The organism is Paenibacillus zeirhizosphaerae (genome assembly GCF_030705605.1).
Classification (GTDB): domain Bacteria; phylum Bacillota; class Bacilli; order Paenibacillales; family Paenibacillaceae; genus Paenibacillus; species Paenibacillus zeirhizosphaerae.
This window is the reverse complement of record NZ_JAPCKK010000030.1, coordinates 1-57,671: the sequence shown is the minus strand read 5'-3', so window position 1 is coordinate 57,671 and position 57,671 is coordinate 1. Positions and strand designations below refer to the sequence as shown.

Here is a 57,671-nt window from a genome sequence, read left to right as displayed (position 1 = left end):
TCAGGCGTATCCGGGCGTCCGTCGATCGGCAGATACAGAGCAAATTGCAGCTTTTCCCGTTCTTCGATATACAAATATTGAATATGGCTGCCATCCTGAAGTGTAAGCATGACTGCATTCCGCGCCCGGTTATGTACTCGGCCCATGACTTCATAGGTGGTAAGCGATACCTCGCATATATCTCCCGGCATCAGCTCAAGCATGCTTCTCTCACGCTTGAGAGGCTCCGGCTTGGTGAATAAATTGGAAATTCGTTTCCACATGCCCATAGCTATAGTTCCCGCCTTTCTCTAGTGTTAGAAGCAAGCTGTAATGATGAATGCGCCGACCAGATGAAGTGTGCCTGCGAAGAGTCCATAGCCCAGCTTACCCTGCTGTGTACCTTCGTCCAGATCAAACCGAGCCCATTGACGCAGCAGAACACGGACAATTGCTTCCATAATCAACAGGATGACAAAGGCTACAACAGAATACAGAAGCGCAACACCCAGGCTGTATGCTGTAGCGATTGAGCCTGACAAAATATATCCCTGCGCGATCAGCTTCAGGATCATCCTTGCCGTTACGGCCATATTACCGTTCTTGACCTCTTCAAAATCCCGGTATTTCGTAAAGAGTGAGTCAACAAACATCAAAACAAACAAGAGCACCGCACCGGCCACCGTCCACACGAACATCGCCGTTAACGTTTGCAAATCCATCAGCTTCAGCCTCCAACTTGATCTTAATATGCAGTGAAAAAGCGAAGGGAAACCCTATGTCCCCCTTCGCTTCCTGAAGACGCCATAGCGCTTCATCGATTCATTTGTTATTTATTTTCGTACTGCTTCAATAATGCGGCGAGCTCATCATCCACCGCGCTCTTCTTGTCAAGCTCTCTGAACTCCTCGTCCAGCGATTTGCCCTTGTTAGCCATCTCGTTGCTTGCCTCTGCTCTGGCCTCCATATGCAGCATTTTCTCTTCCATACGTTTCATACCCGCCGCGGCCGAATCGGAGCTGAAGCCACTCATCGCATTGTTGATCTCCGTCTGCGCTTTGGCCGCATTGTAACGTGCAACCAGCGTATCACGCTTATTCTTCATCTCCGTAAGCTGTCTGCGCATTTCTTCCAGCTTGCCGCGAAGATTGTCAGCCGAGGCTTTGTTCTGCTCGTAGTTTACTTTATATTCGCCCATCTTGGCTTCGGCTGCTTTTTTCTCCTCCAGCGCCCGCCGTGCCAGATCAACATTCTGTGCTTTGGCAGCCGTGTGCGCCTGCTCGTCACGCTTCTTCACCAGAGCTTCCTGTTCTTCATACAGTTGTTTGAATCTCTTCTCGATGGCAATTTGCGCAGCCACCGCTTTCTCCGCATCCTCTAAATCCTGCTGCATATCGCGGATATATTGTTCCGTCATCTTGATCGGATCTTCTGCCTTATCGATGATTGCGTTGACATTGGACATTGTAAGATCGCGGAGCCGTTTGAAAAGGGACATTGGGTTTTCCTCCTTAAAATTTTAACTGTCATAAAACTCGTTATGTGTACATTTACGTAGACGAATGCTGCAGGTTTCGTTTTTCGCATACAAGCAAATCCCGGTTGCTGCACTATCAGGCATAATTGATGAGCAATTGGCGAATAACTAAAGTTGCAAGCCGATGAATTCCAATCGAGGGAGGAAGCAATTCCATGTTCCGTTCTTTATGGTTGCCCGGTATTCTTATCATGCTGCATATGGCCTTCGGTCATTCGTCCCCTCCTCTCTCATCGCAGCCGCATACGATCGTGAAGGATGCTGCCGTCATCACCGCAGCGGACGAGTCCAGCCTAAGCAAACTGCGCAAAAAATACGCCGATACGTTCAAAATGCAGGGACCGCGCACGAGGCAAATTGCTCTGACCTTTGATGATGCTCCGGATCCCCGGTTTACTCCCTACATCCTGGACGCTTTAAAGAAGAATCATGTCAAAGCCACCTTCTTTGTTGTCGGTTATAGAGCGGAGAAGTACCCTGAGCTCGTAAAACGCATGGTGCAAGAGGGCCACACTGTGGGAAATCATTCCTTCGGCCACCCGAATTTCAATAAAATCTCGCTCAAGCAGTTCCAACGCCAAATTGTTAAAACAGATCTCGCTATAGAGAAAAGAACCGGCTACAAGCCGCTGCTGATCAGGCCCCCGTACGGGGAAATATCAGAAGCCCAGTTGCGCTGGACACGTCAAAAGGGATACACCGTCGTGAATTGGAATGTCGATTCCATGGATTGGAAAGGGCTGAACAAAGATCGTATCCTTAGCAACGTAATTCCGGCTACCGGACCCGGATCGATTATACTTATGCATGCAGGCGGAGGCACAACCTCCGACTTGAGAGGCACCATAGCAGCACTCCCGCCGCTGATCCGCACGTTACAACAGAAAGGCTACACTTTTGTCACCATTCCGCAGCAGCTCGACATTCAGGCTCATAAATGAGCTTTTGCGCAGTCGATGTTGATAATAAAAAGAACCTTCTAGCCGCCTATGGGTTAGAAGGTTTAGTCCTTCGGGGAGGGTTATTTAATGACATACAGCTTCACGTTTTGATGCCCAAACCGATTGACAAAGGACTTGCCGCCCGGAATAAAAATATCGATTCTCTTGCCCTTGATCGCACCGCCCATATCGCTGGCTGTCGCCACAAAGCCATGAGCCGGGAGCCCCGGATGGGAGTAACCTGTAACCAGTACCTTAGTGCCCATCGGAATCACGCTCGGATCTACGGCGATGGTGCCCAATTTCAGCGGATTGCCAAAATAATCGACCGCTCCCCATTTGCCGTTTTCACTACCTGACGCTGAATAGGCCGAAGCCTTGACGTTGATCTCTTTGGAGAATGAATAGGTTTTCCCCCATGCCGTTACCTGAGATGCCGACAATTTTGAAACGGCGTTCGACTTCGCCTTAACGGAGGCCGCTTCAACCAATCCGCCATTTACCCCGCTTCCAGGGAGCTTGATCTGTCTGCCTGCATATATGTTATCCGCCGAAATCTCCGGATTTGCTTTCATCAGCGATTGTACGTTAAGTCCGTACGAGTTGGCGATCTTGTAATAGGTATCTCCATCCTTCGCGGTATATACCGCCTCTGCATGTACTGGCACGGTATTCACCATCATGCCGATTCCTGCCGCAATCACTGCTGCTTTGAATAATTTGTTCCAATTCATTCTTTTATGTACCTCCCCATCCCTCAAACATGTCACTCATGTTTAAGCTCTCTGCATATTATCACAAACTTGTAACCTTTTCTTCATGAAAATGTTACCATGCTGTTGCCCTGACACCAAAAAAAGCGGCACCAACCGGTTGTCCGGCGGTGCCGCTTTGTGGTTACAAAACTTTAGCCAAAAAATCCTTGGTCCGTGCATGGCTTGGATTCCCAAATACCTGCTCCGGTGTCCCCTCTTCGATAATCATGCCGTGATCGATGAAAATGATGCGGTCCCCGACCTCGCGCGCAAAGCCCATTTCATGCGTAACAATGACCATCGTCATACCGCGCTCAGCCAGCTTTTTCATGACATCCAGCACTTCACCGACCATTTCGGGATCGAGAGCCGATGTCGGCTCGTCAAACAGCATCACATGCGGTTGCATGGCCAGCGCGCGCGCAATGGCGATCCGCTGCTTCTGGCCACCGGAAAGCTGGCTCGGGTAAGCGTCTCTTTTGTCAGACAGACCGACGGTAGCGAGCAGCTCCTCCGCAATTTTTTCGGCGTCACGCTTATTCATCCCGCGCACCTGAATGGGCGCAATGGTCAGATTCTCCAGCACAGTTTTGTGTGGAAACAGGTTGAAATGCTGGAACACCATGCCCATTTTCTCACGGGTTGCATTGATATTATGCTTTGGCGCGGTGATCAGCTCACCCTCGAACAGAATCTCACCGCCTGTCGGCTGCTCCAGCAGATTCAGGCAGCGCAGAAAGGTGCTTTTCCCCGATCCGCTGGGACCGATCACCACGACAACTTCCCCTTTGCCGATGTCAATGTCAATCCCTTTTAAGATCTCTACTTTACCAAATGCTTTACGAAGATTTTTAACGGATATCACTTGCGCTCAACTTCCTTTCCCATCGGCCCAACAGCTTGGACAATCCAAAAGTCATAATAAAATAAAAGGCGGCGGCAATGAGGTAAGGGCTCATGCCCTGATACGTAATGTTCTTGACAACAGAAGCTTGATACATAATCTCCACCATACCGATGACGGAAATAATAGATGATTCTTTAATAATCGTGATGAATTCATTGCCAATCGCCGGCAGCACCGCTTTGAAGGCCTGCGGCAGGATAATATGGCGCATGGCTTTGCCGCGGTTCATCCCGAGCGAGCGTGCCGCCTCCATCTGGCCACGGTCAACTCCCTGAATGCCTGCCCGGAAGATCTCGGCCAGATAGGCAGAGCTGTTGATCGATAATGTAATGATACCTGATTGAAGCGGTGATAAGTTAATGCCGAAGGTGAGTGCTAGACCGTAATGAATGATCATCAACTGCACAAGCATCGGTGTTCCCCGCAGCAGCTCAACATAGGCGCTACCGATCCAGCGAATGATCCCGATGCCCGACATCCGGATCAGACAAATGAACAGGCCGATGATGAAGCCAAAGAGCACGCCGAGCGCTGACAACAGCAAGGTATACCCTATGCCTGTTGCATAAAAGCCACGGTACTCCCAGAATACATTCCATATACTCAACGCTTTCTCGTCCTTCGTTCCCGCAGAAAGCTGGCTTGCTTCTGTCACCATCCGCTCGATATCCCCGTTATTCTTCAACCGGGTCAGCGTCTCATTCACCGATTGCAGCAGCTCTGTATTTCCCTTTTGAATCCCGATGGCAGCCTGTACTGCCGTTGTGTCAGGAACAGCATCTGCAAGCACAAGCTCATCGCTCAAATAACCGGCGGCAACCGTATCTTCCATGATAACTGCATCGATCCGGTTCGTCTGGAGCTGGAGAATGATATCTGAAATTTTGTCCAGCGAGGTCAGCTTCGCATCCGGAATGCCTTGTCCGATCTCTTCCTGGATCGATCCCTTCTGGACACCGATAGAAGCGCCGCGCAAGCTATCCATTGTTGGAAACCTGCCTTGATCGGCGGCCCTTACCATAATAATCTGCTTGGATTGATAATAATTGTCCGAGAAATCGATGCTCCGTCTGCGTTCCTCCGTTGGGGTCATTCCGGAAATGACCATATCCACTCTACCACTTTGCAGAGCCGGAAGCAGCGCATCAAAGCCCATATCCTCGATAACAAGCTCCTTATTCAGATCCTTGGCAATCTCTTTTGCAATTTCAATATCAAAACCGACGATGGTATCCTTGCCATCAATCGTTTTGTGAAATTCATATGGCGCAAAGTCAGCGCTGGTCCCAAGCACCAGCTTGCCTTCTGTCGCACTTTCCGCGTGAAGCGGCATCCCGGACAGCAAAAAAATAATGCCTGCCAAAAAAAGCGCGGCACAACGTTGTAACTTGTTCAACCTTTTGTCTCCCCTTGTTTTCGTTTATAATTAACACAACTGTGTCATTATAAAGTACAATGCATGATTATGCAATGCATGCACCAGAGGAGGATACATATGATCATTGTACTTGCGATTGCTGTTCTTATTCTTGTGATCATAAGGCTGGTAAAAAAACGTGATACGCGAGCGGTCAAACGGAGAAGACTATTTTATAAGCAGGCCCCTATTCCCGCATCCACCGGCAGCGGAAAGCACGATTCTATCATCGCGTTATGGAACAAACTGGAGCAAGACCTGCCGGCTTCTTACGCCGAGGCGGTCCGCAGCCGAACGCTGCAGGAGCATCCAGATATAAGCGAACAGGAATTCGCCTGGCGCTGGCATGAGCTTAAACGCTTCTTTGTACTCTGTGCCCTGATGAACCGTGTGCCTATGTTCAGCCTCAAGGTAGACGAAATCTGGCATCAGATGCTGATGTTCACGAGAGAGTACGAGCAGTTCAGCAACCGTTATTACGGACGCATGCTGCACCATGCCCCTAATGCCGGCTCTCAGCCGATGCCGAATGAAAGAGCCTGGTTTGATGCTGTTTATGTCCAATGCTTCGGCTGGAATACATATAGCGCAGGTCTGTGGGGACGTTTCTTTACAGAACCGCTGCCGCAAGAGGATTTGGAAATGTATGCGAGCAGGTCCGTCGATCTGGAGCAGGCTTCCCACTGGAACATGCACGGATACCGCAACCGGCCCGAGATCCGGAAGGCGGTGGATTGGCTGCTGCAAAGATTACGAACCCATGTGCATACCGCCAGGAGAAGAAATGACAATGATCTGAGCCCGGTCGATTATTCTCAGTCGGACGCCCTATTCTTTAACACCGTCTGGTTCTCCATGAACGAACCGCAGGATTTTCAGAAGCATATGGTTGATCCGCAGGGCGAGAAGGTCCGCGGCCACTCGGGCTCCAACTGTTCCTCTGCAAGCGGCTGCGGATACTCAGACAGCGGCGATAATGACTCCTCTTCCAGGCATGATAGCTCCAGAGGCCACGACTCCTCCGGCAGTTCCTGCAGCAGTTGTTCATCGTCCAGCAGCGGCTCTTCGTGCAGCAGCAGTGATTAAACCCATGTTCTCAAGTGAATATTAAGGACACAAAGCTTCAAGGCGTACCCTGCTCAAGCACCGATGCAAGGGATACGCCTGTTTTTTGCTTATATTTAGGCTTGGAGGCTACGGTAAATGTCCATATAAGCTTCAGCGGATACCCCCCAACTGTAATCCCCCTTAAAGGCAGTCTGTACGATCCGCTGCCAATGCTCCGGCTGACGAAAAAAAGCGAGGGCTCTGCGGATCGTATGCATCATATCATGCGCGTTGTAATGCTCGAAGCTGAAGCCGTTGCCTTCCCCGGTCAATTCGTTATAAGCATGAACGGTATCGTTCAGGCCGCCTGTCTCCCTCGCAATCGGGATGCTGCCATAACGAAGCGCCAGCAGTTGGCTAATGCCACAGGGTTCAAAACGGGAGGGCATCAGGTACATGTCACTGGCCGCATAAATTTTGCGGGACAGTTCCTCGCTGAATCGGATCTGGGTGGACATTTTCAGCGGATAACGTTCGGCTGCATTGCTGAACCAGCGTTCATAGGAGGGATCACCTGTGCCGAGAACGACAAACTGAAAGTCATCGTAATACATCATCTCATCCAGCACCCGGGTAACCAGATCCAGACCCTTCATATTAACCAGTCGGGTTACCATAGCAATCAACGGGACATCCGGTCGCACGGGCAGTCCGAGCTCCTTCTGCAGCCCGATTTTATTCTCCCGTTTCTTGGTCAGACTGCTGCGATATTTGACATAAATATGCGGATCGCTGGTCGGATTATAGCTTTTTACATCTATACCGTTGACGATGCCGCTTAAACGCCCCTCGTAGCCCAGCTTGCGCAGCAGGCCCTCCATCCCGTATCCGTAAGCTTCAGTTTGAATCTCATGGGCATACGTCGGGCTTACTGTCGTTACATGATCGGAGTAGACAAGACCTGCTTTCATGAAATTCACTCTGCCGTAATGCTCGACACCCTCCATATGAAAGTGCCTGCTGTCCAGACCGAGCAGATCCGTCAACACTTCATACGGAAACTCGCCTTGGTACAACAGATTATGTATGGTGAACACTGTTCTGATCCCTTGATAAAAATCATGGTGGCCGTACTGATCACGCAGCAGCAAAGGGATCATCGCTGTATGCCAGTCATGACAATGGAGAATATCCGGCTTAAATCCCAAGTCCGGAAGCACGTCCAAGATGGCCTTATTCAGGAAGGAAAAACGCTCGCCATCGTCCATATATCCATAAATACCGTCCCTGGCAAAATAGTATTCGTTGTCGACAAAATAGACCTTGACCCCGTCCAGCGTCAGTTGCTCAATACCGCAATATTGATTCCGCCAGCCCATCTGCACCTGCTTCAGAGCGACCTGCTTCATGTTTTTTTGGTATGACTCCGGAATACCCGAATATTTTGGTAAAATCACGCGAACATCGTTGCCTGCCTTGAGCAAGGCCTTCGGCAGAGCTCCTATGACGTCGGCCAACCCCCCGGTTTTGATAAAAGGATGTACTTCAGCGGCGGCAAATAAAATATTCACAGTGGTTTCCTCCTCCTTGATTTGGCTGCAGACTGCGGCTCTGCAGTCTTTCTGCGTACAGGCGCCTTTTTCAGTATAACCATGCTAAGCGGCGGAAGTGTCAATTCAAGACTTTGCGGCTGTCCATGCCAGGGAATCTTGACCGTACGCAGCGTATCCGTGTGGACTGAGCCGCCACCTCCGAATTCCTCCCGGTCGCTATTAAAAATTTCCGCATAGCCGCCTGGGCGTTCCACCCCAATCCGATAATTCACCCGCTCCACAGGCTGGAAGTTGATCAAAATGAGCAAAGCGTCCCCTTTTTTCTTTCCTTTTCGGATGAAGCTAATGACACTCTGCTCCTGATCGTCCGCACTGATCCACTGGTAGCCTTCCCATGCATGATCCAACTCCCACAGCGCCTTTTCCCGCAGATACAGATGATTCAAAGCGACCGTATAACTGTGCAGCTTGCGGTGACTTTCATAATCAAGCAGGAACCAATCCAGCGCCTCCTGGTCCTTCCATTCAATGAACTGGCCGAATTCCCCACCCATAAAAAGCAGTTTTTTGCCCGGCGATGTTATTTGATAGCCGAGTAGTAGCCGCAATCCCGCAAATTTTTGCTCATAAGTGCCTGGCATTTTATCCAGTAAAGATTTTTTGCCATGTACAACCTCATCATGCGATAAAGGGAGCGTAAAATTTTCTGAGTACGCATAACATATAGGAAATGTCAGCAGATTATGACGTCGGGGTCGTTCGTGAAAATCGGTTTCCATGTATTTGAGCGTATCGTTCATCCAGCCCATGTTCCACTTATAGTTAAATCCCAGACCCCCTTCACTCGTCATTCGGGTAACACCCGGCCAAGCACTCGATTCCTCGGCCATCATCATAGCATAGGGATAGTCGTTGAATACCGTCTCATTCAGTTGCTGTAGGAAAGAAATGGCTTCCTCATTCTCGATTCCCCCTTTGGCGTTGCGGCAGAAGCTGCCTTCTTCCTTCTCAAAATCCAGCCTGAGCATGCTTGTTACCGCATCGACCCGCAGACCGTCAATATGATACACATCCATCCAGAAAAGCGCGTTGGAAATAAGGAAAGAGCGAACTTCCGGTTTGCCGAAGTCAAAGGTGAGCGTCCCCCATCCCGGTTTTTCGGCCGTTAGAGGATCGGCATACTCAAAGAGAGGTGATCCGTCGAACAAACGAAGTCCATGCGCATCTTTGGCGAAATGAGCCGGTACCCAATCCAGAATGACGCCAACTCCCGCCTGATGGCATTGATCTACAAAATACATGAAATCATGCGGACTTCCGTATCTGCTCGTTAGCGCAAAATAGCCTGTCAGCTGATATCCCCAGGATAGGTCATAAGGATGTTCGCTAAGGGGCATAATTTCAATGTGTGTGTACCCCATTTCCTGAATATAAGGTACCAGCAAATCTGCGATTTCCCTGTAGGTATAGAAGCTGCCGTCTGCTTTCTGCCGCCATGTGCCCAGGTGAATTTCGTAGATGTTCACCGGCTTGCTGTAAGGATTTCGTTTTTTGCGGCGCCATGCCGCGTCAGACCATGTATACCCGTTCAGCTCAGCCACTACGGAAGCCGTGGCAGGTCTCAGTTCAGCCCGGACTGCGCAGGGGTCAGCTTTTAGGAAACGCTCGCCGTTAGGACTTGTAATGTCATATTTGTAAAAAGTTCCTTCCGTGACCCCCACAAAAAAGCGACTCCACAATCCCGATTCGGGTACCTTATATAAGGAATGGTTCGAGCCGTTCCAATGATTCATGTCCGCTGCAAGACCTACATGCAGCGCATTTGGCGCCCACACGGTGAAGCGGACGCCCTTTTCACCGTTTTCTTCAGTAATATGAGCACCCAGGAAGCGGTAGGCGCTATAATGGGTTCCTTCATGGAACAGATATATATCCTGATCAGAAACCGCTCCGTCAGCCCGCAGACCGGCCGGATGGATGGTATGGGTTGGCTCTTCCAAATGATCACCTGCTTTACATAGTTAAACTATACCTAACTTATTACCCCATTGTGCCCAGTTTGAAAAGGATTTTTGCGGCTGTGATTTTAATCGTTTCAAGAGTGCCTAATTCCGTTTATGTATGTACTACATTGACAAAAATTCGGGAGGGAATCGATTATGTACAATAAAGAATGCATTGCCATGTTACTCGCTGGCGGAGAAGGACGCCGCTTGGCACCGCTGACTTCAATCATAGCCAAACCCGCCGTTCCTTTCGGTGGCAGCTACCGGATTATCGATTTTCCTCTCAGTAACTGCGTAAACTCTGGAATCGATACGGTCGGTGTGTTGACTCAATACGAAGCGGAGTCTCTTCACCAGCATATTGGTGAGGGTGAGCCATGGAGCTTAAATAGCACAGGAGATAAAGGCATAACACTCCTTCCTTCATATCATACAGGCAGCTCCGAATATGTGGGTACGGCCGACGCCATTTATAAAAATCTGGAGTATATCGATCAGCAGAATCCGGAGCATGTGCTCATTCTTTCCGGCGATCATATTTATTATATGGATTATCGTGAAATGCTGGAAGCTCATAAGACGAAAGGAGCTGCCGCTACCATTTCCGTGATGGAGGTGCCTTGGGAGGACGCGAGCCGCTTTGGCGTCTTGACTGCAGATGAGCATAAGCATGTTACCCGGTTCGACGAGAAACCGGCGCTGCCGGAAAGCAACCTGGCCTCCATGGGCATCTATCTGTTCAAATGGAGCTACCTTAAACAGCATTTGATTGAGGATGCGGCGGACGACAGCTCCAGCCATGATTTCGGCAAGGATATTATTCCTAAAATGATCTCTGATGAGGAGCCTGTATGCGTGTATGAATTCCAAGGCTACTGGAAGGATGTGGGCACGGTCCAAAGCTTATGGGATTCCCACATGGACCTGCTTACGGATGCTTGCGAGATTGATTTGAACCGTCAGGACTGGCCGATGTTTACCCGCGAATGGCGGCCCAAGCTCAGCGCACGCAGCAATACCACACCGCGGTTGAACAACTGCCTTGTCCATGACAGTTGCAGCATGGAGGGTACTGCCAACGGCTCTGTTGTCTTCTGTGGTGTAGAGATCGGCAAATCCACCCGGATTACAGACAGTGTCGTGATGCCAAATGCGAAAATCGGCCGCAATGTGATCATTGAGCGGGCAATTATCGGAGAGGGCGCCATCATTAAGGATGGGGCTGTCATTAAGGGATCTGCCAACGAAATTGTTGTTATCGGCCCTTATGAAACCGTCCTTGGTAAACCTGCCGTTCGTCCGCAAGCTACCCGCCTGCTGAAGGATGCATTTGAGAAGAACGCCCGTCGGCGTGCCGAAGGACTTTCATCTTAACAGAAGACATTTCCAGCAAAAAATTTAGATCTTCACAAGATGGGGCTCCCAAAAGGTCAATGGCCTGGGGAGACCCTTTTGTATGCTGAGAAGACTCTGCCGTTGCGTGTATAATCAGCGTTGAGCCGTTATTCTTTGCTCCCACTCTCTGCGAAGAATTCCCATTTCAATGGTGCTCCAATAGCTTTCGCCTATCTTGGCGCACTCCCTCATCAATCCCTCCCGCTGAAAGCCAGCGCGTTCGTAGGCACGAATCGCCGATTCGTTAAAATCAAATACCGCCAAGGTTATGCGGTGGAGCTGCAGACCTGCAAAACCGATGCGCAGCGCTTCTTCGATCAACCTGGTCCCACAGCCTCTGCCTCTGTACTCGGGGTGGCCGATCACCACTTTACCGACCCGCCCCGACAGATTACGTCTGTCCAGTCCAATGGAAATCGTTCCAATTACGTCGCCGGACAAGCCGTGCAGGACTTTGTACACGAGCTTGCCCGAAGCGGCAGAATTGTTGGCATCCTCCATGTACTGCTTCAACATAGCCAGTTGCAACGGATGCTCCCAGGTGGAGCCGCTCCACTGCAATTGAAATTCCGCCGAGCTTGCCCACTGCTGCATGAGCGGTAAATCCTCGTCCAACATATATACCAGTCGCACATCGCTGTCGGTTTCCTGCCTCGGCTGCTTCTCATAAAGGTTGACATGATATTCACCCATATCCGAAATGCCCATAAAGCGGAAGCCCTGCTTCTGATACACCGTGTTCAGCTTCGGATTGTCCGCTCTGCAATCCAGACGAAGTCCCTTCTTCCCCGCATCGGACGCAATATTTTCTGCTGCTCGCAGCAGCCTTTCACCAATGCCCGCCCCGCTATAGCATCTGCGGACTGTCAGCCGGTGCAAATAACCGAAGCTGCTGTCATTGCGGTCCTTCCAATATGCAGAGTCGTCCTCCTGTAATGTGAACATGCCGGCAGGCTCGTCATTAAGATAGGCGATATACACCTTTCTGTTCGCAAAGTATTCGCTGATAAGCTGTTCGGTAAACAAAGAACGGTCCCACTGCTTAATTTGCTGTTCTGACATCCAGCCCGCCGCTTCCTGCAGCAGGGCCGTCACTATGCCAGCCTGCGATGGATCCGCTTCCTGGATATGTAATAACCCCAGCTTCGTAGGGGCTGTATCTACGGTCCTGGCATGATGCATTTTTAGGAGTCCCCGCTTCCTTATGTATATTGATTAACATGATACCAAAAAAAACGGTGTGCTGTACAAGAAGTTTTTCTGCCCGCTTTCAGGATTAAAAAAAATAAAGGACCCTGCGTCCATCGCAGAGTCCTACAAAGCTGATCAATTGGGTTGCTGAGCGGGTTCGGCCTCGCTGATATCGGTCGTGCCGCTCGGCTCTTCCAGCGCGGGAAGCTTTACCGTAACGGTTGTTCCTTGCCCCAGCACGCTGTTCATCAGTAACTCGCCACCGTGACGTTCAACAAACTGCTGAGAAATGGCAAGGCCCAGTCCCGTTCCTCCATTCTGGTGGTCAACCTGGAAGAAGCGGTCCCGCACTTTATGCAGATGCTCCTCACTGATCCCGATGCCTGTATCCTGAATGGACACGGCCATTTGCTGGTCTTCTTTTCTGATCGTGATATAAATAGAGGAGCTTTCATGAGAGAACTTGACTGCATTATCCACGATATTCAGAAATACCTGCTTGAGCCGGTTACCGTCCCCATGGACAAGATATGGCCGTTCCTCAACATCAAGACTAAGCTTGATTTTCTTCAGCTCCGCTTTAGCCCATACATTCAGCATAATCTCCTGAAGCAGCTCCCGCAGATCGACGCTTCCCATAACCAGCTTCATCTCATTGCTCTGTAATTTGGAGAAATCAAGAATTTCTTCCACAAGACCGATCAATCGATCCGTTTCCTTAGAGATAATCTGCATGCCGATTTTGGTCTCATCGGGATCAAATCCCCCGGAGTTGAGCGTCTCGCTCCATCCTTTAATGCTGGTCAAGGGCGTTCGCAGCTCATGGGAAATGGAAGAGATGAAATCATCCTTCACCTGATTGGTATGCACGACCTCCTGCGCCATATAGTTCAGTGTCGAAGCAAGCTCACCGAGCTCATGACGGTAATTGCCCGTAATGCGGACATCAAATTTTCCTTTGGCCATCTGTGCCGACACTTCAGTAATATCATTGAGCGGCCGCACAATGGAGTTGGCCAGACCGATACTGAAAATCAGAACGATCGTCAATACCGCAGCCCCTACACTGATAGACAGCAGCGTAATATAAAAGATTCTGTCGTTTACGGCCTGAAGCGAGGTCACGTAACGAAGAATATAGACTTCATCGCCGCTGATGCCTGACAGCTTTTTGGATACCGCCATCACCTGCTGGCCTGTCCCTGATTGTTTGCCAACCCAACGGCCGGTTCCTCCGGTAAGAGCCTGCGCCACGTCACTGGTCTGAATTTTTCGCTTGGATTCAAAGCCCGAGGAATTGATAATGACGTTTCCCTGCTCGTCGAGTACCTCCAGCAGTGTTCTTTCTATCTTGAAGTTGTTAATCATATTCGCGTTCAGGGATTGCCCCGGCATGCGCAAAGGCTGGGTAAGATCAGACACATAATCCGCATGCAATTCAATATGCCGGTAGATGGTGTCATAATAGTAGGTTCTCATCGCAAATAGGAAAACGACCTCCGCCAGCAGCAGAGCGAGAAACACCACAAAGAAGTAATGCAGGACGATCTGCCTGCGGATTCCTTTCTTAATCATTGACCCTGACCTTTCCATTTATATCCGTGTCCCCATACAGTCTGCAAATAAGCGGGCTCGGACGGATTGGATTCAATCTTCTGGCGCAGCCGCCGGATGTTCACATCCACAATTTTCGGGTCACCCATATACTCCTTGCCCCAGACATGATCCAGCAGCACATCCCTGCTGAGCGGCGTATTTTCTTTTTCCAGGAAAAACTGGATCAGTGAAAACTCAGTCGGTGTCAGTTCAATCGCCTGACCGTTCTTTTTGAATTGCTTGGAGATCAGATCGAGCGTAAACGGGCCGGAATGGAATGACACCCTGGCTGCTGTCTCGCGGTGCACGTTAACCCGTCTTAACAGCGACTGAATGCGTGCAATCAGCTCTGTCGGGCTGAAAGGCTTGCTGACATGGTCGTCCGCGCCTACGGAGAGAGCATATACCTTATCCTGCTCCTGAACCTTGGCTGTCAGAAAAATAATGCCAATCCTTTCATTCGTTTCACGCACTCTGCGGCATACTTCAAAGCCGTCGATGCCCGGCACCATCACATCCAGCAGCGCGATATCTATATCCGGCACCGATGTAAGCAGGTTAAGAGCCTCGTGCCCATCACCTGCTTCCAGCACTTCAAATCCATTGCGCTTCAGGTTAATGACGATAAAACTGCGAATGGATTCTTCATCCTCTAAAATCAAAACTTTACTCACTGCTCTCCTCCCTTTCCGCCGCTGTATTTAACATATTTACGATTTTAGGTTTAAATGCTCCAGACTCTTTGATGCCTACGACCTGGCCGCTCGTACGCACCATCTCCTCCCAATCCCCTTTGTGCTCATCCCATTGTGAAAGCGAGAAAAATTTGATTTCTGCAAGCACTTCACCATTTTCAATCCTTACAAAGCGCAAATAGCGTTTTCTATCGGAGTTGCGGTCAATAGTCACTTTTCCATGCAAATCATTTGGAATGCTTACAATAAACAGGTTTTGGGTATCACGGTACTGCTGCAGCTTGAAAATCGTGCCCCGTTCACCGTCCCACTGGTAAAAGGTTACAAAGTAAGGCACCTCAACCGGATCAGCATCCTCCCAGCCTGCCGGCCGTTCAAGCAGTCCGAATTCGAGAATTCCGTCCTTGTCCACATCTTCACTCAAAATAATGCCGTCCCTGTACGTATGATCCACCAGATCAAGCCGCTGCATCTGGCCGCCCTTCATGATGATAATATTGGAAACCGAAGCGGATTGGGTAATCATCGTATCAATAATCAGCCCCGTCTTATTCTCGGCTACCTGCCCCGCCACCACATTGTACACACTGGATACCTGGCTCTCCAGGTCGAGGCGTCCGATTTCCCGAAAGCCATTGTTATATTGATAGGTTGTTACTGTGAAATATTCGTTGCGCAAAAAAGAAATAATGGTGATATCCGTTACCTTGTCACCATTCAAATCCATCGGTTTTTGCTTGTTATCATCCACCACAAAATGGGAATATGGCATCTGCCAGACGGTCTCCAATGTACCGCCGGTATAGGAATAGACGATCAGGTTGTTCTCAGAATCCTCTTCCCCACGCGAGAAACCGGCCACAATATCGATGGTGCCATCATTCGTCACGTCCACGAGCTTGAACGATTCCAGCACAAGGCCCGCCCCGTTAAAAGTCAGCTTCTTGACCCAGGTGCCGCCTTGATTCTCCAGCAGCATGCCGTGAATGCGCACATTTTCATCTTCAGGTGTCTCATAGAACAAGACGGCTTCCTGAACCCCGTCGTTATTTAAATCGCCCACCCGGATGGAAGTCGTATCCTCCGGATCCCTAGGGCTGACGATTTGATTCCCGGCCAGTTGTGAGGTAATGACACCGTGCAGCTTCTGATTTTCGTCCGGCAGCAGCGGCTCTCTCATCAAGGAAACCGGGTCCGAATCGTTACCAGTGGCGCAGCCAGACAACAGAAAAGCCGTGGCGAGCAAGACCCCTGCGAATGCCAGTGCGCGCAGTTTTGTTAACATGCATTCACTTCCGTTCACAGCATATTTTTCTCCCCGAAAGTTAATCTTCGTCCTTGAACGTCAAAGACGATTTCTCCTCCCTGAAGCCCCCAGATCCGGGAAGCAAAACGCTCGGCCGTTTCCAGCGGAAGCACGCTGATGACGGTGATCCGCTCCTGCTTGCACAGCGTCCGCAGCGTGTCGAGCACACGGTCTGCTGCGGCAGGATCAAGGCCGTTAACCGGCTCATCCGCCAAAATGACCTTAGCACCGTGCACCAGCGCGCGGGCTATGGCCACCCGCTGCCGCTCTCCTCCGCTTAGTTTCTCGCATTTATCATGCGCTTTATCCAACAGTCCGAGCTGTTCAAGCGTGTCCATTGCTCCCATATAATCATCGGAACGGACCATCCCCGTGATCATTCTCCAGACAGGGGTCTGGCCCGCTCTTCCGATCAATACGTTTTTAAGTGCGGTCCGGTTCAGATTCACATACGGATTCTGCTCCAGAAACGCCCACTCCTGTCTTTGCTTAAGCTTCCCGGAAATTCCCTGCTTAAGTATATCCTCTCCGTTTATTATCAAACTGCCGCCGTCCCACGTTTCCTTCAATGCAAGACAGCGCAGCAATGTGCTTTTGCCGCTTCCGCTTGGTCCCACAAGCGATATAAATTCACCGGACTGGATGTCCGCGCTTATATTGCGCAGCACTGGAATTCTGTCCGCTCCGACATGTTTGGTGAGCTGCCTTATTCTGATCATCGGATATTCCCCTTCTGTCCGCATCAACGTATTTGAAGACCAGCTTCTTTCCCTAGTTTATTGTAAACAAAGATCAATTTCCATGCAAACGAATGTTCCTGAATATGGATCACTACATAGGTCGAGCGACATCGCCTGATGCGGACCGCCGGAACAGTCCCCCGAGCAGACCGAACAAAACATAGCTTCCTCCCAGCAGCCAAAACATGCCGCCCAGCGGGCCAAAGTCAAGAACGGCGCCCCCTATATTGGGACCGACAATGCTGCCCAGACTAAAATGAAATGAGGCGATGACGTTCGCTGCAGCCAGCATCGACCTCGGCAACATGTCGGCCGCATACGCCAGACCAAGCGAGAAAAAGGAGCCGACCAAGCCGCCAGCCACCGTCAGCAGCACTAGATTCCAGCCAAATTGGGTTCCTGCCAGCGGAACCAGCATGAAGATCAGCCCCCCGGCAATCCCGGTAAACATCAGAATGTTCTTGCGTCCTAGCCGGTCGCTCAGCAGGCCAAGCGGCATCTGCAGCAGCAATCCGCCTAATCCGATAAACGGCAGCAGCGTTGAAATCTGTCCGTTATCCATCCCCAGCCGCAGGCCGTAAACCGGGAAATTGCTGTTGAGGCTCGCCTCCATATAACCATACAGGAAGGCGGGCAGCAGTGCGTACCATGCCCATGCATAGCTGAGCCTGAAACGTCCTGTCCGCTTCTCTTCCCCCTCCTGCCTGACCGGCTTGGAGTCCGGAAGCTTCCATAGCACCAGTAGAAGCACAAGCAGGAACAGACCGGAAAGGACCGCAAACGGCACGAGCACTCCGAAATCCAGCAGCTTAATGCCCAGCGGGCCGATGCTGAATCCAAGACCGTACGACATGCCGTAAAATGAAATATTGCGTCCTCTGTGTTCGGCTGGTGTCATCAGAAGCACCCACAACTGTGCCGCATAATTCAGCGCGCTATCACCGATGCCTACGGCCAGACGAAGAAGAAACCACAGCTTGATATCAGGCACGAGCGGAAAAATCATCAGCGTGACCAGCACGAGCGCAAGCCCGCCGGCCATCAGCTTTTTGAAGCCGATCCTCCCCAGCACTCTTTCCGCGATCAGGGTCATTCCGAAGGACCCAATATACAGGGCCGCGGCGTTCAGCCCGTTCAGCGATGAGGAGACACCCATTTTCTCCAGAAAAATGGACAGCACAGGTAGAAGGAGACCCTGGCTCAAACCCGCGACAATAATGACGGATATCAGAATAAAATATTGCAGCCTCATGGACGATGGCGCTCTAGGATGCGAAGAAGACGACAAAAAATAACCTCCCTGGACAAAAATAAATCGTCACTCATGTCCCGCCTACTAAATTAATCTCAGTAAGCCGGGTCACTGATGACGACACGGTAAGTTCATATTATAGTGGACAACGTCCGGCAAAACAAGCGATAATGAGTGTTGACGCAATATTTCAAGGTTACAATAGTAGGCTGTTTGACAGGAGGCATTTTGTCGCATGAGCTACGAGGTCAAAATTGACGCATCTCCGATATATGAGCTGCTCGGAAGCTTTATGGTATACGTCACAAAAAAATGGGTACGGGATCTGGATCTCGGAATCGCATGGATTGAGCAGGTAGATCACAAACTATCTTCTGAAGTTAAACATGCAATCGACGCAGCCAGAGAGCTGCCCTTTAATGATTACGATGTTCTATATGCATGGGCCTTTTCCAGGCCGGGATGCAATGAAATCGCAGATTTTCTAACCTACCTGGACAGCAGTAACGACCAGTCTCTGCATGAGCAAATCTTTCATCATCTGCCATTTCTGACGCTGGAGGAATCCGTCAGAATCCGGCGTGTTTATGTCCCCCTTCTCCGCGCGTGGGACAAGGAGTATTTTCGTCAGCAAGAAGGGGAGCTGCGGGCCATCGCTTTTGAGGATGCCGAGGAGAAAAAAAGGCTGTTGGGTAAAATGGACCCGGATGCCCTCGTGGAGTATGCCACGGCCGGGTTAGTGGTCCCCCCGCTGCAGGACCTGGATACGGTCGTTCTTTTTCCGAGTGTGCACAATCGGCCCATTAATACGTACTGCTTTTACAGCAGGATGCTGCTGATCCAGTATCCTGTCGACATCCCCGAAGAAGACGAGAATGAGCCGCCTACGATCTTATTAAGATTAACCCAGGCTGTGGCGGACCCGCAGCGTCTGCGCCTGCTCCGTTACTTCGCCGGCAAGCCCAGATCGCTGTCTGACATGCGCCGGGATTTAAAACAGCCGGATGAAGAGCTTATGTCTGATCTGATGATTCTTAGAGTGGCCGGGTTGTTGCGTATTCACATCGGCCGGTATGGCAAGGAACAGTTCAGCATACGCCCCGAGGGCAGCTCGGATCTGCAAATGTTTTTGGAATCATACGTCCGGATTTGACCCATTGTGTATCCGGTCGTCAGGGAGGAAATCAATAGATTATGATACCACAGCAGCAAATTATATTTGATTTGGACGATACACTAATATACTGCAACAAGTACTTTGATCTGATTCTTGACCAGTTTTACGAGACCCTTCAGGAATGGTTTGCAGGAGAGCGCCTGACCACTGAGGAAATCCGCGAGAAGCAGATCGAAATTGATGTGGCCGGTGTGAACAAACTTGGCTTTGCCAGCGAACATTTTCCCCGATCGTTGATTGAAACGTATCTGTATTTCTGCCGAGCCTACAAGCGCGAGCCCGTGAAAACAGAAGAGGAACAGCTCCTCTTGCTGGGAAGAAGCGTATATGATCAGGAAGTGGAGCCTTATCCCGGCATGGTGGAAACCCTTGAGTCCCTGTCAAAAGCCGGTCATATTCTATATTTGTACACCGGTGGAGAACCTGCAATACAGCAGAGAAAGATTGACAAGATGAAGCTGGCCAGCTACTTCGAAGACCGGATTTTCATCCGCCAGCACAAAAATGTGGAGGCTCTCGAGGAGATCCTGCGATTAAACCAGTTTGACCGCAGCGTGACCTGGATGATTGGCAACTCGCTGCGCACAGACATCTCACCGGCGCTCGAAGCGGGAATCCATGCGATCTATCTGAAGCAGGAGAAGGAATGGGTCTATAACATGGTTGAGCTGCAGCAGAAGCCAGCCTCCGTGATGTATACGATCAACACCCTTACAGAAGTTCCGCGTGTGATCCATGAAAGCATTCAAATCCACCAGCAAAAAAAGACCCTCGGCTAGGGTCTTTTTTTGCGCTACAGACAATAATCTAGGTCAGCAGCAGCTTGAGTTGGCGCAAATACGAGCGCAGCTCCGGAACAGCCTCAAGATGAGCCTTACCCATTATGACCTGTTCTTCTTTGTTCATGGCTTGTCCCCCCACCCGTTATTCCCTTTGAACTCCCAGTCTGCCGGTCGGCGCATCCTCCAGTACAATTCTGGCTTTCACAGCCGAGCCGTCGGCCCGTTTGAACGTCAGCAACTGGGTCTGGCCTTTGCTCAGTAGCGATTTCAGCATCGATTCCGACAGCCTTTTGCCTTTGTACTCCTTCCAGATGACAAAACCGCAGCCCTGCTTGAAATGGGTGCAGCCATATCCCTTCCGTCCTTCTATGACCGTTCCTCCGCAGCCTGGACGGGGACAGTCCCCAAGCTTGGCCCGCTCGGCCGGCAGGGTCGCTGTCGTGGCGGCGCTGCTTCGAGCGCTTCCCGAACTTCCTGCTCTTCCGGTCCCTGAACCGCCAATACGCCCTTTGCGCGTCCGACTGCCACTTTCCGTGCCGAAAGAATCCGCAGAAGCCGGTGCTTGTCTCCTCACCTTTTCAATGACCGAAAACGTAAATTTCTTTACATTTTCCATGAACTTCTCCTGGGCAGCCTCTCCCTTGGAGATCTGGTTCAATCTGCGCTCCCATTGTCCGGTCATTTCCGGACTCGCCAGCAGTTCTACTCCGGCATGCCGGATGAGTTCGATGGCCGTCTTTCCCTTTTCCGTGACCAGAATACGCTTGCCATTCATCTCGATGTAACCGACCTTCTTGAGCCGCTCAATGGTGGCAGCTCTGGTGGCAGGCGTACCGAGACCGGCATCCTTCATCACCTCGCGCAGCTCCTCATCCTCCATCTGCTTACCAGCGCTTTCCATCGCTTTCAGCAAAGTGCCTTCCGTGTAGCTTTTAGGAGGCTGGGTCGCCTTCTCCTTCGCCTCTGATTTGGTACACTCGACCGGCCGGGAGGCATCGAGTTCAAAATGTCCTTCCGTCCACTCTTCCGTCTCTTCTTCCTCATCCTTTTTGCCACGCTTGCCTGAATTCTTCTCTTTGTCCGGCGAGGCTTCGAGCACAACCTTCCAACCAAGTGAAACGAGCTCCTTGATGCCCGTTTTGAATGTATGCTGCTCCACCCGCGTCAGCACGGTGTGCACCTTGTATTCCGCTGGCGGATAGAAGTGGGACAGGAAGCGGCGTACTACTAGATCGTAGACGTTCTGCTCTTCCTTGCTGAGTGTGCCTGCTTTTTTCAACGTCGGAAGAATTGCATGGTGGTCCTCAACCCTGGCCGGATTGCATACCGATTTATTTTGTTTATGAACAATTCCCGCATTGGCATTAAGCGCAAGCTCAGCATACGGACCCGCTTTCAGCATATGAAGTGTTTTATGCATGCCCTCGATATTTTGCTCCGTCACATAATTGGAGTTCGTTCTCGGGTAAGTAATCACCTTATGACGCTCATACAAAGCCTGCGCAAGATCCAGCGTTTTTTTGGCCGAATATCCGTATTTGGCGTTAGCCTCACGCTGCAGCAGGGTTAAGTCATACAGTTTGAAGGGATACTCCTTAGTCGGCTTCACCTCATACTTTGAAATGCTGCCTGTTTTCCCTTTAACTGCGGCAGCAATTTCCGCTGCTTTCGCTTGCTCGGTCAAGCGTTCCCCCTGCCACATGCCTCTATATTCGGTCTGTCCCTGTTTAAAATACCCCAGCACATCGTAAAAGGTCTGGCTTTCAAACGCAGCGATCTCCTTCTCACGATCATAAATCAGGGCCAGCACAGGTGTCTGCACCCTTCCGACAGAAAGCAGCGCATTATGCCGGGTCGTAAAAGCGCGCGAAGCGTTCATGCCAATCAACCAGTCAGCTTCACTGCGTGCACGAGCCGCCTGGGTTAAGTTTTCATACTCCGAGGCATCCTTCAAATTCGAGAAGCCCTGAGAAATGCTTGCAGCCGTCAGATCCGAAATCCACAGCCGCTTTACGGGCTGGCGTAGCTTTAGTTGCTGCTGGATTAGAGCGAAAATATACTGGCCCTCACGCCCTGCATCACAGGCATTAACAATAGCATTGCAGCGTTTGGCCAGCTCCTTGATCGTTTTCAACTGATCCTTGGTCTTCGGATTCGGAACAATTTTGAAATGCTCCGGTATAATCGGCAGATCATTGATATTCCAACGCTTGTATTTCGGGTCATAAGCATCCGGCTCGGCAAGTCCCAGCAAATGCCCAATGGCCCAGGTTACAATGTAACGCTCGCCTTCAAGATAACTGCGGTTGTTCTTGGCACGTGGTTCGATTACAGCCGCGATCGTCCGTCCCATGTCAGGCTTCTCAGCTATCACCAGCGTCTTCATCTACTTCTTCCTCCCTGCGCCTGCAGCTCAGCAGGCTTAACCCTATCCGTTTAGAAGCAAAAAAAGCCTTCGTATATGAAAGCTTCATGCCATGATTACAATCTATTATACCACAGAAGAAGATCCTCCTAAAGGAAAAACAAAGCACAGTAAAGTGATGTTTATGTAATATTAAATAACATATATAAGGAGGTCTAATAGACAACCACCGCAACCTCAAATTTATTTTCATTTTCAGCACATATTTTGTGGATAACGCAGAAGTTGTATGTTATATTTAATGACAATAAAAGATATTAAAAAGACCCCGCTCATGCGGAGTCTCATAACAGAATCAGTAGTATTGACGATGGCTAGACTCAAACTAGCACGGTCGAGCCCATCAGATATTTATCCACTTCACGGGCCACTTCTCTGCCTTCATGAATGGCCCAGACGACCAGACTTTGCCCACGACGCATGTCACCGGCAGCGAACACTTTATCCACATTGGTTACATACTTGCCGTAACGGGCTTTAACGTTCGAACGGCGATCCGTTTCCAAGCCTATCTGTTCAACAATAGTTTGCTCGGGACCATCAAATCCGATTGCGATCAAGGCCATTTGAGCTGGGAATACACGCTCTGTGCCAGGAATCGCTTGGTAGATCTTCCGTCCTGTTTCATCGACAATACGCTGAATTTGTACGGTATGCAGCTCTTTCAGGCTGCCGTTCTCATCTCCGACAAATTTCGTTGTCATGATAGAGAACTCACGCGGATCATCGCCAAAAATCGCCTTCGCTTCTTCCTGGGCATAATCGAGCTGATACACGTTCGGGAATTGCGGCCATGGATTGGCGATAGGGTCACGCTCCAGTGGTGCCTTGTTGTGCGTACCAAATTGGGTCACGCTACGACAGCCATGACGCAGCGATGTGGCTACACAGTCCGAACCGGTATCACCACCACCGATGACAATAACATCCTTGCCTTCAGCACTAATGAAATTACCGTCTTCCAGACCGGAATCCAGATAGCTCTTGATCGTGCCGTTCAGGTAATCCATTGCATAATGGACACCGTTCAAATCGCTGCCTTCAATGTTAAATTCCCTCGGTTTCGTTGCTCCTCCGCATAAAACTACCGCATCATACTCATCCACCAACTGCTGTGAAGAAATATCCTTACCGATTTCCGTACCAGTAATAAATTTTATCCCTTCCGCCTCCAGCAGATCCACACGACGCTGCACAATCTTCTTATCCAGCTTCATGCTTGGAATGCCATACATCAGAAGTCCGCCGACACGATCGGCACGCTCGTACACGGTTACGCTGTGACCGGCTTTGTTAAGCTGCGCAGCAGCAGCCAAACCTGCAGGACCGGACCCTACGACAGCGACACGCTTGCCTGTGCGCTTTTCAGGAGGATTCGGGACAACCCAGCCTTCTTCAAAGCCCTTCTCAATAATCGCTTCTTCAATCGTCTTAATCGTCACAGGCTGTCCGATCAGACCGACGGTACACGAACCCTCGCATGGAGCGGGACACACACGACCGGTGAACTCGGGAAAATTATTCGTCTTGTGCAGACGATCAAGCGCCTCTCTCCAAAGTCCGCGGTATACAAGATTATTCCACTCAGGAATGAGATTGTGAACAGGACAACCATAAGTGCTGCCGGCCATATCCAAGCCAGTATGGCAATAAGGGGTTCCGCAGTCCATACAACGGGCACCCTGCGTGCGCAATTCTTCTTCGCTCAAATGCTTATGGAATTCTTCCCAGTCCTTCACCCGTTCCAGCGGGTCACGGTCAGCAGGAAGCTGTCTCTTATACTCCATAAACCCTGTTGGTGTAGACATCTTACGTTCCCCCATCTCCTCTTATCTGTGCCCGCTTCACGAACATTCCACCACACGTACATGAAACGGTGTATCTTGTTGAACCAAATTTGATTCATTGTATCACAATAAAGCAGAAAAGTGTTGAAATGCTGTGCAACTTTTTAGCGAAAAGCGAAATGTATTTTCAATCACAGCAATAAATATTTCAAATAGTATACCATACACATGCATGTATAATAAATAGAAATATCGTATATTTATTTAATAGTAAACCTTGCCAGGCGGGGATTACACTCTTTCGTAATATACAAAGCGGTAGCGATAAGGGTTCTTCTCGTCTGTGATGCCCGGAATTTCGCGCACGATCTTCCAGCCGCTCCAGTCTAAGGCCGGAAAAACGGTATCCCCTGCGAACACTTCTTCAATACGGGTTACGATCAACTGGTCGGCATGGGACCAAAACAGCTTATAGATTTCCGCCCCTCCGATAATCATAAGCTGCTCCTGCTCAGCCAGCCTCAGCCCTTCTTCAAGGCTGTGAATCACGCCCGCTCCTGCTGCGGCATAATGCGGATCGCGGGTAAGAATGATGTTATTTCGCTGTGGAAGACTTTTACCACCGAAGGATTCCCACGTTTTACGTCCCATCAGCACCGTCTTGTTAAGCGTCTGCTCCTTAAAAAATGCCATATCCCGCGGCAGTCTCCAGGGCAGAGCATTGTCGCGCCCAATCGTCCCGTTCTCATCCATCGCCCATATCATCGAAATGCTCATGCTGTTCACCCCTCTCAAGCATCAAGAAGCTTCATTATATCGGTTCAGTCATTATTAAATAGCTACAGGTGCCTTAATCCCAGGGTGATGCTGGTAATTTTCAAACTCAAAATCCTCGAATGTATAATCAAAAATCGATTCAGGCTTCCGCTTAATCACCAGCTTCGGCAGCGGATAAGGCTCACGCTGGAGCTGTGTGCGCACCTGATCGAAATGATTTGAATAAATATGCACATCTCCGCCGGACCAGATGAACTCGCCTACTTCAAGGCCGCACTGCTGAGCCACCATATGTGTCAACAATGCATAGCTTGCAATATTAAAAGGCAGACCCAGGAAGGTATCAACCGAGCGCATCGTCAGCATGCAGGACAGCTTGCCGGACGCGACGTAAAATTGAAACACAAAGTGGCATGGCGGCAGCTTCATGTGGTCAATTTCCGCGACGTTCCATGCACTCACGATATGCCTGCGGGAATCCGGATTATTCTTGATCGAATCTATGACATTCGAGATCTGGTCAATGGTTCTGCCGTCCGGCGTTTCCCAGGCACGCCACTGTGAGCCGTACACAGGACCGAGATCCCCATTCTCATCCGCCCACTCATCCCAGATTGTAACACCGTGTTCCTTCAGATAAGCGATATTCGTATCACCGCGCAAAAACCAGAGCAGCTCATGAATGACCGATTTCAAATGGATTCTCTTTGTCGTCACAAGCGGAAATCCCTCAGACAGATCAAAATGGAGCTGTCTGCCGAAGACCGAACGGGTTCCGGTGCCAGTACGGTCGTTTTTATCCGTTCCATGTTCCATAATATCCTGCAGCAAGTCCAAATAATTCTTCACTACACATCCCCCTCTTCATCCAGCATGATATATGACCTAATTCGTTCACTCTCACCACTCACGCCTGTCTCTTCATGAACATTCTGATTCTAAGTGTACCATGAGCGGCAGACTCTCTCCAGATGAAAAAAACGCCTGTTCGCCACTGAAGAGTTCAAATTGACCAACTCGAAAAAAACAGAGAACGCGCTTGGCGTTCTCTGTCCTGTGTAAAATATATAATACAGTAATAGGATTAGCGGCGAGGAGCCATCGTGTGGATTGGATGACCCAATACCACTTCGGCTGCCTCGGCAACCAGTTCACCCAGCGTAGGATGCGCATGGATCGTAAGAGCGATATCTTCAAGAGTAGCTCCCATCTCGATGGCAAGACCCAGCTCGGCAATCAGGTTGGATGCTTCGATACCCACGATTTGTGCGCCCAGTACCAGACCGCTCTCTTCATCAGCCACGATTTTGACGAAGCCTTCAGCTCCGTTCAGGGAAACGGCACGGCCGTTCGCAGCATAAGAGAATTTACCGGTTTTTACTTTGTGGCCTTTGTCTTTGGCTTGCTGCTCGCTGTAGCCTACGCTTGCGCATTCAGGATCCGTAAATACCACGGCAGGAATGCACTTGTAGTCTACTACGGAAGGCATGCCGGAAATCGCTTCAGCCGCCACTTTACCTTCATAAGAAGCTTTGTGCGCCAGCGCAGGGCCTGCGACGATATCACCGATAGCGAAAATGTGCTTATGGTTTGTACGGCCTTGATGGTCCACTTTTACAAAACCGCGCTCATCCATTTCCACTTCAATCAGGTCAAGACCCAGCTCACCGTCCGTGTTTGGACGACGTCCAACCGTAACGAGCAGATATTCAGCGGTCACTTCTTTGCTCTCCCCGTTTACGGAGAACTTGACAGTAACATCTTTATCCGTTTGCTCAGCACTTTCTGCTTTAGCCCCTGTGAAGATCTCGATGTTGGTTTTCTTCATGTTCTTCGCAACGAGCGAAGTCATGTCTTTATCGAAGCCAGGCAGAACGGTATCCATACCTTCGATAATCGTCACTTTAGTACCGAACTTGGAGTACATTTGACCCAACTCGGCACCGATGTAGCCACCACCGATAACGATCATGCTCTTCGGCACTTCAGGCAGGTTCAGCGCTTCTGTCGAGGACAGAATACGGCCGCCAAACGGGAACACCTTCAGCTCGATCGGACGGGAGCCTGTAGCAATGATGCAGTTTTTGAAACGGTAACGCGGAGATTCATGGTCATTGAACACGCGTGCTTCATTTTGGTTAATGAACATGCACTCACCGTTGAAGATTTCAACTTTGTTGCCTTTGAGCAGCGCGCTGACACCGCTGGTCATTTTCTTAACAACACTTTCCTTGAACTCCTGTGTTTTGGTGAAGTCCACTTTTACGTCACCCACCGACACGCCGAAGAATTCGGCGTGCAGTGCGTTTTCGTATTGATGGGCCGCAGAGATCAAGGCTTTGGAAGGAATACAGCCACGGTTCAAGCACACACCGCCGAGTTCCGATTTATCCACGATCAATACTTTCTGACCCAGTTGAGCGGCGCGGATGGCGGCTACATAACCGCCAGGACCTGCACCGATGACCAATGTATCAATATCCAGAGAAGCGTCTCCTACTACCATTGATTACACCTCCATAACCAGCAGCTCAGGGTTAGCGAGCAGCTGTTTGATATAGTTCATGAAGTTTTGGGCAGTTGCACCGTCGATAATGCGGTGATCGAAGCTCAGGGACAGTGCCATTACAGGTGCTGCCACAATTTCACCGTTTTTCACGACAGGTTTTTCACTGATGCGGCCTGTTCCAAGAATAGCCACCTCAGGGAAGTTGATGATTGGTGTAAAGAACATACCGCCAGCAGAGCCGATGTTGGTGATGGAAATGGTGCTTCCTCTCATTTCGGCTGGAGTCAGTTTGCCTTCACGGCCACGAGATGCCAGATCACGGATTGCGTCCGCAATCATCCAGATGCTCTTGCGGTCCGCATCTTTAATCACCGGAACGATTAGACCGTTATCCGTATCTGTCGCAATACCGATGTTGTAGTATTTCTTGTACACGATTTCGTTCGCTTCTTCGTCGATCATCGCATTCAATGCCGGGAATTGACGGGAAGCGGCAACGAGTGCCTTCACGATGAACGGCAGATATGTTACTTTTACGCCTTTTTTCTCAGCGATTGGTTTCATACGGGTGCGGAATGCCACCAGCTCGGTTACGTCCACTTCGTCCATAATGGTAACGTGTGGAGCGGTGTAAGCCGATTTAACCATCGCATTGGAGATCGCTTTACGGATTCCTTTGAACGGTACACGTTCTTCATCAAGACGCTGATCAGCCGCCGCTGCTGGAGCTACCGCTTTCTCTGCCGCAGGCTTCGCTGCTGCAGGGGCCGCCGTTTGCGCCGCAGGAGCTGCTGCTGGAGCCGGAGCTGCTTGACCGCCGCCGTTTTTGAAGGATTGTACGTCTTCTTTGGTTACTTTCCCGTTTTTGCCGGTACCGTTAACCAGAGTAATGTCAACGCCTTGTTCACGAGCAAATTTACGAACGCTTGGTGTAGCAAGCACTTCTTTGTTGGAAGCTGCTGCAGGCGCAGGGGCCGCGTTGACTGCTACAGGTGCTTCAGCAGCGGCTGTAGCCGTTGCGGCACCTTCCTGCTCAGGAAGCTCGCCTTCTGCATCGATAATCGCTACAACTTGGCCGACGTGGAACACATCGCCATCTTTTGCGAATACTTCAGCCACGGTGCCGTTCACAGGACAAGGAACTTCAACAACAGCTTTATCGTTCTGAACTTCCATGATAATGTCATCGTCCGTTACTTTATCCCCTGGCTTGATGTGCATTTTAATGATTTCACCTTCATGCAGACCTTCGCCCAGCTCTGGGAATTTGTATTCGAACTTGGAGCTTCCGGAAGCAGCCGGGCTGGCTGTCGCAGGAGAAGAAGTTGTATCCGCTCCGCCCTTAGCAGCATCCTTTTCCTGTACGGCTTGACTGCTGGCAGTTGCTTCTTCCTGCTCAGGCACATCGCCTTCCGCATCAATGATCGCTACAACTTGGCCAACGTTAAACACATCGCCGTCTTTTGCGAACACTTCTTTTACTGTACCGTTTACGGGACAAGGAACTTCTACGACAGCCTTGTCATTTTGAACTTCCATGATGATGTCGTCGTCTGTTACTTTATCGCCCGGTTTAATGTGCATCTTGATGATTTCGCCTTCGTGCAGGCCTTCACCAAGCTCCGGGAATTTGTATTCAAAATTTGCCACGTTCAATACCTCCTAATTAAAATTCCAGTACTTTGTGAACCCCATCAATGATACGAGCAGGGTTTGGCAGCCAGGAATCCTCGATTTGCGCAAAAGGATAGATCGTATCTGGTGGTGCAATACGCAACACAGGAGCTTCGAGATGAAGGATAGCTTTTTCATTGATTTGAGCAACAACCTCAGCGCCTACACCCGCACTCTTCTGTGCTTCCTGCACAACGATGGCACGGTTGGTTTTCTTAACCGAAGCTACGATCGTATCGATGTCGATCGGGCTTACGGTGCGCAGATCAATTACTTCTACCTTGATACCTTTTGTTTTCTCAAGCTCTTCAGCAGCCTTGACGGAAGTATGAACCATCATGCCGTAAGTAATAATCGTAACATCAGAGCCTTCACGAACCACTTTCGCTTTACCCAGTTCAACTGTATAGTCATCCTCTGGCACTTCATCACGGAATGCATGGTAGAGATTCAGGTGCTCCATGAAGAATACAGGATCGTTATCGCGAATCGCTGCGATCATCAGACCTTTTGCATCGTAAGGGTTGGAAGGAATAACCACCTTAATGCCTGGAGTCTGAGCCAGCAGACCTTCCAGTGCGTCTGTATGCAACTCGGCCGCTTTTACGCCGCCGCCGTATGGTGTACGGAACACAATTGGAGAATTGTAGCGTCCGCCGGAACGGTAGCGCATACGTGCCGCTTGAACAGCCATTTGATCCAGCGCTTCAAAGATAAAGCCCACGAACTGAATTTCCGCAACAGGACGGAAGCCTTGGATACCCAGGCCTACTGCGAGGCCGCCAATAGCGGATTCCGCAAGTGGTGTATCGAATACACGCTCTTCGCCGAACTCCTTCTGTAAACCTTCTGTGGCGCGGAATACGCCGCCTACATTACCTACGTCTTCACCGAAAAGAATGACGTTCGGATCACGCTTCAATTCAACGCGCAACGCGTCGCGAATCGCTTCTTTCATGTTCATTTGTGCCATTGCTTCATTTCCTCCTTAAACATTAACAGATCACATTCGTACCTTATCCATCATGAGCCGGAATGGGCCTCCGGCTTCATACTTATGTTTTATTGAAAATCCGCTTTTTGCTCTTCCAGGTGCTTCGGCGTGTGCTCGAACATGCTGTCAATCAGGCCGGAAATCGTCATTTTCTCGGTTTTCTCGGCTTTCTTGATCTCTTCGTTGACTTTCGCTTTAGCTTCTTCTTTCACACGTTCCGTATCCTCTGCCGTCCACAGGCCTTTTTTCTCAAGATACTTGGCCAAGCGGGCAATCGGGTCCTTTTCGCTCCATTGTCCTTCTTCTTCTTTCGTACGATATTTACTAGCATCGTCGGAAAGGGAATGTGGACGGAAGCGGTAAGTGACAGCCTCGATCAGGGTAGCGCCTTCACCGTTACGTCCACGTTCAGCAGCTTCCTGAACCGCTTTAATAACCGCAAAAACATCCATGCCGTCAATTTTTACGCCTTTGATACCGGCAGCAATCGCTTTATGCGCGATGGACAGAGCGGCTGTCTGCTTCGAGAATGGCGTAGTAATGGCATAACCGTTGTTTTGCACAAAGAAAATAACCGGAAGCTTGTAAACTCCAGCATAGTTAAGACCTTCGTAGAAATCGCCTTCGGAGGAACCGCCGTCACCCGTATAAGTAATGACAACTTGTTTTTGCTTCTTGAGCTTGAAGCCCATCGCAATACCCATGGCATGCAAAATTTGCGCACCAATAATAATTTGCGGCATCAATACATTAACGCCTTCAGGAATTTGACCGCCATGCTGATGGCCACGGGAATAAAGGAAAGCTTGATACAACGGGAGGCCATGCCATACGATCTGCGGCATATCACGGTAACCCGGAGCAACGAAGTCCTCTTTCTCAAGAGCGTACTCACTGCCGACCATTGTCGCTTCTTGACCGGATACCGGAGCATAGAAGCCGAGACGTCCTTGGCGACCAAGGTTAACTGCGCGGTCATCCCAAGTACGGGTAAATACCATACGGTACATAATTTCTTTCAATTGATCGTCGGTAAGCTTAGGCATCTTCTCTTCATTAATAATTTCACCTTCCGGCGAAAGCACGGAAAGAGCTTCCACTTCCTCCGTATACACTTCGTAAGGAACCTTGCTCATTTTCTTCACCTCAACAAAAAATTTGAATATCAAGTTCCGCTGTTATAGAATTATTATACACCTGTTTTACCTCTCGAGTCAAAGATATCCGCCATTTTTATTTGTTTTACGGAAATCGTGTATGTATAACAGGTTATGAAAATCACTATAACAGTCTAGTACATCTTTAAAAATGAAACCAGTTTTTGCAATCAGGGTTATCTTAACTTATTGTGGTCTTGAATGCAAAAAAATACCCACGAAAGGTGACGAAGCATGACGGATTCCCGCTACCTGAAAAGAACGATTCTCAAAGACGAGATTCAGAGCCGCTTTTTGAACGCAAAACGCAATCTCCGGATCTACCTTCCACCTGGCTATAATGAAATTTTGAGCTATCCTGTTGTCTATTGTCAGGATGGTGAGGAATTTTTCAATTTTGGACGCGTCGCAACTCATGCCAACAGGCTGATTCTCGATGAAGGGTTGGAGCCTTTCATCATTGTAGGCGTTGAAGTCGATACTTCCATACGGACACAGGAGTATGCACCCTTTGGCAGTCTGTTCGAGGCATACACTTCCTGCTTTTCCAAGGAAATTGTTCCCTATATTGAGGGAAAATACCCTATCCGAAGAGAAGCTTCAGAGCGCGTGCTTGCCGGCGACTCACTGGGAGGCAGTGTCTCCTTGCATCTGGCACTGATGTATCCCGAGTTGTTCACAAGAGTAATCAGCTTGTCCGGCGCCTACTACGACCAGTCACGCGAGATTATCGCCCGTGCCCAGAACCTTACCTATTTGGAGGTTTGGATGACGGTAGGCCTGCAAGAAACGGAGTTTAAAAGCGACACTGGAATCCATAACTTTGTCGAGATTAATCGCAAGACGGCTGAGATGCTCCGGGAACGGGGGGCAACGGTCTCTTACCGCGAGAAGGATGGCAAGCACCTTTGGGGCTTTTGGCAAAATGAGCTGCCTGACGCGCTGAGCTATTTTCTCGGGCTGGCGTGAAAAAAGCTTTACCAACCAATACCCGTTATATGGTGTTTCTTAACGTACTATTTCATGGTCCACAGCAATAAATCCGTTGCTCCCACAGCTCCTTCCTGTCCCGGTCCTCCATGGCCGGGTTTTCTTTTTCCGGTCTTAAGGCGTGTTTGCGCTTTCATCTAAACAATAGAAAAAACGGCACTGCTGCCGTTCGTCCTCTTTTGCCATGTTACGACCATATTATAGCTTTTCGTTTACAATCTTGTCCAGAAGGACCTCGCATCCGAGATCAATTAATCTGTAGGTTTCCTCGAAGTTGCCTGTAAAATAAGGATCAGGAACCTCGCGCAGCGATTCATTAGGAAGCAGGTCCATAAATTTCAGGATTCTCGCCTCTTCCCCTCCTGGGATTGTGCGCAGGTTCTGTTCGTTAGAGTCGTCCATGCAGATGATATAGTCGAATTGTTCGAAATCGCGTGTCTGCATCTGGCGTGCGAAAATCCCTTCGCTGCTGATGCCATGCAGCTTGAGCTGCTTGAGCGTTCCTTCATGCGGCGGCTTCCCAATGTGCCAGTTCCCGGTTCCAGCCGAATCGATTGCAATCGAGCTCTGCAGCCCCCGAACCCCCGCCTTGTGTCTTAATACAGCCTCCGCCATAGGAGATCTGCAAATATTGCCTAGACATACAAATAACACTCGTACCATGCTTCTTATCCTTTCTGAACCCGCCAGTCCGCCGCTCCCGCCTCGGTAATTCCAGTCTGCCCCGTCGGGCGACGCAGCGATCGGCGCGGAAGTTTCCATTTATAATACACGGAAAGCATACGAAATACTATAACGCCTATAAAAAGCGCGATCAGCTCCGCCGTGCGGTCTGTAAAGCCAATGCCTACCGCCAATCCTGCCAGCATGGCCCATACGGCATAAATCTCGTCCCTCAATACAAGCGGCTTACGGCCGGCAAGCAGGTCACGGATCATACCGCCCCCTGTTCCTGTCAAGAAAGCCGCGACCACAGCGGCAATAACCGGATGATTCATCTGGGTGGCATAAAGTGCCCCCTGAATGGCAAAAGCAGCCAGGCCTACCGCATCGAACAGCGCTTCGGTCCGTTTCCAGTGCTTAATGTACTCGTAAGGCAGCATAAATGCGATCACTATGGAAATGACGGCCAGCGTAATGAGCATGCCCTGGCTCCAAAGCGTGGTCACCGGCACGCCAATCAGAACGTTTCGGATAACTCCCCCGCCAAATGCCGTCACAAGCCCCAACACAAGCACGCCCAAAATATCGTATTCTTCCTCCATCGCCACAATTGCTCCGGATATCGCAAATGCAATCGTACCGATAATGCTAAACCAGTCAAAAATATGTAATTCCAACGGCTTGCCTCTCTCCCTTTTTCTCTAACTAACCTGACCTCATATAACCCTTACTTCCCTTGTCAACTTTTCACGTACTCATTGTAGCCAAACTAGGGGAAATTGTGCAAGTGATATTTATCGGGTTATACTCTTACATAGTGTATTTTTCTCAGAGGAGATGTAGCGGATGAGCTTCAGACGAGCAATTATATTTTCCGGCGGAGCCTTGTCCCCGGACGATTGGTCCGAGATCGGGGAAGGCGACTTGATTATTGGCGCAGACCGCGGTGCGTTATATCTGGTGGAGCACGGGATTCGCCCGGATATCGCGGTCGGCGATTTTGATTCCATTCTTCCGGAGCAGAAGCAGCAGGTTGAAGCATACAGTAGTCGCATTCTCAGTTGTGATCCTGTCCATAAGGATCTTACAGACACCGAGCTGGCGCTTGAGCTGGCGATCGGGGAGCAGATCGGTGAGGTCCTGCTTCTTGGCGCGACCGGCACGAGAATGGATCACACGCTGGCCAATCTGCAAATGCTGCTGCGGGCGATGCAGCATCACATTCACTGTGTTATCCAGGATGCTCATAACCGGATCATGCTGACAGGCACGGAGGCTGTCGTTGAAGACCGGGGTTATACCTATATCTCCCTGCTTCCGATGACCACTGAAGTGACCGGCATCAATCTGGAAGGCTTTATGTATCCGCTGGTGAATGCCACCCTTAAAATGGGACAATCCAGGGGGGTCAGCAACCGTCTGGTCGCTCCCTCCGGCAAAGTGTCGATCGAGAGTGGCATGCTGCTCATTATCCAAAGCAGAGATTGATTACAACCCTCGTAACACTGATTACAATTTTGTAATATTTATTCAACCAAAGCCAATCTTAAAAAGAGGCCGGGAACCTTGAATAATCAAGCTTCCTGGCCTCTTTTTATCTCATGATTTCGTTCCATTTTTAATTAACCGCTGTAATTTTAACCGTTTTTTAATAATCAGACTCAAACCCTTGCTGCTCCAGCATTTAAGCACATCCATCCAACATTTAGGAGGTTACAAAACTGTTATACTCAGTCCTGTGAGAAACCAAGCATTCAGTACGAATGACTATTACTCCTGGAGGTACAACAACAAAATGAAATTCAACAGCTTATTTAAGAAAATCATCTCTGTCGGAATCGCTGCTTCCATCGGATTTGGGGCAGTTGCAGCCATAGAGGCTCCAAGCGCGCAGGCGGCTAGTGCCACCGCTGTATCTAAAGGTCAACAAATCGTTAATTACGGTAAAAAATATATGGGAACTCCTTATAAATTCGGGGCGACCACCACGACGACAAGAAACTTTGACTGCTCCTCGTTTACGAAGTATATCTTCAAAAAATATGGGGTAAGTCTTCCCCGCTCTTCTGAAGATCAAGCGAAGAAAGGCAGATCCGTTTCAAAATCCAATCTCAAGGTCGGTGATTTGCTGTTTTTTTCTACCGGCAGCCGTTCTAGAGGCAAAAATGTAACACACGTAGCCGTATATGCAGGCAACGGAAAAATCTTACATACGTACGGCTCACCAGGCGTAACCATCTCCGATCTGGACTCAAAAACCTGGAAAAACGGCTATTTGTTCTCCCGTCGTGTACTGTAATCATATATATCATATGCAAATGAAACAAACCGGAACCCTGTGTTCCGGTTTGTTTTGCTGTACGGGCAAATTACGTTGTCGAATCGGATGCATCCGCTGGCGGCTCCTGAAGCAGGTAACCAACCCCGCGTATCGTGCGGATCAGCTTGTATTTATGACCATGATCAACCTTGAGCCGCAGATGCCGTATATATACATCCACCACATTGGTATCCGCAATATATTCATGCCTCCATACATGCTTCAGGATACGCTGCCTGCTGCATGCCTGATTCACGTGCAGCGCAAGATACCATAGAAGGTCGAATTCCTTCGTAGTCAGACCGATGTGCCCGTCCCCCCGCCTTACCTTTCGCGCTCCCCTGTCAATCACCAAATCCGCCACCTTGATACGGCTGTTCAATTGAAGGGTGCCACGAAAAATAAGCAGCAAATTTTTGATGCGGGCATGCAGCACTTGAGCTGGCACTTCTGCCATAACGACGTCATGAGCTCCACGGTCAAAGCATTCAACCACCTTGTCCACAGCTTCGGAATCTGTAATCATCATTACGGGAATCCGCTTGTTCTCTTCATCCATTCCGTTCAGCAGCCGGTTTGCCTCCAAAGGGGGTAAATCTGCATCAAGCAGCAATAGGTCAAATTCCAGATCCTCCACATTCTCAGCGGCTTCCTGTGCGTTATGCAGATAAATTACACGATATCCCGCTTCCTCTAAGCCTTTCCGTATATGTTCCCTGCTCTTGCCGCCAACGAGCAAAATACGTTCTTCCATACGTCACCTGTTCCCTGATGCCTCGCTGAAGCGATCTGGTGATATCTATGATCCTACCCATAGTTTGGGGAATCTGTATGGAATACATACATCAGGCGGAAGCGGCAATTATAGGCTTTCACCCAAAATAGCGATGATACAGCACCCGGGCCTCTGGGATATCCTTCGTACCGTGAATCAGCGCGCGGCCGTCTCCGAAGATGACCATCCGATGTTTACCGGTATCAAAGGAAACGAGAAAAGGATTGCTTTCGACCATACCATCCCCGGTGGCGGCAAGGCGGGCAGCCGTCGATTTCAAATCAAGCTTTGTCCTGCGGGCCGGTCGAATCTGCACAGTATCCCTGCCGCATAACACATCCGCCTTTTGCCGATTGGAGGCCATCAAATGCGGATACTCCCTGTTCTTGCCGCAGGAAGGGCAATCCTCCTTTTTTGCGCCTGCCACGGAAATCGATGTAGTTTCATTACGCCATACATCAAATGACAGCAGTTTGCCCCGCAGCGCTTCCTTGTGGCCGCTTAACAGCTTAAAGGCTTCCGCCGTCTGATGGGCGGTAACCATCTGTACAGCCTGGGGAAGAATGCCTGCCGTGTCACAAGTGTCTCCTCCGGTTGGGATTGTGCCCAGCAGACAGTTCAAGCAGGGCGTTTCACCCGGAATAAACGTGAAGGTAATCCCGTAGCTGCCCACACATCCACCGTAGATCCACGGCATGCCGAGCTTTTGGGCCACATCATTGATGATCAGTCTTGTGTCAAAATTATCAGTAGCATCCATAATGATATCCGCATCCGTGGCCAGCTCTTCTAAAGCTTCGCCATCGATATCAAGCACATGGGCATGGATGATACATTCGGAATTAATTTGCTGCAGGCGATTTTGGGCCGCGATGGCTTTAGGCGTTCTCTGCAGGGCATCCGATTCCGCAAAGAGCTGCTGCCGCTGGAGGTTGCTCCACTCGACATAATCGCGATCAGCGATGGTAATCGTGCCAATACCTGAGCGGACCAGCGTTTCCGCGATTCCTGTACCGAGCGCCCCCGCTCCAATAATCAGCGCATGAGAAGTTTGCAGCTTTCGCTGCCCCTCCCGCCCAAAGGGCGCAAAGCGCTCCTGCCGGGAGTAACGATCAGCCCCAGCCGGTGCGCTTCCTGCAGTGGAAGGCTCGGGATCTGCTGACGCCGCTGTTCTGCTTTCACTCATATGTAACCATCCCTTCTGTAGGGCTGCTTGCCGAAGCATACCGTTTAACGGGAATCATGCCGGCCTTGAACGCTTGCCTGCCCGCTCTCACCGCCAGCTTCATGGCCTCTGCCATGGCTACCGGATCGCCGGCGCCGGATACTGCCGTATTCAACAGCACAGCGTCCGCGCCCAACTCCATCGCGCGTGCCGCATCGGCCGGCGAACGGATGCCAGCATCCACAATCACAGGAATGGAAGCCTGTTCTATGATCAGCTCCAGTGTATATGGATTGAGGATTCCCCGTCCCGTTCCGATCGGGGAAGCGCCAGGCATCACGGCGTGAACGCCGAGCTGCTCCAGTCTTTTGGCCAATATGACATCATCCGAGATGTAGGGCAGCACAATAAAGCCTTCGGCAAGCAGCATTTCACACGCTTTTAACGTCTCTAACGGATCGGGGAGAAGCGTTTTGTCATCTCCGATCACTTCGACTTTTATCATATCACATAAACCGGAAGCCTTGGCCAATCTGGCAATACGGACAGCTTCCTCCGCGGTGGCTGCCCCTGCGGTATTGGGAAGAAGCGTGAATTGCGACAGGTCCAGCATATCCAGGAAATTCCTCTGCTCCTTCTGCTGCAGGTTCAAGCGCCGCACAGCAAAGGTGAGAATCTCACTTTCCGAAGCCTGAACCGCCCTCATTTGAATTTCAAGATCCGAAAATTTCCCGGTTCCGAGCAACAGTCTCGAATGAAAAGCTCTATCTCCAATTTGCAGCATATTATCCGCCCCCCACAAAATGTACAATTTCAAGCCGATCTCCGTTTTTCAATCCGGTTACGCCATGAATGTCCCTCGTCAATATGTGCCGATTCAACTCAACAACAACCGTTTTGACCTGCAGGTCCAGCGCTTTCAGCAACTGATCCACATTTTGAAGCTCTGTATCAAATATCATCTCCTGCCCGTTGATCACCAGCTTCATTGCACTCCCCCCTTGGCAGCATAACCATGCACAGCAGCGGGCGGTCTCTTGACTCTTTCCGGGGACAGGGCCATCAGCTTTAGCTGCTCTGCCGTAAGACCTGTTATAAAGTCGGCTATGGCTTCACCCGTAGCGGCACTTAGCAAAATTCCGTTACGGTAATGTCCGCAAGCCGCATATAATCCGGCAACATCCGGGACGGGACCAATAAATGGAAGACCATCCCTCGTTTGCGGCCTCAGTCCTGACCATGCTCTCAGGAAAGACGACTCCCGGATCTCCGGCAGCCAGGCACACGCACGTGTAAGCAGATGCTGCAGCCCTCCTGCGGACACGTCCGCTCCCGCTTTATGCGCCCTGCTCGTTGCGCCAATCCATAGCTCCCCGTCCGGCTTCGGTACCAAATAGACATCCTCGGCGTAAATCGTATAGTCCAGCGGACGCGCAGGCATGGTGACGGCAGCAACCTCGCCTTTGACCGGATACATGTCAAGCTGGATGCCACAAGTCCTAAGCAGCCTCAGCTCATCAAGACCTCCTGCGAATACAACCTTCGGACAAACGATATGCCCCCCGCTTGTTTTTACGCCACGCACTCGATTATCCACTGTCAGAATTTCGTGTACGGTTGTGCCTGTCAGCAGCTCTGCACCAAGCTTTTCCGCACCCGCCACCAAAGCCCGAGTTAACCGCTGCGGAAGCAGTTGGGTTTCCTGTTCGCGGAATAGGCCTCCTGCTACTTGCCCTTTCAGGCCGGGAATCCTTCTGGAAATCTCTTCGGCATCCCACCATTGCACAGCCGCTCCATCTTTCTTATCGGCAAGGGCCGATAAGCGTTCTGCCTCTACCGGAGTGCGGGCAGGGATCACGAAACCTGCGGTCACATAGCCGGTTTGCAGTCCTGTCAGCGCTTCAAGCTCTCGTACCAGCTCCCCGAACATATTCCGGCTTCGCATCGCCAAGGCGGCCAGCTCTGGATGAACAAAAGCCTCGCATTCCGCGGCCAGCATTCCGGCCGCTGCCCGGGTTGCCCCTTGTCCTGGAGCCAATCTTTCAATCAGGATGGTTTTGAAGCCTCGTTTCGTCAATTGATAAGCGATGGAGCTGCCAATCACGCCCGCTCCGATCACAGCACAGTCTGCTGAATAAGCCATGTACTCTCCTCCTCCCATTCTCCAGTATTCATCGGGACTCATCTGATCTGAAACTCCGCGCTTCAAGTCATAAGCGCTCTCCTGTATTCCTTTGCCATCCCGGCCGGATCAGGCACCCTCCAGATGCCGGACATCACCGCAATGCCGGAGGCGCCAGCCCGTTTAATGTCCTGCACATGATGAGGCTGGATACCGCCAAGCGCAATAACCGGGATGGAGACCGTATGACAGAGCTCTTCCAGGCTCCTTAACCCCTGCGGAGGCATTCCTGGCTTGGAAGTGGATTCATAAATATGACCGAACAACACATAATCGGCTCCCGCCTGCTCTGCGGCCAGCGCTTCCTGCAGTGAGTGGACGGATGCGCCGCAGCGCAGAGCCGGGAACGCCTCTTTCACAAGCCGCAACGGCAAACTAAGCGAAGTAAGCTGTACGGTCCCAGCTCCGAATAGAAGCGCCGCATCCACCCGATCATTGACTGCCAGTTGGCCCGGGAGACAGCAGCCCCGCTCCGATATCGTCGACATAAATGTGTACAGCTCCGCTGCGCTCAACCGCTTCTCACGGACATGCAGCAGGTCGATATCGGGGCCGATTATCCGCATGATGTCCGCCGTGCGTTCAGCGCTCTGGCAACCGTCCGTAATAAGATGAAATTCCATCATTTCATGCCTCCCCCTTGTTGTGCGGGCATGCAAAAAAGCCGCTCCCCTATATCAGGAAGCGGCTGAACTTACATGTTCACCGAAATACAAGGAATCCCCCCGCTGAGCAGCGGGAACGCATTCAATCTATATTCGGCTACTGTCCACTTCCCTACGCTGGTATGATCCAGATCAGGTGCAAAGGGTCCGGAATGCATGTATTCCGTCTCAGCCGCCAGCCGCGGCTCCCCCAGTGTGATACAGGTTAATCCATCACCTGTATGACTGTATATGCTTTTTTCTCAAATCCCTATTCATGGTAGCACAATCCAGTTCACCTGCCTAGACGCATATCAGACTTTAGCCGACCACTCTTCAACGTTCCAGACTCTTGTTACCCAATCCTTATAAAATTCAGGTTCGTGGGATACGAGCAGCACTGTGCCTTTATATTCCTTCAGCGCACGCTTCAGCTCTTCCTTCGCCGTTACATCCAGATGGTTGGTCGGTTCGTCAAACAGCACCCAATTGCTTTCGCGCATCAGCAGCTTGCAGAGGCGCACCTTGGCCTGCTCTCCCCCACTAAGGGCGGACAGCGGACGGGTGATGTGATCGTTTTTCAATCCACAGCGGGCAAGATGGGCACGTACCTCATGCTGGTTCAGATGCGGGAACTCATTCCAGACATCGTCGAGCGGTGTGATCCGCTCGGGACGAACCTCTTGCTCGAAATAAGCAGGCAAAAGAAAGTCTCCTGTATACGTTTTTCCACTCAGCGCCGGTATTTTGCCAAGAATCGTTTTGAGCAGCGTTGATTTGCCGACACCGTTATATCCGACGATGGCGATCTTCTCTCCCCGCTCGATCGTAATGGACATTTTCGGCAGCAGCGGATGGGAATAACCAATTTCAAAGTCAATGCCTTCAAAAACCGTTTTGCCGCTGGCCCGTGCTTCCTTAAACTGGAACGTCGGCTTGGCGGCTTCCTCTGGCTTGTCAATACGCTCAACCCGGTCGAGCTGCTTCTCACGGCTCTTGGCTCGGCCTGAGGTGGAAGCCCTCGCCTTGTTGCGCTGAATGAAGTCCTCCTGCTTCTTAATGTATTCCTGCTGCTTTTCATACGCCTCGATGTGCTGGGACTTCTGAATATCAGCCATTTCAAGGAACTTCTCATAATTCGCCGTATAGCGGTTCAACTTGCCGAATTCCAGATGATAGATTACGTTTACGACCTGATTCATAAACTCCGTATCATGCGAAATCAGCATAAAGGCATATGGATAGTCCTTCAGGTAACGCGTCAGCCACTCGATATGCTCGACATCCAGATAGTTCGTAGGCTCGTCCAGCAGCAGCACATTCGGCTTCTCCAGCAACAGCTTGGCCAGAAGCACCTTCGTCCGCTGCCCCCCGCTTAATGATGCCACGTCACGGTCCAGCCCGATTGCAGCAAGCCCAAGGCCATTAGCCATCTCTTCTACTTTCACGTCAATCAGATAAAAATCGCCGATCTCCAGTTGCTCCTGGATTTCACCCATCCGCTCCAGCAGCACTTCAAGCTCATCCGGTGTGGCCTCGGCCATTTTACCCGTAACCTCATTCAATTCATTCTCTAGCTCAAGCAGCGGCAGGAATGCATCCTTCAGCACATCCCGCACCGTCTTTCCCGGAGTCAGCTTCGTGTGCTGATCCAGATAGCCGTAACGGACCTTCGGCGTCCATTCAACTTTACCGTTGTCGCGCAACTGCTGGCCTGTCAAAATATTCATGAGCGTCGATTTGCCGACACCGTTGGCACCCACCAGACCGACATGCTCTCCCGGCAGCAGGCGGAACGATACATTTTTAAATAATGTTCTGTCTCCAAAATTATGGGAAACATCTTCTACTGTTAATAAACTCATAACTGTTAGCTGGCTCCTTATTATTCATTAAACTACAGTATTTACTCCGGCTTGCTTGCTTTCAAAGCCTTATTGTAGCATAAGAAGGAGCCCTTCTGGAACCGGCAAAGCAAAAATGATTTCATCCTCTGCACCTTGCAGCATCACCGTCTTCTGCGCGGAGCAAACAACAGCCGTTTTCGCCTAGGTCCTGGAACAGCGTCTTTAAACAAGGTAGACAGAGTATCGTCCATTTCTTCATTGGGTTCAAAAGGATCCAGATGAAGAGGGATGGTGTATACATTGGACGTGCTCAGCTCCTTTCCAAGTCGGCGGGCGGCATCACTGGTAGCCAAAGGAAGGCAGAAGCTCCACCTCTGCTGCGGGTACCTAGACAAAGCCCGTGCAAACATCACCAGATCCGGCATTTTCCACTCGGCAGCGGAACCGACAATCACCGGATAATCAGCCCGCAGAAATTCATCCAGCCCCTCGGGGTCCGTACCGCTGCCCAGGTCAAGAACTATAAAATCGAAGCCTCCGCTTAACAGAGTAATGACCTCCTCCGTTGATGTTTGACGGCAGTACCGCACCCCTTCAAAATAAAATTGCTTTGACCCGTCTACCCCCGCAGTTGACTCTCCCTCCAGCAGCACCTGTATCCTTGAAAAGGATTGTGAGCTGCTATTCAGTTCTGCAACGGCTACTTTGCCGCCCTGCCGTGCAAGATAGTGGCCGATGGCAATAGCCATATGCGTGACTCCGCAGCCAGAGGATGCCCCAAGCAGGGCAATCACCCGAGTGCCGGTATATTTTGCTTCGGTTGCTGGTGCAGGCCCGGCAGTCAATGGCGCAGACACTTGCCTTAATTCCTGCATAACCTCCTTGGCGGTCTGAAATCGTTCCCTTGGGTCGGCTTTAAGAAGCCGACGAATAATCAGTACCAGATCACGCGGCATCCCGGAACGAAACGCCTCTTCTGCGGCAGGTGTCCATTCGCTGAATCTGCCCTCTGTGCATAAATACAGCATCAGTGCGCCAAGCCCATAAAGATCGGATCTGGCATCGGACTGACCACTCCCATACTGCTCGGGAGCCGCAAATCCGACCGTCCCCAGCTTGACGGTATCCTGGCTGCTGCCGCTGCTGTAATTCCTTGCCGTTCCGAAATCGACCAGTCTCAGCTCCCGCTCCGGAGTGACCATAATATTGGATGGCTTCAGATCCCGATGGATGACGGGCGGCTTATGGTTATGCAAATAGCTGAGCACATCCAGCAGCTCCAGTGCAAACGATATGATTTTCCCGCTATCCATGAACTCGCCATTCCTCTGTAAATAAGCCTCAAGCGTCATGCCTCCGATATAATCCATCACCAGATATACATGGCCTTCGCTGCTGTAATCAAAAAAATCAACGATCCGCGGCAGTCTCGGATGATTGAGTGAGCTCAGCATTTCCGCTTCCGCCCTCCACGCTCCCATAAGCTCTTTATCAGCGGCCGTCTCCTTAACGGCCCATATTTTCCCCGTCAGCTTTAGATCCTCCGCCATATAGACACGGCTCATGCCCCCTCTGCCGATCAACCGGCATATACGGTATCTCCCGCCCAATACATAACCGGGCTCACGCTCCGGATTCTGTTTCACTGTCCTGCTCCCCCTTAAAAGCAAAAAAAGAAAGCTCTCACCATAAAGACTTGTCCACTGAAGGAGTTCTTTACGGGATGCTTTCCCTGCTTATCTGCTCTATACTTTTCGTTAACTGCAATTTGGATTCATTATAGAGTACCTGCGGCACTTCCGCAAACCTTTAATATTATGAATATTTAATCATGTAAAGCGTAATTTCGTCCCGGTTATGGAACAACTGCTTCGCCTGCTGCACCTGCATTCCCGCCTGCTCAAAGGAGGAGATGACATCCTGAATAAGCGCCAGCGGCTTTTTGTGCATCAGCTTCACGGTTACAATAGCGCTCCCTCCTCTGGCAAGGCTGTATAACAGACCTGTGACCAGCTTCGCCATCTGCTTCGGACTCCAGCTCATATCACAGACCAGCACATCAAACTCGCTGTCACGGAATTTGACCTCTCCCGCATTTTTACGGAGAAACGTCAGGCGTGGGGATTGCAGCACAGACGAGTCCATACGTGCCGGGTCCACCGCCGTCACCTGCAATCCCCGTTCCAGCAGGAACGAAGTCCAGCCCCCTGGGGCCGCACCGATATCAAGTGCTTTCCGGAACACCGTAAAATCGATGCCAAAGGCCGCTTCCGCCTCCAGCAGCTTAAACTTGGCGCGTGACACCTGTCCCTCCTCCTTCTGGAAACGCACAGCCCCTCCGCTCCAGTCGGACAGGTTATCGTCAGCTCTAGAAATACCGGCATACCAGAAATCCTTGGCTACAAACAGGGACAGGACAAAGTCAGCTCCGCGAACGGCAAAATCGAAGGCCGCGTCCGCCAGCTTGTCCATGATGGCCTGCTTCAGTGCTCCCGCGCTTTCTTCCCAATGACTGTCATTCGTTTTGCGAACCTGTACGGACAGAATCTGCCCTTGCAGCTCACTCCGGTTCATGACGAAGGATGCCAGACGGCTGAGCGCTGCTTCCACGCTGCTTCCCTCCTCCTGAAACTGGACCGGGAACAAATGACGCAGAAACATCGGCGCATGCGCTTTAATCTGATCCACCGCCGATATGGTTTCGTCAGGCAGCGTTACGAGCAGCACCTCCCCCGCAACCAGCACGGTTGATTTCACCGAACCGAACAGCCGCCGCAGCTCTTCCTGAGCATACGGCGCAAAGCCGTGATTGGCTGTACATATAAAGCGCGAATTTACGGTCGGCTGTTCATCATTACCCCGGAAATGTTCATCTATCTCATTCAAAATACCCTTAACCTCCAGCGCATACCCGGATCCACGGGCGCTCATCATTCCATCGCAGCTCGACCGGAATCTCATACGTATGCATAATTGTTTCTTTTGTTAAAACCTCTTCCTTCAGACCCGCAGCAGCCACTCTGCCGTCCCGTAACGCATACAACTGCTATGTCACGCCGCCTCTTATCTGTTCCAGCAAATGCTGTACGGATTCCATTCTGTATATAATTTTCGGTGCAGAGCGCTCGCCATTGAAGAGCAGCAGTGCAGGCACGCTGGAAATACGATACTCCTGTACAAGATCAGGTATCGTGTTAATATTGCTTTGCACGATAATATCCTCCTGCAGCATATGCCCGACAATCTCAAGCATTTTCTTTGCCACAGCACAGGTACCGCACATCGGAATATACACAAACAATGCGAACCGGCAGCCTTCCCAAATATCCCGACGCAGTTCCTGCTGATTCCGCTCTCTCACCGCCGCTCCCTCCCCTCAATCGAGCTAAGCAGCTCTGGAGGAACCGGGTGGTTACACAGTTGCACACCCTCAGGCAGGTTGTCATACAGCATTTCGTACATTTGCCTTCTGCCGGACAGGCTGGACGAGTGAAGGTATATCTGTTCCGGAAATAATCTTTCCCTGACCATCCCGGCAGCCACCTCCAGCCCCGTCGGCTCTCCAGGCCCCAAATCATAATCCAGAGAAAGGATTTCCACCTTGTATTCGCGGAGCAGCAGCAGGCATTCCTCCGCATCACGAGCGAGCGTAAAACCCGGCGGGCAGCGCCGGTAATCATCCATGTATAAGTTCATTCGGCACCTCCCTTCCTGCCCCGACAGTTCATTTGGTAAACCTTTAACACCATTCTAGCACTTTACGAATGTCTTCCCGATGTGTACCGTCTTCACCAGGCTCCGTCTCCATGACCAACGGAATATGATGAAAAGGATGCTGTTTCAGCAGCCAGCGGAATCCCTGTTCACCGATATAGCCGGTGCCGATTCTCGCGTGGCGGTCTTTTCTTTCCCCTGCCGGATAACGCGAATCATTCAGATGAACCGCGCAAAGGGCGCTCCAGTAACCAAGCTTTTCTCCTTTTTCCAGCAGGGTTTCATCCGTGCCGCCATTCCAAAGCCCCGCAGCAAAAGCATGGCAGGTATCCAAGCAAAAACCGATTCGTTCCCCATGCCTGCTCAAGCTGCGAATCTGAACCATTTCCTCCAGCGTTGTCCCCATCGGGCCATGATCGCCTGCCTGGTTTTCAATCAGAATTTTGGCGTTACCTGTCCAGCGGCTTAGGACGGCATCCAGGCAGCTTATCATGTTTTTATACCCTTCCAGAGGATCGTTGCTGCGCAGGTGGCCAAAATGCACAACGATCCCCACAGAACCACAGGCTTCCGCAATCGCCAGATCATTGAGCAGTGAAGCGACCATTAGCTCATATCCTTCCTCTCCCCTGGAAGCACCCGCTGCAGGGTTAACAGGATAAGGCGAATGGGCAATCGACTTTAAATGATGCATTTCACAATAAGCTCTGCACTCTTCCGCATCGGAGGGATCCAGTGTCTTCAGAGCCAGACTGCGCGGATTTTTCGGAAAATATTGAAAGGACAGTGCCCCGGTCTCTCTGGCACGTTGAGCTGCTTTATAAAAGCCGCCACGTGTGCTGACATGCGCCCCGATATAACATCTAGACTTCATGCTGGCAATCCGGACAGTAAAACACCTTGCGTCCGGCCTGCTCTTCCCTGCGAATGGTTCCCCCGCACCGCGAGCATGCCTCTCCTTCACGGTCATAGACCTGGCATTTTTCATCAAAACCGCCCGTTTTGGAATCCCCCTGCATCAACGGCATCTCCATATAGCCCCCATGCATATAGGCTTCCTGAAGTACAGACCGAACCGCCTCATACAGCCTTTCGACCTGCTCCGCAGACGCGGTAATATTTTGCATCTTTGAAGCCGGTGCAAGCCCTGCTTCGAAAGCAATTTCGTCCGCATAACAATTACCGATGCCGGCAATGACATGCTGATTGATCAGCGTGCTTTTCAGCGAACCGCGCCTGCCCTTCAGCAAAGAAGCAAATGCCTGCAGTGTCATGCGCGGGTCCAGCGGCTCAGGCCCGAGCCCAGCCAAAGCTTCAATCGTCTCCTTGGCATTAAGCAGATGCAGGAACCCCAATCTTAGTCCGATGAACAGCAGCGTTTCTCCGCCGAATTCAATTTCAACCTGGGTCGAGCGCTTGATGGATTCGCCTGGAGCAGCCACATATAACATCCCTCCCAGCATGAGATGCAGCAACAGCCGCTTGCCAGTGTTCAAATGAAAAATCAGATGTTTTCCGCGCCGCTCAATATACACAATCGAGCTGCCAAGCAGTTGCGAGTGGAATACATCCGCATCCAGGTTGATTGATTTTTCGCGATTGACCGTTACTCCGGTAATCGGTTTATCCAAAATCCGACCGGACAATAGTGCCCGGTAGTTCTCCATCTCAGGAAGTTCCGGCATATCGTATCTATCCCTTCTAAGCTGTAAATTTTTACTTATCACAAATGTTCATTTTCGAGTCGCAAACCGCTGCCCCAGAGCTCGCTTAAACTACCGCAAACATAATCAGGGCGGATACCCGCCAACTGAATGTGCATATCCATATTGGCATGAGTTGTCACACCAGTCATCACGAGAGCCGTTCTGCACCCAGCGGCTGCACCGGCGGCAATATCCGTTAACATATTATCCCCTATAACGACGGCTTGTTCCGCCCTGACCCCCAATAGTCGCAACGCATAATCCATCAGGATGCTGGACGGTTTGCCGATAACAACAGGCTTCGTCTGAGAGGCAGCCTCTATAGCCGCCCCAATGGTACCCGCTCCCGGGGTGAGTCCTTCGTGCGAAGGAAGCTGAAAATCCGGGTTGGTCATTATAAAGGAGGCTCCTTGCATGATCCAGTTCATGGCGGCAGACAGCTTGACATATGTAAAATTACGGTCAATTCCCTGTACAACGTAATCAGGCTGCTCTTCAACCAATTGTAAGCCTGCATGGATGAGAGCCTGCTGCAGACCGTCTTCTCCAATACAATATACCTTGGCTCCCGAGCGCTGCCGGGATACATACGCCGCCGCCGCTTGAGCGGAGGTGCATATTTCTTCCCCTGCTGCCTCGATCCCCATTCCACGGAGCATGTTAGCGATGGCCTCCGGTGTACGCGAAGAGTTGTTGGTTACAAATAAGAAGGGAATCCCCTTCTCACGGCATGTGCGGATAAAATGATCGGCTCCTTCGATCATCCGGGTGCCATGATACATCGTTCCGTCAAGATCAATAAGTAGTGCGGTCATGTACCTTCCCCCTGCCTAAACCCTAGAAATTCATGTCATTAAACATTTAGGGTATGAATAATTCGCCTGCTATCATGTATCCATCCAGCCTCAGTAAACCTTATCTATTATCTTAAGGAAATACGTGCCTTACGTCCAATTATTCCCCAACTAATTTTCAAAAGATGTGATCGTTGAAAATGTCAAAAAAGTTATGTAGATCTTATTCTGGGGCATTCTTGCGTCGAAAAGCATCGAGAGCTGTTTTTTCAAGGAAGTTTTTTCACTGTACCCTTGTCAGTTTCTGCGCTTTCCCGGAAAATAATAAGCCGTCCCATACGTGAAATAAAGGCACCGGAAGGAGCTCCAGCACCTTTATCTCACAGATTCATGCAAATCATTACAACTCAGATTCAGCAGGGCACCTGAAACAGTACATGTTCTTCTGCCAGCATGCTGTTTGGAAAGACTGACTTTGCCTCGTCCAGCAGCTCCTGTAGCTGATCCATATCCTTGTACCTTGAGCTAAAATGGGTCATGATTAGTGCTCCCGCACCCGCATCTTTGGCCGTCTCGGCTGCTTGCAGCGAGGTACTGTGATGGTATTCGTATGCCGTTTCCGCCAGATCATGCAGAAATGTGGCTTCATGGATCATAAGGTTAGCCCCCTCGGACAACAGCAGCGCATTCCGGCAAGGACGGGTATCCCCCAAAATGGTCACAATCCGCCCCTTCTTCGGTACACCAAGCACTTCCCGAGGCTGTATCACGCGGCCGTCATCCAGTTCAATCGCTTCCCCCCGCTTAAGCTTGCCATACAACGGGCCGGGACGGATACCGTATTTCTCCATAACGGCGGCGTCCAGCTTACCTGGCTTATCCTTCTCCGTCACACGGTAACCATAGCTGTCGACCCGGTGCTCCAACAGAGCTGCCTCCACCTTGAACTGCTCGTCTTCGAAAATCAGTCCGCCATGATGCTCGACGACGTCCAGCCTATAGTTAATGCGCGACTGGCTCAGCTCCAGGGACATATCAATATACTGCTTCAGTCCGGCAGGACCATATACGGTCAACGGAGACGTTCCACCCTGGTACGCCCTGCTGGACAGCAATCCGGGCAGACCGAACAAATGGTCTCCGTGAAGATGTGTAATGAATATTTTCTCAAGCTTGCTCAGCTTCAGCGGCGACCGCAGAATCTGCTGCTGTGTTCCTTCTCCGCAGTCAAACAGCCACATCGTTCTGCGTTCCTCCAGCAGCCGCAACGCTACTGAAGTAACATTTCGCTGCAGAGTGGGAACGCCAGCGTTTGTGCCCAAAAAATAAATGTCCATACTTATTCAACCTTCTTCCTGCTGGGCAGCAAAAAACCTCCGAAGCCCGGAGGATTCTGCCGCCAACCTCTTCTGCTCCCTTGCGGTGCCCGCAAGCCGGGGAAGAGGCCGCTCTCTTTCCGACTTGTCTAAGACCGCCTAGGCTTTATCCACATTAAAATATTGGGCCTGCGGATGGGCAAAGACCATGGCTGAAACGGAAGCTTCCGGCTCCATCATGTACCCCTCCGTCAATTCGACGCCGATATCCTCCGGCTTCATCAGGCGGAAAAGCGGACCCTGATCCTCGAGATCGGGGCATGCCGGATAACCGAACGAGACGCGAATCCCTTGATATCTTGCCCCAAGCCGCTGCTTCATCGTCATATCGGCCGGATCCGGGAAACCCCAGTTGTCCCGCATCATATGATGAATCCGTTCAGCAAGCCCTTCGGCCGTCTCCAGGGCAACCGCCTGCAGTGCATGTGACCGCAAATAATCCCCTTGGTCCTTCCATACTGTGGACAGCTCGCGAATACCATGACCGGCTGTCACGACCAGAAAACCGACGTAATCCATTGTACCTGAACTTACCGGTTTAAGGAAATCCGCAAGGCACAAGTAAGGCTCAACCTGCTGCCGCGGGAATGAGAAACGATGCAGCACCTTACTGACATCCGCGGGATCATAGACCAAAATATCATTTCCTTCCGACTGGGCCGGGAAGAAGCGGTACATCGCATGCGCCTGTATGATCGAATCCTGCACAGCCGCTTTCAGAATCCCGTCCACGGTCTCCTTCAGGCTGACCGCTTTAGGGTCGCCCGACGCCAGCAACTGGTCTACATTACCCTTCAGGCCCAAATGATGCCCCAGCAGCATTTGCATGTTCACATACGGCAGAATGTGCCCGATCGGGTAATTGCGGAGCACGTGCCGCTCCAGATCAGGCGGAATATAGACAGGGACATCCGTTGATATATTGGAGCGTTCAACGCGAGTTAATTTAGGCAACGGTTTCGTCTCGACCGCCGTCTCCGTTTCTTTTTCGTTCTCTGCCTCTTCCACCATCAGCCTGCGTGCTTCAGGATTCATTAATTTATTAGCCAGGTCCAGACCGTCCATAGCGTCTTTAGCGTATAAGACGAGACCGTCGTATTCAGGTCTGATACGATTTTTGGTAAACTTACGGGTTAATGCTGCCCCGCCTACCATGATCGGAGCATCAATCCCCGCCGTCTTCAGGTCCTGGGCTGTAATGATCATCTGCTGTGCCGATTTCACGAGCAGCCCGGACAGACCAATCACATCCGCCTTCTCTTCACGATAGGCTTCAATAATCCGTTCCGGTGGTACCTTTATACCCAGATTAATGATGCGGTAACCGTTATTCGAGAGTATGATTTCGACCAGGTTTTTTCCAATATCGTGAACGTCCCCTTTAACGGTAGCAAGAATGATTTTGCCCTTAACCGAGGTCTCGCTCTTCTCCATAAATTGCTCCAAATGCGCAACGGAGGTCTTCATGACTTCAGCGCTTTGCAGAACCTCAGCAACAATCAATTCATTATTGTTAAACAGGCGCCCGACCTCTTCCATTCCGGCCATCAGCGGACCATTGATGATCGCCAGCGGCGAATACTTGGTTAACGCTTCATCCAAATCAGGAATCAGCCCTTCCTTACTGCCTTCCACCACATAGGTGGCAAGACGCTCTTCAAGGGTCAGGTTCGAGGTCTTCTCCTTTTTCTCCACCTTTTTGTTCCGAAATGCCGCAACGAAGAGCGCCAGTGTCTCATCATTCGTATTGTAAATCAGATCCTCTGCCAGCTTCCGCTCATGTGCAGGAATCGAGGCATAGCGTTCAAGCTTCTCCGTATTTACAATCGCATAGTCCAGACCGGCCTTGGTGCATTCATACAAAAACACCGAATTCAACACCTCACGTCCGGCTTCCGGCAGGCCAAACGAGACATTGCTTATGCCGAGAATCGTGTGTACGCCGGGAAGCGCCTCTTTAATTACACGAATTCCTTCAATAGTCTCCTCAGCAGAGCCAATGTATTGCTCATCACCGGTTCCGACCGGGAACACCAGCGTGTCAAAGATCAGATCCTCGGGAGAAAGACCATACTTATGAACAAGCAGGTCGTAAGACCGTTTGGCTACCTCCAGCTTATCTTGCCTTTTGATGGCCTGACCACGCTCGTCAATCGTGCCGACAACGACTGCGGCTCCGTATTTATGAATCAGCGGTACGACCTGTTCAAATTTTTCTTCCCCATCCTCAAGGTTAATGGAATTAATAATCCCTTTCCCTTGCGTGTATTGCAGTGACAGATCCACAACCGCAGGGTCCGTCGTGTCGATCATTAAAGGCACCTTCACTTTGTTGACGACCAGCTTCAGAAAAGCTTCCATGTCCGAAGTTTCATCCCTGTCGGGGTCCTGAAGGCAAACGTCCACGATATGAGCTCCGTTCTTCACCTGAGCACGGGCGATCTCCGAGGCCTCCTCATATTTGCCTTCAACGATAAGCCGTTTAAACTTGCGTGATCCGAGAACGTTCGTCCGCTCCCCTACCATATAAGGACGGTTGTCCTGCTCAATGTAGACGGTCTCAATCCCCGCAATAGCTGGCGGATGCTGCCCGTGAAGTGGGCGGGGCGGGTACTTGGCCATTTCTTCAGCCATCGCCTGGATATGCTCAGGCGTGGTGCCACAGCAGCCCCCCGCGATATTCAGCCAGCCCTTTTCCGCAAATCCGCCCAGCTTTCTCGCCAGGGATTCCGGTGATTCATGATACTGCCCGTTCTCATCCGGAAGGCCTGCGTTAGGGTAACAACTGACCGCAGCCGACGACATGTCGGACAAGGAGCGGATATGATCCCTCATGAATTCAGGCCCGGTCGCACAGTTCAGCCCGACGGAAATCGGGTGTAGATGCTCCAGTGAAATATAGAAAGACTCAATATTTTGACCGGCAAGAGTTGTGCCCATAGGCTCAATCGTGCCGGAAATCATCAACGGCAGTTCAATGCCGCTTTTGGCAAAGGCCTGCCGAATCCCGATACCGCCTGCTTTTACATTCAGTGTATCCTGTGAAGTTTCAAGCAGCAGCAGATCCACTCCGCCCTCGATGAGGGCTAACGCCTGCTCTTCGTAGCTGTCCACAAGCTCGGCAAAGGTTACACCGCCCGTGACGGACAGCGTTTTTGTGGTGGGTCCCATGGCCCCCACGACAAACCGGGGTTTATCCGGTGTCTGGAAAGCATCTACCGCCGCACGGGCCAGATGGGCCGCAGCGAGATTGATTTCGCGCGCTTTATCTGCAATGTCATATTCAGCAAGGACAACCGAAGTAGCGCCGAACGTATTCGTTTCAATCAGATCAGCCCCCGCTTCCAGGTATTTCTCATGGATCCGTTGAATCACGTCCGGTCTCGTCAGTACCAGCATTTCATTACAGCCTTCGAGCTCCTCACCACCGAAATCCGCTGCGGTAAGATCCTCCTGCTGTATCATCGTTCCCATTGCACCGTCGAGAATAAGTATTCGCTGTTGTATTGCAAGTTGCAAACTTTCTTTCATCGCCCTTGTTCCCCCTCGCAAAACGTTAAATCTTAGTTTAGCAGAAACATTTCTGCTTGAACACATACAAGTATGCACTTACCCCTTAACTAATGAAAATCAGACCTTTTAACAGGGACCATTTATCGCTAGTATATCCCTGTATGTTTCTCCACGTGCACTTCATGTTATAATGAGTAAAAATCTTCACAAATTCACATCGACATGTAAGCCAATATTCGCTATAATTCATAATTAATATAATAATTCCAAGTGGAAAAGAGGGAGAACATGGCTGAGATCGTAATCCGGAATACAAATGAACGCATCACAGGTGAAGAAGCAGTACAGGAGTTTCTTGCCAAACAAGAGGTATTATATGAGAAATGGGACGTAACTAAGCTTCCCGAGGAGCTTAGAGAGAATTTTACACTCAACGATGAACAGAAGGCTCAAGTCCTCAGCACCTTTGACAGTGAAATTAAAGACCTTGCCGCTCGTCGCGGCTATAAAATTTGGGACATCATAACGCTGTCCGAAGCTACCCCGAACCTGGAGGAGCTGCTGGCCAAATTCGAGGATGTGCACACCCATACAGAAGACGAGATTCGGGCGATTGTAGGAGGAAAAGGTATCTTTATCATTAAGGGATCTGACGACCTCGGCTACTTTAATGTAGAATTGTCACCTGGTGATGTGATTTCCGTACCGGAAAACACTCCCCACTTCTTTACCCTGATGGAAAATCAGCAAATTGTGGCTGTTCGTCTCTTTATTGAAGAGAACGGCTGGATCGCCGAGCACTACGATGATCCTTCTTTCGTTAAGGCTTAAAAATAGCTTTTGTGATGAAGGGGGTGCCCCAAAAGTCATGAAAATGGCTTAGGGCAGCCCCTTTTCAATTTTGTTAAACCAGAAGATTGCGATTTCTGGTTGTTCTTGTTAAGTTGGGGGATGCACAACAGCAGCGGAGAGGACGAAGCAATTCCGGAAAAGCGGAGCGTTCACCTTTGGCCCGAAGGGTCAACAGTGATTGTAGGAATGCTTCGTTCTCGAAGCGTCTCACCCACGCACGAAAAGAGTTCCCCGGTCAAGACCTTTGGGGGCACCTTCTTCATTGTTTGTTATATTCGGAAATACGAGAACCCGCCCAGGAGAGAGTTCCTCTCCGGACGGGTTCTGGGCTGCGTTACCGTACGTTTAAGCGATGGATTGAATAACATTCTCCAGCTCGGTAAGATGCTTGATTTCAAAATCCGGATGAATGTTCTCCGTATTAGCCTTGTTATTCCGGTTCACCCATACCGCGTGAACTCCCGCTGAGAGCGCGCCCTTAATGTCTGTTGTCAGCTTGTCCCCAACCATAACTGCCACCTGTGGTTCAATACCAAGCAGTCCCAAAGCATGCTCAAAAATGGACGGGTCCGGCTTGCCTTTTCCGAAGGTACCCGAAATGACGATATGATCAAAATAAGGAATCAATTGGGGAACTCCATCCAGCTTCTCCTGCTGTAACGAGGGGGATCCGTTCGTCAGCAGCAGCAGTTTGTACCTGCCCTTAAGCTCATCAAGCACCTGGAAGGTTTCTTCATATACATATGGACGTGCTCTGCGCTCGTTCCCGAATTGTTCGGCAAGCTTCTCCGCCAGCTCGGGATTGGCGACCCCCAATTTCTCCAATCCTCTTCTCCACGATTCCGTCCTGTACACCGGGGCCAACTGCTCAAGCTTCCGGAATTCAGGCTGCTCTCCGCCGGCAAAGGTCGCCCACAAACCCTCGAAAGGATTAATGCCTATCATTTTGGTAAAAGGAAAGGTCTCATAGGATTCATAAAGCATTCTAGCCTCTGTTCTGACCGCTTCCTCCAGTTTGACCGGATCAACTCCGGTTATATCGGAAGCCGTTTGGCATACCGCCGCAAATGCTTCTTCAACACTGCGTTCATCCCACAGCAGCGTATCATCCAGATCAAACATAACCGCCTGAATCGTCATTCCGCTTGTCCACTCCTTCATCCAATTGGCCTGATGCTGCTACATCCTGTTCCAGCAATTATGATTTGGTCACTTCCGAATGAAAAGGAAGCTGGTTGGCAGCTGCAAACTTCTCCAGCCGTTCCGCGATGGCAACGGTATCATACCGGCCCAATGTTTTGTTGAAAACCCAGTTACCGCCCTTGCCCTGCCTCTCAACAATGACATATCCGGACTGGACCTTGATGCTCTTGATTTGATCTACAGTCATCGAACGCTCTCTTCCGCCTTTCAGCGTATAAAGCCCCGTTTTGCCTACCCTCAGGTATGGACGGCGGATGAAAAATACAACCGCCAGCAAAACATAGAGCCCGAATACCAGCCAATCCATGCCTCTCATGCCTACCTTTGTCCAGAACATAGTCATGACCAGATAGAGGATAGAAAGACCGAGCAGCATAATCGGAACCGTTACATTGCGTCCGTAATATGTATCTCCGGCAGTACCAGTACTGCTACCGATGATCTGCCCTCCCTGTTTTCTGCGCTGCTCGTTGACTTTCTCCATGTTTTTACGAACTTTTCTTTCAAATGAACCGGCCATATTCACATTTCCTTCCTGCTATATAGTGACGACGCTTCAGCCCATCTGCACAAAGCAGACGGGACCAAAGCACCGGCTGTATATCAACGATACGTTAGTTAATGCTTCGGTCCTTTATCATTGTCGGACTCGTCATCCACAAACTCGATTGATTCCAATTGTTGCCGGAAGTTCGCACGTATGTTGCCCAGGTAAATTTCACGAAGCTCAGCTCTTTCCTTCGTTTCCTCCTCGGTAAGGCCTTCTCCTTTTGCTTTACGCGCCAGTTCATTGATTCGCGCCACCAAGCTGTCAATATCCAATCTCGTCCCCTCCAAAATAAGCAAAGATATATACACTTTGACACGTTAAAAAGAGCTTGTCAAGGTTCTCCGCAAGCTCTGCTCCATTCTTCATCCAGTTTTAAAATTCCGGCAGCTGCAGCACCTCTCCCGCCCTGATTTCGGAGCTGTCGAGCCCATTGATTCGAATAATTCCTTCTATATAAATTCTTGTATCGATTTGCTCCGGTTTGTGTGTCTTAGCGATTTCCCACAACGTATCTCCTGGAAGTACAATCAGCTTCTCGCCTGATGCATGAAGATCTGATGGACCTGCAAATACTGTAAGCAAGCCTGCGAAGGAAATCCAAAGCACGACTACGGCAACCAACAAGCGATGCATGCTGATGTATGAACGTCTGTTCGGTACAAGACTCCTTCCATCTGCTTGTTCATCCTGCATGGCAGACTCATTATGTATACTTTGATAGGTGCTGTACTTTAACATGTCAACAACCTCCAAACATTTGTTCTTATACATTTCAAAATCAATATAACACGAACACACGTTTTGTTCAAGATGAACTTAGAACTTATGTTCCCTTTATTTCAGTTTCTGATTTCAGCGGAAAGCTATTTCTTCCCGCAAAATATTTGTCGACTTTCAGAACTTATGTTTGTACGAACGGCAGTTCTATGTTATAATTTTCCCAAACGTTACTAAAATGGGGTTGATGGGTATGTCTAAGATTTCCAGCAGACAGCAGGCAATTTTGGAGTTTATACGTAATGAGGTTCGCTTAAAGGGATATCCTCCCTCTGTAAGAGAGATTGGGGAAGCGGTCGGACTTGCGTCCAGTTCGACTGTCCATGGACATCTTGACCGACTTGAGAAGAAAGGGCTCATCCGCCGTGATCCTACCAAGCCCCGGGCAATCGAACTGCTTGGCCAGGAAGATTCGGATCAGGGGCATACGTTTAACTACACCGTGACCCGCGTTCCGGTAGTCGGTAAGGTAACAGCAGGTATCCCGATCACAGCCACGGAGAACATCGAGGATTATTTTCCATTGCCGCAGCAATTTGTAGGTGACGACAAGATGTTTATGCTGAATGTTGTCGGTGACAGTATGATTGAGGCCGGCATTTCCAACGGGGACTACGTCATTGTGAGACAGCAGCAAACGGCGAATAATGGAGATATTGTGGTCGCGATGACCGAGGATGACGAAGCTACTGTGAAGACCTTCTACAAAGAGAAAGATCATGTCCGGCTTCAACCCGAGAATCCAAAATATGAGCCGCTTCGTTTGACCAGAGTCAGCATTTTGGGCAAGGTTGTCGGTTTGTTTAGAGATTTTCACTAATCATGCTGCACAGAAGAACACCCCTGCATGTTGTGATGTACAACATGCAGGGGTCAGGTTGTTGACAAAGCCCTGTTTTTTGGGGCTCGTTTGGATAATGAAATGAATTCCTGAAGTATTGAGCATTATGAAAACAAGAAGATCGCCCTATCCGGCCAGCTTGGCCAGGTGGTTGGCGATC

The 57,671-nt window shown here is 50.4% G+C and carries 54 protein-coding genes, 1 pseudogene and 1 riboswitch (1 of these 56 running past the window's edge); of the genes and pseudogenes, 10 read left to right on the top strand and 45 right to left on the bottom strand.

Going from position 1 to position 57,671, the window contains the following annotated elements:
• From OIN60_RS18170 to OIN60_RS18160, 3 genes are all read right to left on the bottom strand, one after another.
• On the bottom strand, positions 1-269 hold the 5' portion of the coding sequence (locus OIN60_RS18170; RefSeq protein WP_305756286.1) for a DUF4178 domain-containing protein. 238 nt of this gene lie to the left of the window's left edge; only the first 269 of its 507 coding nucleotides appear in the window; it begins with the start codon at positions 267-269; the stop codon falls past the left edge of the window.
• 27 nt (positions 270-296) lie between these two features.
• The gene (locus OIN60_RS18165) at positions 297-701 is read right to left on the bottom strand and encodes a DUF350 domain-containing protein (protein ID WP_370872535.1); all 405 of its coding nucleotides are present in this window, start codon (positions 699-701) and stop codon (positions 297-299) included.
• A gap of 107 nt (positions 702-808) precedes the next feature.
• Entirely contained in the window at positions 809-1,477 is a 669-nt protein-coding gene (locus tag OIN60_RS18160) for a PspA/IM30 family protein (protein ID WP_305756285.1), read from the bottom strand.
• 194 nt (positions 1,478-1,671) lie between these two features.
• On the opposite strand from OIN60_RS18160, the gene OIN60_RS18155 reads away from it, so the two are divergent.
• Positions 1,672-2,457, top strand: a complete 786-nt coding sequence (locus tag OIN60_RS18155) for a polysaccharide deacetylase family protein (protein WP_305756284.1) — start codon at positions 1,672-1,674, stop codon at positions 2,455-2,457.
• Between the two features lie 80 nt (positions 2,458-2,537).
• Here OIN60_RS18155 and OIN60_RS18150 read toward each other — a convergent pair whose 3' ends face one another.
• The 3 genes from OIN60_RS18150 to OIN60_RS18140 form a co-directional block, all read right to left on the bottom strand.
• Positions 2,538-3,191 (bottom strand): 3D domain-containing protein, encoded by a 654-nt coding sequence (locus OIN60_RS18150; RefSeq protein WP_305756283.1) that lies wholly within the window; start codon positions 3,189-3,191, stop codon positions 2,538-2,540.
• A 163-nt stretch (positions 3,192-3,354) separates the two neighbouring features.
• A complete protein-coding gene (locus tag OIN60_RS18145; RefSeq protein WP_305756282.1) occupies positions 3,355-4,077 on the bottom strand; it encodes an amino acid ABC transporter ATP-binding protein in 723 nt (240 codons plus the stop codon).
• Positions 4,064-5,515, bottom strand: coding sequence for an ABC transporter substrate-binding protein/permease (locus tag OIN60_RS18140; protein WP_305756281.1), 1,452 nt, complete (start codon positions 5,513-5,515; stop codon positions 4,064-4,066). The genes OIN60_RS18145 and OIN60_RS18140 overlap by 14 nt, the downstream gene beginning before the upstream one ends.
• Positions 5,516-5,614: 99 nt before the next feature.
• Here OIN60_RS18140 and OIN60_RS18135 point away from each other — a divergent pair, with 99 nt between their 5' ends.
• Positions 5,615-6,622 (top strand): UCP032817 domain-containing protein, encoded by a 1,008-nt coding sequence (locus OIN60_RS18135; RefSeq protein WP_305756280.1) that lies wholly within the window; start codon positions 5,615-5,617, stop codon positions 6,620-6,622.
• 95 nt (positions 6,623-6,717) lie between these two features.
• Here the strand turns inward: OIN60_RS18135 and glgA are convergent, their stop codons facing one another.
• Together glgA and glgB are read right to left on the bottom strand one after the other, a co-directional pair.
• Positions 6,718-8,154: a glycogen synthase GlgA gene (gene glgA / locus OIN60_RS18130; RefSeq protein ID WP_305756279.1), complete on the bottom strand. Its 1,437-nt coding sequence runs from the start codon at positions 8,152-8,154 to the stop codon at positions 6,718-6,720.
• Entirely contained in the window at positions 8,151-10,136 is a 1,986-nt protein-coding gene (gene glgB, locus OIN60_RS18125) for a 1,4-alpha-glucan branching protein GlgB (RefSeq protein WP_305756278.1), read from the bottom strand. The genes glgA and glgB overlap by 4 nt, the downstream gene beginning before the upstream one ends.
• A 159-nt stretch (positions 10,137-10,295) precedes the next feature.
• On the opposite strand from glgB, the gene OIN60_RS18120 reads away from it, so the two are divergent.
• Entirely contained in the window at positions 10,296-11,516 is a 1,221-nt protein-coding gene (locus tag OIN60_RS18120) for a glucose-1-phosphate adenylyltransferase (protein WP_305756277.1), read from the top strand.
• Positions 11,517-11,630: 114 nt separating this feature from the next.
• On the opposite strand, the gene OIN60_RS18115 is transcribed toward OIN60_RS18120, so the two are convergent.
• From OIN60_RS18115 to OIN60_RS18090, 6 genes are all read right to left on the bottom strand, one after another.
• Positions 11,631-12,719 (bottom strand): GNAT family N-acetyltransferase, encoded by a 1,089-nt coding sequence (locus OIN60_RS18115; protein ID WP_305756276.1) that lies wholly within the window; start codon positions 12,717-12,719, stop codon positions 11,631-11,633.
• Between the two features lie 144 nt (positions 12,720-12,863).
• A complete protein-coding gene (locus OIN60_RS18110) occupies positions 12,864-14,303 on the bottom strand; it encodes a sensor histidine kinase (RefSeq protein WP_305756275.1) in 1,440 nt (479 codons plus the stop codon).
• Positions 14,300-14,998 (bottom strand): response regulator transcription factor, encoded by a 699-nt coding sequence (locus OIN60_RS18105; RefSeq protein WP_305756274.1) that lies wholly within the window; start codon positions 14,996-14,998, stop codon positions 14,300-14,302. Before OIN60_RS18105 ends, OIN60_RS18110 begins: the two co-directional genes overlap by 4 nt.
• A complete protein-coding gene (locus tag OIN60_RS18100) occupies positions 14,991-16,304 on the bottom strand; it encodes a hypothetical protein (RefSeq protein ID WP_305756273.1) in 1,314 nt (437 codons plus the stop codon). Before OIN60_RS18100 ends, OIN60_RS18105 begins: the two co-directional genes overlap by 8 nt.
• A 14-nt stretch (positions 16,305-16,318) precedes the next feature.
• Positions 16,319-17,044: a phosphonate ABC transporter ATP-binding protein gene (locus OIN60_RS18095; RefSeq protein WP_305756272.1), complete on the bottom strand. Its 726-nt coding sequence runs from the start codon at positions 17,042-17,044 to the stop codon at positions 16,319-16,321.
• A 112-nt stretch (positions 17,045-17,156) separates the two neighbouring features.
• Complete coding sequence (locus OIN60_RS18090; RefSeq protein ID WP_305756475.1) at positions 17,157-18,317, bottom strand: MFS transporter; 1,161 nt, start codon at positions 18,315-18,317, stop codon at positions 17,157-17,159.
• 235 nt (positions 18,318-18,552) lie between these two features.
• On the opposite strand from OIN60_RS18090, the gene OIN60_RS18085 reads away from it, so the two are divergent.
• Together OIN60_RS18085 and OIN60_RS18080 are read left to right on the top strand one after the other, a co-directional pair.
• Positions 18,553-19,470 (top strand): ArsR family transcriptional regulator, encoded by a 918-nt coding sequence (locus OIN60_RS18085; RefSeq protein ID WP_305756271.1) that lies wholly within the window; start codon positions 18,553-18,555, stop codon positions 19,468-19,470.
• Between the two features lie 41 nt (positions 19,471-19,511).
• Positions 19,512-20,273, top strand: coding sequence for an HAD family hydrolase (locus tag OIN60_RS18080; protein WP_370872534.1), 762 nt, complete (start codon positions 19,512-19,514; stop codon positions 20,271-20,273).
• Between the two features lie 145 nt (positions 20,274-20,418).
• Here OIN60_RS18080 and OIN60_RS18075 read toward each other — a convergent pair whose 3' ends face one another.
• The 8 genes from OIN60_RS18075 to pdhA form a co-directional block, all read right to left on the bottom strand.
• Positions 20,419-22,662: a type IA DNA topoisomerase gene (locus OIN60_RS18075; protein ID WP_305756270.1), complete on the bottom strand. Its 2,244-nt coding sequence runs from the start codon at positions 22,660-22,662 to the stop codon at positions 20,419-20,421.
• Between the two features lie 359 nt (positions 22,663-23,021).
• Positions 23,022-24,509: a glutamate synthase subunit beta gene (locus tag OIN60_RS18070; protein ID WP_305756269.1), complete on the bottom strand. Its 1,488-nt coding sequence runs from the start codon at positions 24,507-24,509 to the stop codon at positions 23,022-23,024.
• A gap of 270 nt (positions 24,510-24,779) precedes the next feature.
• Positions 24,780-25,265, bottom strand: a complete 486-nt coding sequence (locus OIN60_RS18065; protein ID WP_305756268.1) for a dihydrofolate reductase — start codon at positions 25,263-25,265, stop codon at positions 24,780-24,782.
• 54 nt (positions 25,266-25,319) lie between these two features.
• The gene (thyA, locus tag OIN60_RS18060) at positions 25,320-26,114 is read right to left on the bottom strand and encodes a thymidylate synthase (protein WP_305756267.1); all 795 of its coding nucleotides are present in this window, start codon (positions 26,112-26,114) and stop codon (positions 25,320-25,322) included.
• 235 nt (positions 26,115-26,349) lie between these two features.
• Positions 26,350-27,771 carry a dihydrolipoyl dehydrogenase gene (gene lpdA / locus OIN60_RS18055; protein ID WP_305756266.1) on the bottom strand — a complete coding sequence of 474 codons (1,422 nt, stop codon included), beginning with the start codon at positions 27,769-27,771 and terminating at the stop codon, positions 26,350-26,352.
• Positions 27,772-27,774: 3 nt separating this feature from the next.
• A complete protein-coding gene (locus OIN60_RS18050; RefSeq protein WP_305756265.1) occupies positions 27,775-29,424 on the bottom strand; it encodes a 2-oxo acid dehydrogenase subunit E2 in 1,650 nt (549 codons plus the stop codon).
• A gap of 16 nt (positions 29,425-29,440) precedes the next feature.
• Positions 29,441-30,421: an alpha-ketoacid dehydrogenase subunit beta gene (locus tag OIN60_RS18045; RefSeq protein ID WP_305756264.1), complete on the bottom strand. Its 981-nt coding sequence runs from the start codon at positions 30,419-30,421 to the stop codon at positions 29,441-29,443.
• Between the two features lie 89 nt (positions 30,422-30,510).
• Positions 30,511-31,578 carry a pyruvate dehydrogenase (acetyl-transferring) E1 component subunit alpha gene (pdhA, locus tag OIN60_RS18040; protein WP_305756263.1) on the bottom strand — a complete coding sequence of 356 codons (1,068 nt, stop codon included), beginning with the start codon at positions 31,576-31,578 and terminating at the stop codon, positions 30,511-30,513.
• Positions 31,579-31,833: 255 nt separating this feature from the next.
• Here pdhA and OIN60_RS18035 point away from each other — a divergent pair, with 255 nt between their 5' ends.
• Positions 31,834-32,568 carry an alpha/beta hydrolase gene (locus OIN60_RS18035; protein WP_305756262.1) on the top strand — a complete coding sequence of 245 codons (735 nt, stop codon included), beginning with the start codon at positions 31,834-31,836 and terminating at the stop codon, positions 32,566-32,568.
• Positions 32,569-32,787: 219 nt separating this feature from the next.
• Here the strand turns inward: OIN60_RS18035 and OIN60_RS18030 are convergent, their stop codons facing one another.
• Positions 32,788-33,252, bottom strand: coding sequence for a low molecular weight protein-tyrosine-phosphatase (locus tag OIN60_RS18030; RefSeq protein ID WP_305756261.1), 465 nt, complete (start codon positions 33,250-33,252; stop codon positions 32,788-32,790).
• Positions 33,253-33,257: 5 nt separating this feature from the next.
• Positions 33,258-33,929, bottom strand: coding sequence for a trimeric intracellular cation channel family protein (locus OIN60_RS18025; protein ID WP_305756260.1), 672 nt, complete (start codon positions 33,927-33,929; stop codon positions 33,258-33,260).
• 169 nt (positions 33,930-34,098) lie between these two features.
• Between OIN60_RS18025 and OIN60_RS18020 the strand changes: the two genes are divergently transcribed.
• Positions 34,099-34,740 carry a thiamine diphosphokinase gene (locus OIN60_RS18020; protein ID WP_305756259.1) on the top strand — a complete coding sequence of 214 codons (642 nt, stop codon included), beginning with the start codon at positions 34,099-34,101 and terminating at the stop codon, positions 34,738-34,740.
• Positions 34,741-35,047: 307 nt separating this feature from the next.
• Entirely contained in the window at positions 35,048-35,551 is a 504-nt protein-coding gene (locus tag OIN60_RS18015) for a C40 family peptidase (protein ID WP_305756258.1), read from the top strand.
• Between the two features lie 70 nt (positions 35,552-35,621).
• Here OIN60_RS18015 and OIN60_RS18010 read toward each other — a convergent pair whose 3' ends face one another.
• The 17 genes and pseudogenes from OIN60_RS18010 to metH all read right to left on the bottom strand — a co-directional run bounded on the left by OIN60_RS18010 (position 35,622) and on the right by metH (position 53,306).
• Positions 35,622-36,326, bottom strand: a complete 705-nt coding sequence (locus tag OIN60_RS18010) for a response regulator transcription factor (protein WP_305756257.1) — start codon at positions 36,324-36,326, stop codon at positions 35,622-35,624.
• Between the two features lie 118 nt (positions 36,327-36,444).
• A complete protein-coding gene (locus OIN60_RS18005) occupies positions 36,445-37,533 on the bottom strand; it encodes a ThiF family adenylyltransferase (RefSeq protein WP_305756256.1) in 1,089 nt (362 codons plus the stop codon).
• Entirely contained in the window at positions 37,526-38,296 is a 771-nt protein-coding gene (locus OIN60_RS18000) for a thiazole synthase (RefSeq protein ID WP_305756255.1), read from the bottom strand. Before OIN60_RS18000 ends, OIN60_RS18005 begins: the two co-directional genes overlap by 8 nt.
• A gap of 1 nt (position 38,297) precedes the next feature.
• The gene (gene thiS, locus OIN60_RS17995; protein WP_305756254.1) at positions 38,298-38,501 is read right to left on the bottom strand and encodes a sulfur carrier protein ThiS; all 204 of its coding nucleotides are present in this window, start codon (positions 38,499-38,501) and stop codon (positions 38,298-38,300) included.
• Positions 38,498-39,655 carry a glycine oxidase ThiO gene (gene thiO / locus OIN60_RS17990; RefSeq protein WP_305756253.1) on the bottom strand — a complete coding sequence of 386 codons (1,158 nt, stop codon included), beginning with the start codon at positions 39,653-39,655 and terminating at the stop codon, positions 38,498-38,500. Before thiO ends, thiS begins: the two co-directional genes overlap by 4 nt.
• Before the next feature lie 62 nt (positions 39,656-39,717).
• Positions 39,718-40,320, bottom strand: a complete 603-nt coding sequence (locus OIN60_RS17985; protein ID WP_305756252.1) for a thiamine phosphate synthase — start codon at positions 40,318-40,320, stop codon at positions 39,718-39,720.
• A gap of 131 nt (positions 40,321-40,451) precedes the next feature.
• A riboswitch (TPP riboswitch) is annotated at positions 40,452-40,561 on the bottom strand.
• Between the two features lie 91 nt (positions 40,562-40,652).
• Positions 40,653-42,203 carry an ABC-F family ATP-binding cassette domain-containing protein gene (locus OIN60_RS17980; protein WP_305756251.1) on the bottom strand — a complete coding sequence of 517 codons (1,551 nt, stop codon included), beginning with the start codon at positions 42,201-42,203 and terminating at the stop codon, positions 40,653-40,655.
• Between the two features lie 143 nt (positions 42,204-42,346).
• Positions 42,347-43,831: a serine/threonine-protein kinase gene (locus OIN60_RS17975; RefSeq protein WP_305756250.1), complete on the bottom strand. Its 1,485-nt coding sequence runs from the start codon at positions 43,829-43,831 to the stop codon at positions 42,347-42,349.
• A 169-nt stretch (positions 43,832-44,000) separates the two neighbouring features.
• A complete protein-coding gene (locus OIN60_RS17970; RefSeq protein ID WP_370872545.1) occupies positions 44,001-45,062 on the bottom strand; it encodes an SAM-dependent methyltransferase in 1,062 nt (353 codons plus the stop codon).
• A gap of 16 nt (positions 45,063-45,078) precedes the next feature.
• A pseudogene (locus OIN60_RS22670) lies at positions 45,079-45,219 on the bottom strand (molybdenum ABC transporter ATP-binding protein); the annotation flags it as partial.
• A gap of 12 nt (positions 45,220-45,231) precedes the next feature.
• Complete coding sequence (locus OIN60_RS17965) at positions 45,232-45,546, bottom strand: thioredoxin family protein (RefSeq protein WP_305756248.1); 315 nt, start codon at positions 45,544-45,546, stop codon at positions 45,232-45,234.
• Positions 45,543-45,881, bottom strand: coding sequence for a cyclic-phosphate processing receiver domain-containing protein (locus OIN60_RS17960; protein WP_305756247.1), 339 nt, complete (start codon positions 45,879-45,881; stop codon positions 45,543-45,545). Before OIN60_RS17960 ends, OIN60_RS17965 begins: the two co-directional genes overlap by 4 nt.
• A gap of 43 nt (positions 45,882-45,924) precedes the next feature.
• Positions 45,925-46,773: a deoxyribonuclease IV gene (locus OIN60_RS17955; RefSeq protein ID WP_305756246.1), complete on the bottom strand. Its 849-nt coding sequence runs from the start codon at positions 46,771-46,773 to the stop codon at positions 45,925-45,927.
• The gene (gene mutM, locus OIN60_RS17950) at positions 46,763-47,584 is read right to left on the bottom strand and encodes a bifunctional DNA-formamidopyrimidine glycosylase/DNA-(apurinic or apyrimidinic site) lyase (RefSeq protein WP_305756245.1); all 822 of its coding nucleotides are present in this window, start codon (positions 47,582-47,584) and stop codon (positions 46,763-46,765) included. Before mutM ends, OIN60_RS17955 begins: the two co-directional genes overlap by 11 nt.
• 38 nt (positions 47,585-47,622) lie before the next feature.
• Positions 47,623-48,420, bottom strand: a complete 798-nt coding sequence (nucF, locus tag OIN60_RS17945; RefSeq protein WP_305756244.1) for a 5' nucleotidase NucF — start codon at positions 48,418-48,420, stop codon at positions 47,623-47,625.
• Between the two features lie 392 nt (positions 48,421-48,812).
• Positions 48,813-49,736: a ribonuclease Z gene (rnz, locus tag OIN60_RS17940; RefSeq protein ID WP_305756243.1), complete on the bottom strand. Its 924-nt coding sequence runs from the start codon at positions 49,734-49,736 to the stop codon at positions 48,813-48,815.
• 138 nt (positions 49,737-49,874) lie between these two features.
• Complete coding sequence (metH, locus tag OIN60_RS17935; RefSeq protein WP_305756242.1) at positions 49,875-53,306, bottom strand: methionine synthase; 3,432 nt, start codon at positions 53,304-53,306, stop codon at positions 49,875-49,877.
• A gap of 270 nt (positions 53,307-53,576) precedes the next feature.
• Here metH and mtnD point away from each other — a divergent pair, with 270 nt between their 5' ends.
• A complete protein-coding gene (mtnD, locus tag OIN60_RS17930) occupies positions 53,577-54,119 on the top strand; it encodes an acireductone dioxygenase (RefSeq protein WP_305756241.1) in 543 nt (180 codons plus the stop codon).
• A 366-nt stretch (positions 54,120-54,485) separates the two neighbouring features.
• Here the strand turns inward: mtnD and OIN60_RS17925 are convergent, their stop codons facing one another.
• The 4 genes from OIN60_RS17925 to OIN60_RS17910 form a co-directional block, all read right to left on the bottom strand.
• Positions 54,486-55,280: an HAD family hydrolase gene (locus tag OIN60_RS17925; RefSeq protein WP_305756240.1), complete on the bottom strand. Its 795-nt coding sequence runs from the start codon at positions 55,278-55,280 to the stop codon at positions 54,486-54,488.
• A gap of 58 nt (positions 55,281-55,338) precedes the next feature.
• Positions 55,339-55,863, bottom strand: a complete 525-nt coding sequence (locus OIN60_RS17920; protein ID WP_305756239.1) for a hypothetical protein — start codon at positions 55,861-55,863, stop codon at positions 55,339-55,341.
• A gap of 98 nt (positions 55,864-55,961) precedes the next feature.
• Positions 55,962-56,165 (bottom strand): DUF896 domain-containing protein, encoded by a 204-nt coding sequence (locus OIN60_RS17915; RefSeq protein ID WP_305756238.1) that lies wholly within the window; start codon positions 56,163-56,165, stop codon positions 55,962-55,964.
• A 100-nt stretch (positions 56,166-56,265) separates the two neighbouring features.
• Entirely contained in the window at positions 56,266-56,631 is a 366-nt protein-coding gene (locus OIN60_RS17910) for a LysM peptidoglycan-binding domain-containing protein (RefSeq protein WP_305756237.1), read from the bottom strand.
• A gap of 232 nt (positions 56,632-56,863) precedes the next feature.
• Between OIN60_RS17910 and lexA the strand changes: the two genes are divergently transcribed.
• A complete protein-coding gene (lexA, locus tag OIN60_RS17905) occupies positions 56,864-57,490 on the top strand; it encodes a transcriptional repressor LexA (protein WP_305756236.1) in 627 nt (208 codons plus the stop codon).
• The last annotated feature ends 181 nt before the right edge of the window (positions 57,491-57,671 follow it).

Excerpts from the sequence above, each read along its gene's own strand:
- OIN60_RS18165 (WP_370872535.1), bottom strand. The coding sequence starts at position 701 with ATGGATTTGCAAACGTTAACGGCGATGTTCGTGTGGACGGTGGCCGGT.
- OIN60_RS18160 (WP_305756285.1), bottom strand. The coding sequence starts at position 1,477 with ATGTCCCTTTTCAAACGGCTCCGCGATCTTACAATGTCCAATGTCAAC.
- OIN60_RS18155 (WP_305756284.1), top strand. The coding sequence starts at position 1,672 with ATGTTCCGTTCTTTATGGTTGCCCGGTATTCTTATCATGCTGCATATG.
- OIN60_RS18150 (WP_305756283.1), bottom strand. The coding sequence starts at position 3,191 with ATGAATTGGAACAAATTATTCAAAGCAGCAGTGATTGCGGCAGGAATC.
- OIN60_RS18135 (WP_305756280.1), top strand. The coding sequence starts at position 5,615 with ATGATCATTGTACTTGCGATTGCTGTTCTTATTCTTGTGATCATAAGG.
- OIN60_RS18120 (WP_305756277.1), top strand. The coding sequence starts at position 10,296 with ATGTACAATAAAGAATGCATTGCCATGTTACTCGCTGGCGGAGAAGGA.
- OIN60_RS18115 (WP_305756276.1), bottom strand. The coding sequence starts at position 12,719 with ATGCATCATGCCAGGACCGTAGATACAGCCCCTACGAAGCTGGGGTTA.
- OIN60_RS18110 (WP_305756275.1), bottom strand. The coding sequence starts at position 14,303 with ATGATTAAGAAAGGAATCCGCAGGCAGATCGTCCTGCATTACTTCTTT.
- OIN60_RS18100 (WP_305756273.1), bottom strand. The coding sequence starts at position 16,304 with ATGTTAACAAAACTGCGCGCACTGGCATTCGCAGGGGTCTTGCTCGCC.
- OIN60_RS18095 (WP_305756272.1), bottom strand. The coding sequence starts at position 17,044 with ATGATCAGAATAAGGCAGCTCACCAAACATGTCGGAGCGGACAGAATT.
- OIN60_RS18090 (WP_305756475.1), bottom strand. The coding sequence starts at position 18,317 with ATGAGGCTGCAATATTTTATTCTGATATCCGTCATTATTGTCGCGGGT.
- OIN60_RS18085 (WP_305756271.1), top strand. The coding sequence starts at position 18,553 with ATGAGCTACGAGGTCAAAATTGACGCATCTCCGATATATGAGCTGCTC.
- OIN60_RS18080 (WP_370872534.1), top strand. The coding sequence starts at position 19,512 with ATGATACCACAGCAGCAAATTATATTTGATTTGGACGATACACTAATA.
- OIN60_RS18075 (WP_305756270.1), bottom strand. The coding sequence starts at position 22,662 with ATGAAGACGCTGGTGATAGCTGAGAAGCCTGACATGGGACGGACGATC.
- OIN60_RS18070 (WP_305756269.1), bottom strand. The coding sequence starts at position 24,509 with ATGTCTACACCAACAGGGTTTATGGAGTATAAGAGACAGCTTCCTGCT.
- OIN60_RS18065 (WP_305756268.1), bottom strand. The coding sequence starts at position 25,265 with ATGAGCATTTCGATGATATGGGCGATGGATGAGAACGGGACGATTGGG.
- lpdA (WP_305756266.1), bottom strand. The coding sequence starts at position 27,771 with ATGGTAGTAGGAGACGCTTCTCTGGATATTGATACATTGGTCATCGGT.
- OIN60_RS18045 (WP_305756264.1), bottom strand. The coding sequence starts at position 30,421 with ATGGCACAAATGAACATGAAAGAAGCGATTCGCGACGCGTTGCGCGTT.
- pdhA (WP_305756263.1), bottom strand. The coding sequence starts at position 31,578 with ATGAGCAAGGTTCCTTACGAAGTGTATACGGAGGAAGTGGAAGCTCTT.
- OIN60_RS18035 (WP_305756262.1), top strand. The coding sequence starts at position 31,834 with ATGACGGATTCCCGCTACCTGAAAAGAACGATTCTCAAAGACGAGATT.
- OIN60_RS18030 (WP_305756261.1), bottom strand. The coding sequence starts at position 33,252 with ATGGTACGAGTGTTATTTGTATGTCTAGGCAATATTTGCAGATCTCCT.
- OIN60_RS18020 (WP_305756259.1), top strand. The coding sequence starts at position 34,099 with ATGAGCTTCAGACGAGCAATTATATTTTCCGGCGGAGCCTTGTCCCCG.
- OIN60_RS18015 (WP_305756258.1), top strand. The coding sequence starts at position 35,048 with ATGAAATTCAACAGCTTATTTAAGAAAATCATCTCTGTCGGAATCGCT.
- OIN60_RS18010 (WP_305756257.1), bottom strand. The coding sequence starts at position 36,326 with ATGGAAGAACGTATTTTGCTCGTTGGCGGCAAGAGCAGGGAACATATA.
- OIN60_RS18005 (WP_305756256.1), bottom strand. The coding sequence starts at position 37,533 with ATGAGTGAAAGCAGAACAGCGGCGTCAGCAGATCCCGAGCCTTCCACT.
- OIN60_RS18000 (WP_305756255.1), bottom strand. The coding sequence starts at position 38,296 with ATGCTGCAAATTGGAGATAGAGCTTTTCATTCGAGACTGTTGCTCGGA.
- thiS (WP_305756254.1), bottom strand. The coding sequence starts at position 38,501 with ATGAAGCTGGTGATCAACGGGCAGGAGATGATATTTGATACAGAGCTT.
- thiO (WP_305756253.1), bottom strand. The coding sequence starts at position 39,655 with ATGGCTTATTCAGCAGACTGTGCTGTGATCGGAGCGGGCGTGATTGGC.
- OIN60_RS17985 (WP_305756252.1), bottom strand. The coding sequence starts at position 40,320 with ATGATGGAATTTCATCTTATTACGGACGGTTGCCAGAGCGCTGAACGC.
- OIN60_RS17980 (WP_305756251.1), bottom strand. The coding sequence starts at position 42,203 with ATGAGTTTATTAACAGTAGAAGATGTTTCCCATAATTTTGGAGACAGA.
- OIN60_RS17960 (WP_305756247.1), bottom strand. The coding sequence starts at position 45,881 with ATGAACTTATACATGGATGATTACCGGCGCTGCCCGCCGGGTTTTACG.
- OIN60_RS17955 (WP_305756246.1), bottom strand. The coding sequence starts at position 46,773 with ATGAAGTCTAGATGTTATATCGGGGCGCATGTCAGCACACGTGGCGGC.
- mutM (WP_305756245.1), bottom strand. The coding sequence starts at position 47,584 with ATGCCGGAACTTCCTGAGATGGAGAACTACCGGGCACTATTGTCCGGT.
- nucF (WP_305756244.1), bottom strand. The coding sequence starts at position 48,420 with ATGACCGCACTACTTATTGATCTTGACGGAACGATGTATCATGGCACC.
- rnz (WP_305756243.1), bottom strand. The coding sequence starts at position 49,736 with ATGGACATTTATTTTTTGGGCACAAACGCTGGCGTTCCCACTCTGCAG.
- metH (WP_305756242.1), bottom strand. The coding sequence starts at position 53,306 with ATGAAAGAAAGTTTGCAACTTGCAATACAACAGCGAATACTTATTCTC.
- mtnD (WP_305756241.1), top strand. The coding sequence starts at position 53,577 with ATGGCTGAGATCGTAATCCGGAATACAAATGAACGCATCACAGGTGAA.
- OIN60_RS17925 (WP_305756240.1), bottom strand. The coding sequence starts at position 55,280 with ATGACGATTCAGGCGGTTATGTTTGATCTGGATGATACGCTGCTGTGG.
- OIN60_RS17920 (WP_305756239.1), bottom strand. The coding sequence starts at position 55,863 with ATGGCCGGTTCATTTGAAAGAAAAGTTCGTAAAAACATGGAGAAAGTC.
- OIN60_RS17910 (WP_305756237.1), bottom strand. The coding sequence starts at position 56,631 with ATGTTAAAGTACAGCACCTATCAAAGTATACATAATGAGTCTGCCATG.
- lexA (WP_305756236.1), top strand. The coding sequence starts at position 56,864 with ATGTCTAAGATTTCCAGCAGACAGCAGGCAATTTTGGAGTTTATACGT.